This is a genomic window from Citrobacter sp. EC_71 (assembly GCF_019584005.1).
Classification (GTDB): Bacteria; Pseudomonadota; Gammaproteobacteria; order Enterobacterales; family Enterobacteriaceae; genus Citrobacter; species Citrobacter werkmanii.
The window spans coordinates 1-57,671 of record NZ_VDAY01000015.1; the positions used below are offsets into that span (position 1 = coordinate 1).

Consider the following 57,671-nt stretch of genomic DNA (forward strand, 5'->3'; position numbering starts at 1 on the left):
CGCTTTCCTCTTTCAGAGTCAACCCTCATTTTCAGGTTTTTCTCTTCAACCGACCGGGCTGTTTGTGTGAAGTGATTCACATCCGCCGTGTCGATGGAGGCGCATTATAGGGAGTTTCCTTCAGCCCGCAACCCTTAAATTGCAGAAAAATGACTGACTGCTGCATTCCACAGCAAAACCCCGCCTTATACCCATTTACACACAGAGTTATCCACAATCGCCGAAAAATTACTGATGCGCATTGCTGAAAAGTGGAGAGAACCGGTCCAGAGATCTCTATATAGAAAGCAATTCACACTACATATATAGAAGAAGGACTGACAACTTAAGCCCCATAATCCCTACCACCTTTGAATTACGCATCCCATCAGGCAATAATACCCGCACAAACCGTGATTCCAGGACCGTGATGAGATACTCACTGCAACATACAGCTATACGCAAACGCCCGATGAAGCTCGGCACTACCGTGATCCTCATGGTCAGTGCAGTACTCTTCTCAGTGCTGCTTGTTGTTCATCTGATTTACTTTTCGCAAATCAGCAACATGACGCGCAATGCGTTAGCGGATAAAGCGCTTGCGGTCGCGCGGACGCTGGCAAACTCGCCGGAGATCCGTCAGGGATTAATGAAAAAACCTGAGGAAAGTGGCATTCAGGCGATTGCCCAGGCGGTGAATAAGAGCAACGATTTTTTATTCATCGTCGTCACCGATATGCAAAGCATTCGTTACTCCCATCCCGAAGCGCAGCGAATCGGTCAGCCATTTAAAGGCGATGACATTTTGCTGGCTTTGCAGGGCAAAGAGAATGTTGCCATTAATCGTGGGTTTCTGGCTAAAGCTCTGCGCGTGTTTACCCCTATCTATGATGAGCATCACCGACAAATTGGCGTGGTGGCGATCGGCCTTGAGCTAAGCAGAGTGACTGAGCAGATCAATAACAGTCGCGGCAGCATCTTCTGGTCCATCTTGTTTGGCGTTCTGGTTGGGTTACTCGGCACATGGGTATTCGTCAAAGTCCTTAAGCGCATTCTGTTTGGCCTGGAGCCGTATGAAATCTCCAATCTGTTCGAACAACGCCAGGCGATGCTGCACTCTATAAAGGAAGGTGTCATTGCCGTTGACGAGTGTGGTGAAGTCACGCTGATAAACCAGGCGGCGCAGGAACTGCTTGATTACCACAAATCACAAGACGATGCCCAACTCTCAACGCTCAGCCACGCGTGGTCACAGGTGGTCGATTTTTCGCAGGTGCTACGCGACGGAACGCCACGCCGCGATGAAGAGATCACGGTGAAAGATCGGCTACTCTTAATTAATACTGTTCCGGTACTCAGCAACGGAAAAATCATCGGGGCCATTTCAACGTTCCGCGATAAAACTGAAGTTCGAAAATTGATGCAACGCCTGGACGGCATGGTTAACTATGCCGACGCACTTCGTGAACGATCCCACGAATTCATGAACAAATTGCACGTGATTCTGGGATTATTGCACCTGAAAAGTTATAAGCAGCTTGAAAATTACATCCTGAAGACCGCGAACAATTATCAGGAAGAGATTGGCTCACTGTTAGGAAAAATAAAATCTCCGGTGATCGCTGGATTTTTACTCAGCAAGATTAATCGCACATCTGATTTAGGCCATAGTCTGGTCATTAGCAATGAAAGCCAATTGCCGGAGAACAGCAATGAAGATCAGGTAGCGGTGCTGATTACCGTTTTGGGGAATTTGATTGAAAACGCCCTGGAGGCGCTAGGTCAAGAACCGGGTGGCGAGATCAGCGTATCCTTGCACTATCGACACGGCTGGTTGCATTGCGAAGTGAATGACGATGGTCCGGGGATCGTCCCTGAACACATTGAGCACATCTTTGAAAAGGGCGTCTCGTCAAAAGGAACCGAACGAGGCGTCGGTTTAGCACTTGTGAAACAGCAGGTTGAAAGTGTTGGCGGCAATATTTCCGTCGAGTCTGAACCTGGGGTCTTCACCCAATTTTTTGTACAGTTACCGTGGAATGGTGAGAGGGCCAGCAGATGATCAATGTCTTAATTGTCGATGACGATGCAATGGTAGCGGAATTAAATCGTCGTTATGTCGCACAACTCTCCGGTTTTCATTGCTGCGGAACAGCCTCTACGCTGGAGAAAGCCAAAGAGATCATCTTTCATAGCGGTCATCATATCGATTTGATTTTGCTGGATATTTACATGCAAAAAGAAAATGGTCTGGATCTGCTGCCCGTTCTGCACAGCGAAGGCTGCAAGTGTGATGTTATTGTCATCTCTTCCGCCGCTGACGCCACCACCATCAAAGACTCGCTTCACTATGGTGTCGTTGACTACCTGATCAAACCTTTCCAGGCCTCCCGTTTTGAAGAAGCGCTAACCGGCTGGCTACATAAGAAAACAGAGATGGAAAAGCATCAGTACTATGAACAGTCTGAGCTTGACCAACTGATTCACGGCAGCTCCTCCAGTGAGCAGGAAGTACGTCGCTTACCGAAAGGATTAACGCCACAAACATTACGCACGCTGTGCCAGTGGATTGATGAGCACCAGGATCAGGAGTTCTCTACGGATGAGCTGGCCAATGAGGTCAATATCTCTCGTGTTTCTTGCCGAAAATACCTTATCTGGCTGGTTAATTGTCACATCTTATTTACCAGCATCCACTATGGCGTGACCGGTAGACCTGTTTATCGTTACCGCGTTCAGGCTGAGCAATACTCATTGCTTAAACAATATTGCCAATAAATACATTTTTGGGATTATTTGTTATTTGAAAGTAACAATTATTAAAATAATGAAAAATCCCTATTTTACTGGCTGAAGCAGACGCTTTATTAATTTGCGTTAGATCAAATGTATTTGTATACAGCATGTCAAACGCTATATTTCAATATTGATAAACATCACACTGTTTTTAATTTCAAAATCGCTAACAAAAGTTAATTAAGTATTATCTAACTCGCAGAGTGTGTATTTTTACCCATAAAGGATTAGTCTGCAATTAACCAGACATACAAAATCTAGACTGGTAGCAATGGAGACCATGCTACGTACCATGGACACCGTACATTTTTGTGAGCAAATAAAAGCATCCGCATGCCAATCTCATTACATCATGAAATGGCGTGATCGTGATCACATAAATAACCCACTCACTCATTCTGTCGGTGGTTCATGCCATAGCGGAAAACGCAAAACAGATAAATTACAGCGTCAACCGCAGCTCTCTATGCCCAGTTATGCTTCCCATCGCCTGAGGATTCTCTCCTCTGTTCAACGCCACAGAAAAAAGCTAAATATCGCCATAATTTTAAAAAGACATTCTAGCCAGATATTTGAACATTAATCGCAAATACGGACATATCGAATACTGACCATTTTTTGATGCCTATTCTGGCAAAAAAGAATGTGGCACAGATCCATTTTTCAAAAAATTGACTGGGTTTTTCGCGAGGGTAAATAAAATGTTATTTAGTATACAACTTCTCATAATATTAATATGTTTGTTCTATGGTGCCAGAAAAGGTGGTATCGCACTGGGCTTATTAGGCGGTATCGGCCTGGTCATTCTGGTTTTCGTTTTCCATCTCCAGCCGGGTAAACCACCTGTAGACGTTATGCTGGTTATTATTGCCGTGGTGGCCGCATCGGCAACTTTGCAAGCCTCCGGCGGCCTTGACGTTATGCTGCAAATCGCTGAAAAGCTGTTGCGCCGTAACCCAAAATACGTTTCCATCGTCGCGCCGTTTGTTACCTGCACCCTGACAATTCTCTGTGGTACAGGCCACGTGGTATACACCATCCTGCCAATCATTTATGACGTTGCCATTAAGAACAATATTCGCCCGGAACGTCCGATGGCGGCGAGTTCTATCGGTGCGCAGATGGGTATTATCGCCAGCCCGGTTTCCGTTGCCGTTGTGTCACTGGTCGCCATGCTGGGTAACGTGACGTTTGAAGGCAAACATCTCGAATTCCTCGACCTGCTCAGCATTACCATCCCGTCTACCCTGCTGGGTATACTGGCTATCGGTATTTTCAGTTGGTTCCGTGGTAAAGATCTGGATAAAGATGAAGAATTCCAGAAGTTTATTTCCGTCCCTGAAAACCACAACTACGTTTATGGCGACACCGCCACGCTGTTAGACAAAAAACTGCCGAAAAGCAACTGGCTGGCCATGTGGATTTTCCTCGCCGCTATCGCCGTTGTTGCCGTGCTCGGCGCATTCTCTGAGCTGCGCCCTACCTTCAGCGGCAAACCGCTGTCCATGGTGCTGGTTATCCAGATGTTCATGCTGCTGACCGGTGCGCTGATTATTATCCTGACGAAGACCAATCCCGCTTCAATATCTAAAAACGAAGTCTTCCGTTCCGGTATGATCGCGATTGTGGCGGTGTACGGTATTGCCTGGATGGCCGAAACAATGTTCGGCGCGCACATGACAGAAATCGAAGGTGTGCTGGGCAATATGGTGAAAGAGTATCCGTGGGCCTATGCAATTGTTCTGCTGCTGGTATCCAAGTTTGTAAACTCCCAGGCAGCGGCGCTGGCGGCGATTGTTCCGGTCGCGCTGGCAATCGGGGTTGATCCAGCGTACATCGTTGCTTCGGCGCCGGCATGTTACGGTTACTACATTCTGCCGACCTACCCGAGCGATCTGGCTGCTATTCAGTTTGACCGTTCCGGTACCACCCACATCGGCCGCTTCGTTATCAACCACAGCTTCATTCTGCCTGGTTTGATCGGCGTAAGCGTATCCTGTGTCTTTGGTTGGATATTCGCCGCAATGTACGGTTTCCTGTAATCACAGTTCGCGTGCCGTCCGCATTGGTTCGGCACGCCACTCTTAAGACACAGTGAATTTCTAAATTCCTGATAAAAATGAAAAGGCTGGAAGCAAATGTCAAAAGTTGAATTCACTTACCAGGCGGCTTTCCCACTGGGGGAAGACAAAACTGAGTACTACCTGCTGACATCCGATCACGTCAGCGTCGGCGAGTTTGAAGGCGAGACAATCCTGAAAGTAGCCCCTGAAGCACTTACGCTACTGGCCCAGCAAGCCTTCCACGATGCCTCCTTCATGCTCCGCCCTGAACACCAACAGCAAGTCGCCTCAATTCTCCATGATCCCGAAGCCAGCGAAAACGATAAGTACGTGGCGCTGCAGTTCCTGAGAAACTCTGAAATCGCCGCCAAAGGCGTTTTGCCAACCTGCCAGGACACCGGTACGGCCATTATCATGGGTAAAAAAGGCCAACGCGTATGGACCGGCGGCGGCGATGAAGCTGCGCTCTCCAAAGGCGTATTTAATACCTATATTGAAGATAACCTGCGCTACTCGCAAAATGCGGCGCTGGATATGTACAAAGAAGTGAATACCGGCACCAACCTGCCTGCGCAAATAGATCTGTACAGCGTGGACGGTGACGAATACAAATTCCTGTGCGTGGCCAAAGGCGGTGGCTCAGCCAACAAAACCTACCTGTATCAGGAAACTAAAGCGCTGCTGACTCCCGGAAAACTGAAAAACTTCCTGGTGGAAAAAATGCGTACGCTGGGTACCGCAGCTTGCCCGCCGTACCATATTGCATTCGTCATTGGCGGCACGTCAGCGGAAAGCACCCTTAAAACGGTGAAGCTGGCCAGCACACACTACTATGATGCACTGCCGACTGAAGGCAATGCTCACGGTCAGGCGTTCCGCGATCTGCAACTGGAACAGGAACTGCTGATCGAAGCACAGAAACTCGGCCTCGGCGCTCAGTTTGGCGGGAAATACTTCGCGCATGACATCCGCGTGATCCGCCTGCCTCGCCACGGCGCGTCCTGCCCGGTCGGTATGGGCGTTTCCTGCTCCGCGGACCGTAACATTAAAGCCAAAATTAACCGCGAAGGGATCTGGATTGAAAAACTGGAACATAACCCAGGCCAATATATCCCAGAATCTCTGCGCCAGGCTGGCGAAGGCGAAGTGGTTAAAGTCGACCTTAACCGCCCGATGAAAGAGATCCTCGCCCAGCTTTCGCAGTATCCGGTTTCTACCCGTCTGTCACTGAGCGGCACGATTATTGTTGGTCGTGACATCGCCCACGCGAAGCTAAAAGAACGTATTGAGTCCGGCGAAGGCCTGCCGCAGTACGTGAAAGATCATCCGATCTACTACGCGGGTCCGGCCAAAACACCTGCGGGTTATCCGTCCGGCTCTTTAGGGCCAACCACCGCGGGTCGTATGGACTCCTATGTAGACCTGTTGCAGTCACACGGCGGCAGCATGATCATGCTGGCAAAAGGCAACCGTAGCCAGCAGGTGACAGACGCTTGCTACAAACACGGCGGTTTCTACTTAGGCAGCATCGGCGGACCGGCAGCGGTACTGGCGCAGCAGAGCATTAAGCATCTGGAATGCGTGGAATACCCGGAGCTGGGTATGGAAGCTATCTGGAAAATCGAAGTAGAAGATTTCCCGGCGTTCATCCTGGTCGATGATAAAGGCAACGATTTCTTCCAGCAAATCGTCAGCAAACAATGCGCTAACTGCGCGAAGTAACCTATTCGGCCCGGCACTGGACTGACACTAAACTTTTGGCGTCAGTCCAGCGATCCCCCCGGGCCACCTTAATCCCCCCATTTACTGGCGTTGAATTTTTCCTGCTCACAGGGAATAGTGATCTTTTCCATTACGTGTGAATTCACCATGCTCCGCACCCTGAACCCCATAATTTTGCACACTGGCGCGCTGATTCTGGCGCTGATCCTTATCTACACCGGCATCTGTGCCACTGAGAAAATCACCTGGCTGATGGAAGTCACGCCGGTCATTATCGTCATACCGTTATTGCTGACTACCGTAAAGCGCTACCCGTTGACGCCGCTGCTCTACACGCTAATTTTCTTTCACGCCATCATTCTGATGGTCGGCGGTATGTATACCTATGCCAAAGTCCCCGTCGGTTTTCAGGTTCAGGAATGGCTGGATCTCAGTCGTAATCCCTATGACAAGCTGGGTCACTTCTTTCAGGGGCTGGTGCCAGCGCTGACGGCAAGAGAGATTTTAGTGCGCGGTAATATTGTCCGTGGCCGAAAAATGCTGGCATTTTTAGTCTGCTGCGTGGCGTTGGCGATTAGCGCGACCTATGAGCTGATCGAATGGTGGGCGGCGCTGGCAATGGGTCAAGGAGCTGATGATTTTCTCGGCACGCAGGGCGACCCATGGGATACCCAATCCGATATGTTTTGCGCCCTGCTTGGGGCCTTAACCACCGTGATTTTATTGGCGAGGACGCATTGCAAGCAACTGCGCCATTATGGGTTAGTCACCGCCAACTGAATGAAATCATTACCGGATGTCGCTGATGCGCATCCGGCCTGTATGCTTGCCATTCAGCAATATCAGTATCAGCCAAAAAAATAGTCCCCCTGTCGATAAACGGCGGTTAAAATTCGCCTTCAACACAGCATAACTCATTGTTTAAAAACATATAAAATACAAAACAGACTGTTTTTCACCCGCTTTACAGCCCATTTTCTCAGGATAATACTTGCCTGCGTCACATTCATACGGTGTGTCTGCAATCCATAAATTGCAACCTTTCCACAACCGGGTAAAAGATGATGAAAGTATTAATTGTTGAAAGTGAGTTTCTGCATCAGGACACCTGGGTCGGTAGCGCTGTCGAACGCCTGGCTGACGCATTAAGCCGCCAGAATGTTACCGTCATTAAGTCCACCTCATTCGACGATGGTTACGCCATCCTCGCCGCAAATGAAGCCATTGATTGCCTGATGTTCAGCTATCAAATGGAACAACAAGATGAGCACCTGAATGTCAGGCAATTGATCGGCAAGCTCCACGAGCGCCAGCAAAACGTTCCCGTTTTCCTGTTGGGCGATCGCGAAAAAGCCACTGCATCGTTGGATCGCGACCTGCTGGAGCTTGTCGATGAATTCGCCTGGATTCTGGAAGATACCGCAGACTTTATCGCCGGGCGCGCCGTGGCGGCAATGACCCGTTACCGCCAGCAGCTTCTGCCGCCGCTGTTCAGCGCGCTGATGAAATACGGCGACATCCATGAATATTCCTGGGCAGCGCCTGGCCACCAGGGCGGCGTCGGATTTACCAAAACCCCAGCCGGTCGTTTCTATCATGACTACTACGGTGAAAACTTATTCCGTACCGACATGGGTATCGAACGCACCTCCCTGGGTTCACTGCTGGATCATACTGGCGCATTTGGCGAGAGCGAAAAATATGCCGCCCGGGTGTTTGGGGCTGACCGCTCCTGGTCCGTGGTGGTCGGGACTTCCGGCTCTAACCGCACCATCATGCAAGCCTGTATGACCGACAACGACGTCGTGGTGCTGGATCGCAACTGCCATAAATCAATTGAACAGGGGCTGATCCTTACTGGGGCAAAACCGGTATACATGGTGCCTAGCCGCAACCGCTACGGCATTATCGGGCCTATCTATCCGCAGGAAATGCAGCCTGAAACATTGCAGAAAAAAATCAGTGAAAGCCCACTGACAAAAGGCAAAGCCGGACAAAAACCGTCATACAGCGTCGTGACTAACTGTACCTATGACGGCGTTTGCTACAACGCAAAAGAGGCGCAGGACCTGCTCGCGCAAACCAGCGATCGTATCCACTTCGATGAGGCCTGGTACGGCTATGCCCGCTTTAACCCAATTTATGCCGACCACTACGCCATGCGTGGCGCGCCGGGCGATCATAACGGCCCTACCGTTTTTGCCACCCACTCGACTCACAAACTGCTGAATGCGCTCTCTCAGGCATCTTATATCCACGTCCGTGAAGGTCGTGGGGCCGTGAACTTCTCCCGCTTTAACCAGGCGTACATGATGCACGCTACCACCTCTCCGCTGTATGCCATCTGCGCCTCAAACGATGTGGCGGTTTCCATGATGGACGGTAACAGCGGCCTGTCGCTCACCCAGGAAGTGATCGACGAAGCGGTCGATTTCCGCCAGGCCATGGCACGGTTGTACAAAGAATTCACCGCCGAAGGCGACTGGTTCTTCAAACCATGGAACAAAGAGGTGGTAACCGATCCGCAGACCGGCAAAACCTATGACTTTGCCGATGCGCCAACCCAACTCCTGACCACTGACCAGAATTGCTGGGTAATGCGTCCGGGCGAATCCTGGCACGGGTTTAAAGACCTGCCGGATAACTGGAGCATGCTGGACCCGATTAAAGTCAGTATTCTGGCGCCGGGTATGGGCGACGATGGCGAACTGGAAGAGACCGGTGTTCCAGCTGCACTGGTCACCGCCTGGCTTGGCCGTCACGGTATCGTGCCGACTCGTACCACCGACTTCCAGATTATGTTCCTGTTCTCAATGGGGATTACCCGTGGGAAATGGGGCACACTGATCAACACGTTGTGCTCTTTCAAACATCACTACGATGCGAATACTCCGCTTGCACAGGTAATGCCTGAACTGGTGGAGGAACATCCAGACACTTACGCAAACATGGGCATTCACGATCTTGGCGACACCATGTTTGCCTGGCTGAAAGAGAACAACCCTGGCAGCCGTCTCAATGCAGCCTACTCCGGCCTGCCTGTTGCTGAAATAACACCGCGTGAAGCCTATAACGCGATAGTCAGCAATAACGTTGAGATGGTGGCCATTGAAAATCTGCAGGGCCGTATAGCAGCGAACTCCGTGATTCCTTACCCACCAGGAATTCCGATGCTGTTGTCCGGGGAAAACTTTGGCGATGCTAACAGCCCGCAGATTAGTTATCTACGTTCGTTGCAGTCCTGGGACCACCACTTCCCTGGATTTGAACATGAAACCGAAGGAACGGAAATTATTGACGGTGTGTATCACGTCATGTGCGTGAAAGCATAATGTCTTTTTTAGATAGTCCGATTTGAAGGATGACATGTCATGCTTGAGTAATTCCTGAGTATTGCTGCAAAACAATAACATTGTCATACCTTTTTGCGCGGGACCACCCCGCGCTTTTTTTATACGAAAATTGTACGTTGCCACTTGCGTAAAAATTTATGTACACGGCAATAATCCCTACAGATATTGTAATTAATCTAAATATCGCTATTTTATCGCTTGTCTTGATTCATCACACAATTTCATTTGCCGGTTATTTCTTGCCCATGGTGAGTTACGGTAGTTTATGTCATATTCCTGGAGTTTGGGTATGAGACTTTGCAGCAAAGAAGCGTGTGTTGTGGTATTAACAGAGAAGGATGTTTGGTTAAGGATTAACGGTAAAGAAGCCATCAGTTTAAAAGCTAATCATATGGCATTAGTGGCATGTGATAACAATATTATCGATTTCTCATCACTTAATAACGCACAGGTCGTACATATCAGCCGCGATATCATTAAAGACTATCTGCGTTTTTTAAATAAGGACCTTTCACAGATCCCATTCTGGCAGCGGAGTGCTAACCCAGTGATCACCGCTACCTGTCTGACGCCGGATGTCTTCCGGGTGGCCGCCCAACATAGCGTAATGGAAACAGGGGATGAAGGCGAAAGAGAGCGCACACGCTCACTACTATTCACGGTGCTATCCCGCTTTCTTGACAGCAAAAAATTTATCTCTTTGCTCATGCATATGCTGCGTAGTCGTATCAGCGACAGCGTTTATCACATTATTGAGAGCGACATACACAAAGACTGGAATTTAAGCATGGTCGCCAGTTGCTTATGCCTGAGTCCCAGTTTGTTAAAGAAAAAACTCAAAAGTGAAAATACAAGTTATAGCCAAATAATTACCACATGTCGCATGCGTTATGCCGTCAATCAACTCCTGATGGACGAGAAAAACATTTCCCAGGTCTCTCAACTGTGCGGATATAACAGTACCTCATACTTTATTTCCGTATTCAAAGAGTTTTATGGGATGACGCCACTGCATTATGTTAGTCAATATCGGGAGCCATCCGCTGCCTGAGTTTTAATCAGTTAGCGATAAGCCATAATAATATCAGCATTAGCGATACCCCAGCTCCGTCATCATAAAATAGTCTTTTGAAGAGGTATGATAAGTCCGTCATTTATCCTTATCAGGAGTTAAAAAATATGTCGACGGATGCTGATGCTCACAAAGTGGGCTTAATCCCCGTCACCCTTATGGTGTCGGGGAATATTATGGGTTCCGGTGTATTCCTGCTGCCCGCAAACCTTGCGTCAACTGGCGGGATTGCAATCTACGGATGGTTGGTCACGATTATCGGTGCTCTGGCACTGTCGATGGTGTACGCAAAAATGTCGTCCTTAGACTCCAGTCCCGGTGGTTCTTATGCTTATGCCCGCCGCTGCTTCGGTCCATTTTTAGGCTACCAGACTAACGTCCTGTACTGGCTGGCCTGCTGGATTGGTAACATCGCCATGGTGGTCATTGGCGTCGGTTACCTGAGCTACTTCTTCCCCATCTTAAAAGATCCGCTGGTCCTGACGCTGACCTGTGTCGTGGTGCTGTGGATCTTCGTATTGCTGAACATTGTCGGCCCGAAAATGATCACCCGTGTACAGGCCGTCGCAACGGTGCTGGCGCTGGTGCCGATTGTTGGGATTGCCGTCTTCGGCTGGTTCTGGTTCCGCGGTGAAACCTATATGGCGGCCTGGAACGTCAGCGGTATGAATACCTTCGGCGCAATTCAAAGCACCCTGAACGTGACCTTATGGTCATTTATCGGGGTGGAAAGTGCCTCCGTCGCGGCAGGCGTGGTTAAAAATCCTAAACGTAATGTGCCTATCGCCACCATTGGCGGGGTGCTGATTGCCGCCGTTTGCTACGTGCTCTCCACAACGGCGATTATGGGGATGATCCCTAACGCTGCGCTACGTGTTTCGGCCTCGCCGTTCGGTGATGCCGCAAGAATGGCGCTGGGCGACACCGCAGGCGCTATCGTCTCCTTCTGCGCTGCTGCCGGGTGTCTTGGTTCACTGGGCGGATGGACGCTGCTGGCCGGACAAACCGCCAAAGCGGCGGCCGATGACGGTCTGTTCCCGCCGATTTTTGCCCGCGTTAACAAAGCCGGTACCCCGGTGGCCGGGTTAATTATCGTCGGCATCCTGATGACCATTTTCCAGTTCAGCAGCATGTCGCCGAACGCCGCAAAAGAGTTTGGTCTGGTCTCTTCGGTTTCGGTCATCTTCACGCTGGTGCCATATCTGTACACCTGTGCCGCGTTGTTGCTGCTCGGTCATGGTCACTTCGGCAAAGCGCGCCCGCTGTATCTGGCGGTAACCTTTATCGCCTTTGTCTACTGCATCTGGGCAGTTATCGGTTCTGGCGCCAAAGAGGTGATGTGGTCGTTCGTCACGCTGATGATTATTACCGCGCTGTACGCGCTTAACTACAACCGGATCCATAAAAACCCCTACCCATTAGATGCCCCGGTAAAAAATAGTTAACGCAAGCGGCACTGGTGAATAGCCCCATCCTGCAAAAAGCCAATCTTAAGAACTTAAGGTTGGCTTAATTTTACTTTGAGAGGATCTGCCCCACTTAGTCGATGGAATCCCCCTTAATGTTAAAGCACCTGTTTAAAAGACCCACTCTCGGGTTAATCAGCTGGCTTCTGCTGCTCTCATTTTATCTTGCGACTTTTCTGAACATTGCGTTCTATAAACAAGTGCTGCAAGACCTGCCCCTGGATTCTGTGCGCAACGTGTTGGTGTTTTTATCGATGCCAGTCGTCGCTTTCAGCGTCATGAACATCGTGCTGACGCTGGCCTCATTCCTGTGGCTTAACCGCCTGGTGGCGTGCGTTTTTATTCTGGTTGGCGCATCGGCTCAATATTTCATCATGACCTACGGCATCATCATCGACCGCTCGATGATCGCCAATATGATGGACACCACACCCGCCGAAACCTTCGCCCTGATGACGCCACGAATGGTAATTACGCTCGGGGTGAGCGGTATTCTGGCCGCGCTCATTGCCTGCTGGGTAAGAATCAAGCCTATTACTCCAGCGCTGCGTAGCGTGTTGTTCCGTGGCGCGAACATTCTGATTTCCGCGCTGCTGATCGTACTGGTCGCCGCGTTCTTCTATAAAGATTACGCCTCACTGTTTCGCAACAACAAAGAACTGGTGAAATCCCTCAGCCCATCCAACAGCATTGTGGCGACGTCATCATGGTATTCGCACCAGAGGCTGGCCCACCTGCCATTGGTACGCATTGGCGAAGATGCGCATCGCAATCCGTTGATGGTCAAAGAAAAGCGTAAAAACCTGACAATTGTGGTTCTCGGCGAGACCTCCCGCGGCGACAACTTCTCCCTGTCCGGCTATGCGCGCCAGACCAACCCGCTACTGGAAAAAGATAATGTGGTCTATTTCCCGCGCACGACGTCCTGCGGTACGGCCACGGCGGTATCTGTGCCCTGCATGTTCTCCGATATGCCGCGCGCGCATTACGATGAAGAACTGGCTCAGCATCAGGAAGGCGTACTCGACATCATTCAGCGGGCGGGAATTAGCGTGCTGTGGAATGATAACGACGGTGGATGTAAAGGAGCCTGCGATCGGGTGCCGCACCAGAATATGACTAAGCTGAACCTGCCAGGACAGTGTATTGATGGTGAATGCTATGATGACGTCCTGTTCCACGGGCTGGAAGAGTACATTAATAATCTGCAAGGCGACGGCGTGATTGTGCTGCACACCATCGGCAGCCACGGTCCGACCTATTACAACCGCTATCCTGCGCAGTTCAAGAAATTTACGCCAACCTGCGACACCAACGAGATCCAGACCTGTTCCCAGCAACAGCTGGTCAATACGTACGACAACACGATTCTATATGTTGACTATATTGTTGATAAAGCAATCAATATACTGAAAGAGCATCAGGATAATTTTACCACCAGCCTGGTCTATCTTTCCGATCACGGCGAATCCTTAGGGGAAAATGGCGTCTATTTGCACGGCCTGCCGTATTCGATTGCACCAGATACACAAAAACATGTGCCGATGCTGCTGTGGCTCTCAGAAGATTATCAGCAACGCTATCAGGTCTCTCAGACATGTTTGCAAAAACGAGCAAGCTCAGAGGACTTCTCACAGGATAATCTGTTCTCGACCCTGCTGGGATTAACGGGCGTGCAAACACAGAAATATCAGGCGGCAGATGATATTCTGCAACCCTGCCGGGGAGGCTAAGCGAATGAAAATTCTGATTGTTGAAGACGATACGTTGTTATTACAGGGACTGATACTCGCCGCGCAAACGGAAGGCTATGCCTGCGACGGTGTATCAACGGCCCGGGCAGCGGAGCAATGTCTGGAGACCGGACATTACAGTCTGGTGGTTCTGGATCTGGGTTTACCGGATGAAGACGGTCTGCACTTCCTGAACCGGGTCAGGCAGAAAAAATACACCGTACCGGTGCTTATCCTCACCGCCCGCGATACGGTAAAAGACCGGGTCAGCGGGCTGGACGTGGGCGCCGATGACTATCTGGTCAAACCGTTCGCGCTGGAAGAACTGCACGCCCGCATCCGGGCGCTGCTGCGTCGTCATAACAATCAGGGTGAAAGCGAATTAATTGTCAGTAACCTGACGCTGAATATCGGTCGTCGCCAGGTGTGGATGGACGGGCAAGAGATTATCTTAACGCCGAAAGAATACGCGCTCCTGTCGCGTCTGATGCTCAAGGCAGGCAGTCCTGTTCACCGGGAAATTCTGTATAACGACATCTACAGTTGGGATAACGAACCGTCGACCAATACGCTGGAAGTCCATATCCATAATCTGCGCGATAAAGTGGGGAAATCACGTATCCGCACGGTCAGGGGATTTGGCTATATGCTGGTCGCCACTGAGGAAAGCTAAGTGAAGCTGCTGCAATATCTAAAACGACCTCTCCCTCTTCGCCAACGGTTAATACTGACGATCGGTCTAATTCTGCTGGTCTTTCAGCTCATTAGCACCTTCTGGTTGTGGCACGAAAGTACCGAGCAAATACAGTTATTCGAACAGGCGCTGCGCGATAACCGTAACAACGATCGCCACATCATGCATGAGATCCGCGAGGCTATCGCCAGCCTGATCGTCCCCGGCATCTTTATGGTCAGCCTGACGCTGCTGATTTGCTACCAGGCGGTGCGACGTATTACCCGTCCCCTTGCCGATCTGCAAAAAGAGTTAGAAGCGCGGGCAGCCGATAACCTGGCCCCCATTGAAATTCACAGTTCAACCGTTGAGATACAGGCGGTCGTCTCAGCGCTCAACGAGCTGGTGACGCGGCTGACCACCACTATCGAAAACGAACGCTTATTTACCGCCGATGTCGCGCACGAACTGCGCACACCGCTGTCAGGCGTTCGCCTGCATCTGGAATTATTATCCAAAACCCATAAAGTCGACGTTTCGCCGTTAATTGCCCGCCTTGACCAAATGATGGACAGCGTGTCGCAACTGCTGCAACTCGCCCGCGTCGGACAGTCGTTTTCGGCCGGAAGCTACCAACATGTCAAACTGCTGGAGGACGTGATTCTACCCTCCTATGACGAACTCAGCACCATGCTGGACCAGCGCCAGCAGACGCTGCTCCTCCCGCAAAGCGCGGCGGACGTTGTCGTACGTGGTGATGTAACGCTGTTACGCATGCTGCTGCGCAATCTGGTAGAAAACGCGCATCGTTACAGTCCGGAAGGCACTACTATTACGATCGGCCTGAATACCGAGCATGACGCCGTCATGACCGTCGAAGATGAAGGTCCAGGCATTGATGAAAGTAAATGCGGGGAGTTAAGCAAAGCGTTTGTGCGGATGGATAGCCGTTTTGGCGGCATTGGGCTGGGGCTGAGCATTGTCAGTCGGATCACCCAGCTACATCACGGGCATTTCTATTTGCAGAATCGTCAGGGAACGAGCGGCACTCGCGCCTGGGTGGAATTAGCGAAAGCTCAGTAAGAACTCACCCATACGTACAAAAAGCTGCTGACGATCAGTACGCTACACAGGGCAGTCAAACTTTCATAAATGCGGGTTTTCATGACACTCTCCTCCGAAACTATGAAGGAGAGTTTGCCTGAAAGATATTAAGCCAACCTTAAGTCGCTATGATAGATCACCATAATGCGCCGGACGACAGTTGACGCCTTATCCGGCCTACTGAGTACAACGCTACCTGTAGGCCTGAGAGCTGATTACTCATCAATACGCGGATGCTGCTGCACCAGGCGCGAACGCTTAAGCTGCAATTCCGCAATTTCCTGATCAATATCTTCGATTTTATGCTCGATGTTATCGTAGTGCTCACCGAGGATCTCTTTCGCTTCCTGAATATCCGAAGCGGCAGGCGTCGCCCCTTTCAGTGGCTTATTCGCGGTCTCTTTCATGGTGATACCGGTAATTAAACCAACCACCGCAATCACCATCAGGTAATAAGCAGGCATCATCAGATTCTGCGAACTTTCCACCAGCCAGGCAGCCAGGGTTGGCGTCAGACCCGCAACCAGGACCGAGATATTAAACGCCGCCGCCAACGCACTATAACGAATATGCGTCGGGAACATCGCCGGTAACGTTGAAGCCATCACCCCGGTAAAGCAGTTGAGGATCACCGCCAGCATCAGCAGCCCGGCAAAAATCAGGCCGATGACATTACTGTTAATTAGGATAAATGCCGGAATGGCCAGCACAAACAGCGCAATACTGCCCATAATCACAAACGGGCGACGACCGAAGCGGTCGCTGAGCAGACCCATCACCGGCTGCACAAACAACATACCAATCATAATGGCGATAATAATCAGCACGCCGTGATCTTCAGAGTAATGCAGGTTATGCGACAGGTAGCTCGGCATATAGGTGAGCAGCATGTAATAGGTAACGTTGGTGGCAATCACCAGACCGATACACGCCAACAGGCTGCGCCAGTGTTTGGTCGCAATCTCTTTAAACGAAACCTTCGGACCTTCCTGCAGACCCTCACGGTCGCCCTGTTCCAGTTTATCAACGTGCTGCTGGAACGCCGGCGTCTCTTCCAGCGCATGACGCAGGTACAGACCAATCAGCCCTAACGGCAGCGCCAGGAAGAACGGAATACGCCAGCCCCACTCAAGGAAATTTTCCTCGCCGACAATGGTTGAAATCAGAACCACCACGCCCGCGCCCAACACAAACCCGGCGATCGAACCGAAGTCCAGCCAGCTCCCCATAAATCCACGCTTACGGTCAGGCGAATATTCCGCGACAAAAATCGATGCCCCGGTGTACTCTCCGCCGACCGAGAATCCCTGTGCCATCTTACATACAAGCAGCAGAATCGGCGCCCAGATACCAATCGAGGCATACGAGGGAATAAGACCGATACAGAAGGTACTGATCGACATAATCACAATGGTGATAGCGAGGATCTTCTGACGACCGTATTTATCGCCGAGCATACCGAAGAACAATCCGCCAAGCGGTCGAATCAGAAAGGGAACAGAGAAGGTGGCGAGCGCGGCAACCATCTGCACGCTGGGGTCAGCCCCCGGGAAGAACACTTTACCTAATGCGTAAGCAACAAACCCATAAACACCAAAATCAAACCACTCCATCGCATTACCTAACGACGCCGCGGTAATGGCTTTTCGCAACTTTCCGTCATCAATGATGGTGACGTCGCGCAGCGTAATGGGTTTTATTTTTTTCCTTTTTAGCATACCAGTCCTCTTAGACTTAGCCCTGTCGCGCACAGTTCGACGCTCCTAACGCAACATGCGCTAAGGTCATCGCCGAGCGGGGAATGCACAGACGCAATCCCTGTAACAAGCGTAGCAGGTTTACTTACACTGGCTGGAAACGAGCAGTACAACCGAACCTGTTGACGCCTGATTGGGCGGTTAATGACCTCTTTACCCTAACAGTGTTTAAATTTGTGATCAACTTCACACATGGTATTTCATTTCGTCAACCTGCGTAAATAAGGTCATTCTGAGTCAACTTTTTTACATGTCATGCTTGCGATTTACTGACAATTAAATACAAGAATAAATCGCTTTATTGCACCAACAATCACAGCGGTCACTATTATTCTGCTAGCAAAAAAAACCACCTAATCACTTCACAAAAAGATCACAGCTTTTTTAATAATCAGAGCGCTTGAGAACTTTTGCGCGGAATATGTGATGAAGATAACTAAAACATCGTTTTATTTTGATTGAATCAATGTTCCTATGAATGCAAACTAATTCCAGACGCAATATCCCTGGGAGCAGTAACACGCTCAACGTATGCCGCGTTAGATTCTATAAAACAAAGAGATAGCGATTACCTTTGTTAAGAAATTTTAGTAACCATTTGAATTTAATAATTTTTAACTCCTTGCGCATATAGTGCCTGCGACAAGATATGAGGACGTTTATGAAAATTAAAGCCACGATTGAACGCATCCCCGGCGGAATGATGTTGATTCCCCTGTTATTAGGCGCAGTGTTAAATACCTTGGCTCCCGATACTGGCGCGTATTTCGGATCGTTTACCAAAGGCATGATCAGCGGAACGGTGCCTATCCTGGCGGTGTGGTTTTTTTGTATTGGCGCATCTATTGATTTACGGGCAACCGGTACAGTATTACGTAAGTCCGGTACGTTGGTCATCACCAAAATAGCCGTGGCGTGGGTAGTGGCAATGATAGCCGCGTCATTTATTCCTGATACCGGAATTCAAACCGGGTTCTTTGCGGGACTTTCGGTGCTGGCAATTGTTTCTGCGATGGATATGACCAACGGTGGTCTGTACGCCAGCCTGATGAACCAGTACGGAACGAAAGAAGAGTCCGGCGCATTTGTATTAATGTCTCTGGAATCCGGTCCGTTGATGACGATGGTGATCCTGGGTTCTGCGGGCCTGGCCTCCTTCGAGCCACACCATTTTATCGGCGCGGTATTACCGTTCCTGATTGGCTTTACGCTGGGCAACCTGGATCACGATCTACGTTCTTTCTTCAGCAAAGCCACGCCGGTACTAATCCCGTTCTTCGGCTTTGCGCTGGGCAATACCATTAACCTGAGCGTCATCGTTGATACCGGTCTGTTGGGTATTCTGCTGGGTGTCGCGGTTATCGTTATCACCGGTATCCCGCTGATTATTGCTGACCGCGTTATCGGTGGCGGGAACGGTACGGCAGGTGTTGCCGCCTCTTCTGCTGCAGGCGCTGCGGTGGCAAACCCGGTGATTATCGCCCAGATTAACCCGGCATTTGAACCGGTTGCCGCCTCCGCCACGGCGCTGGTTGCTGCCAGCGTGATTGTCACCGCCATTTTGGTGCCGATTATCACCGCGCTGTATGCCAAACGCTTTAATAAAAACCTGGTCGCCAACGAGACGGTGGCAACCCCGGCAGATACTCTGCACCACTAACTCTGCCTTAGCCTCACTGACCGTCCCTGCTCAATTGATGAGTGGGGGCGGTGCAAAAATCTCCTCAACCATCGCATCAACCAGACGTTTTGCCGAACATAATCGCGGCATTCCCAACGCCACATTTTGCCAACGCTGCGTCACAGACCAGCTCACCGGATGGCGCTGCGCATCACACCAGTCGCCTAACCAACTCAACATATCGTTGTGCTCGCCCGAGCCGCCGACCGTCGGCGCGCTGAGCCAATGATGATAATAATGACGCGTAGCGGGCGCCGCATTCACGCTGTCTGCCAGCGTCTGAGCAGCCATGATGCGCAGATTGTCTTTAAGCATTGAGACCACATCGGCATTCGCTAACCGGCAGGCGTCACCGAAAGCGCCCCAGCGCAGTTCTTCCAGCGCGACAAAACAGCGCCCGGGTAACGACCAGCCGTCATACGCCCCAGCTCGCCAACGGGTAAAAATTTGCTCGCTGTGTTCACCCGCCTGAACCGTCAGGCCGCGTTGCGTCAACGCCTTCTCCTTATACGCGCCGCGTTGAGTGAACCCGTCCATAAGCGAATTTATCTGCTGTATGAGACCGGGGGTGGACAGCCCCCGCGGATGTTCGGTCTGTTGCAAAAACATTAGCCCTTCAGCGATGCGCACCAGCGCCAGATGGCCTGGATCGATCATGCCCGCCAGCTTCTCCACCAGCTTCAGACGCATCACCAGGTGCTCGCTGGACACGCCCGCCATCACCCACGCACTCAGTTGCGTCTGGGATAGCACCTCCTGCGTCAGGCGTGCACGCAACCGCTGCTGCTGTTGCAGAAAACCGCCGGAACGTTTGGTTTCATCTCCCTGAACCAGATCGACCATAAACTTCGGGTAGACACACTCCAGCGTCCGCCCGGGGCCTTCCAGTAACACGTTAGTCATGTGTGCTCAGTTGCAAAAAGGGTGTTGATATCGTCGCGCAGCAAGCGGGAATCTTCATAAAGCCATGCCGCCATCGTAATGCGATGCTGCAATTGTTCATTCAACGCATTCACCGCAGACTCATTTTGCTGGCGCAGAGTCAGGCTCTCACGCAGGCTCGCCTGTAATTGCGCCAGACACAGTGAAAAATCAGCAAAAAACGTGGCCATGCCTGCCGTAACGGAAATATCGACCTGAGCAACTAAAGCTTTACGAATTTGTTGGCAAAACTGGGTAACGTAATGCACAAGACTCTTGTGCAGCGCGCCCATATCAATGAGATAACGCGTTTTTGTTGCGACGTAATCATTCCACCCCCAGTTGGGTTGGTTCAGCCAACGGGAGAAAGTGTCACGCACCACACCGCCAGTAGTCGACGCATTTTCCGCCGGAATATCCTGCTCAATGGCCTCATTGAACAACTGGCGGGTATTGAAGTTAAACATCGCCGCATGAAACGCAGGAAAACGGATCCGCGCACGAAATCCGGCGTGATTCAGCTCCTCTTTCACCCGCAATTCAATGGGGTGCATAGCGTCATTGAGAGCCCGGGACAGGGTCGACTCAAGCTGCTCAAAACGTAGCGCTAAATCCCGGCTAATACTCTCCTGCGCTGCCAGCAATACCCCTTCACAGGACGAGCGCATTTTATCTAAGACAATTTTTGCCTGCCCTTCATCATGCAGCACCAGCATTTCACCCGCCATTTCAGCCGTTATAGCGCCTGATCCCTGACCGTGCGGTGACATCATCAGGACGTTTTCTTTGACAAAAAACGTATTGATGCCACACAGAATCTCAGTCTGTTGCTCATTGAGATAGGCCGCGGCAGACGCCAACGCCAGTTCTACCTCATGGTTAACTTCATCGCTCACTCGCCCCTGGCTCACCTGTAACTGCTGCATATCCTCTTCAATATGCGTAATGTTCAGCCGCAGTTTTTCATAGGCCACCGTTAATCCATGGGCGCGAAACTCCAGATATTCGTGCGCGCTTTGCGCATAGTTCAATAACTTATGCGACGCGGAACGTAGCGCATACAGCGAGGCATTGGCGTGAGCAGCATGAATCACTTTCTGGATCGGCTGTTCAAACAGCGAATCTTCCCACAGTAAATCGGCGGCATGACGGATATGCTCCGTATCCTCAAGATCGGTGGTACGCCAGCGTCTGCCAAGCGCCGCTTCGGCAAAATCCTGTACCCAGCGTTGCACCTGATGATCCGGCAACCGCCCACGGGTGGTTAGCTCATGACGCGCTCTGTTCGCCAGATAGCCCCACATTGAGGAAACCGGATAGATCCGCTCAGGGGTGATTCCGCCTTGCATCAGCGTGCCGGAAATCAAGGCCCGCACCTGCTCTTCATCATCACTGTTGCGGTCTTTCTGATCGAATTTGTTGACCAGCGCGTACAGCGGCACTGATTTCCCGACCGCCATAATCGCCCGACGGACTTCTTCATCGGAAATCGACTTCAGTTGGGTGTAATCCATCACTGCCAGTACCGCTGAAGCCCGCGCCAGCTGTTCATTCAGCATTTTTTGTAAGTGCGGTTGCCCGGCCTCGTTCGGCCCCGGCGTATCCAGTAGCGTTAATTGCCCCGGATAGCTTGCCTGTCCGGCCAGATGGACAAATTCGACCTCGATAACCGGAATATGCTCAATCGCGGCATAGGCGGCAAAAGGAAAATCAGCCTCCAGCGCTTTTGACAAACGCACCAGGTCATTCAGGCTTTTAAGACAATGAAAAATAGGCTGGGCGCCAAGATAATACCGTTCAAATGCCACGCCGCTTTCAATATGCTGCAGCAGGACGTTCATATCCTTATCAATTTCCAGCGTCTGCGTAAGACGCTGGCGATCGCATGCCCGCATACGCTGCTGTAAAACTTTCATTAAGGCGTCGATCGGCGCGACATGCGAAAAATGCAGCACCGGCTCTTTCTGCCCCGGCGTATGGCGAATAAGCGTCGGTAACGCCGTCATCGGGCGATTGCGATTAGGTAAAACTTCTGTGCCGACAATCGCGTTAATCGTCGTCGATTTTCCCGCTTTCATAGTGCCAACGATGGCCAGCACCATTTCCAGACGCGTAATCTTGCGCAGTTCATTATTGAGGGTTGCTTGCTGGACATCCATGCCACGCACGCTGAAATGCAGGGGCTGAACAACCTGTCTGCTATGCTCCCCATGTTGCAGCGCGACATCATCCAACGACGTGATGGGCAATTTTTGTAATTGCCGGAGATGTTCAAGAGAGAGCATCAGCAAGCGTTCAGCTTCCTGACTTAATTCATATATTGTCTGTGTGTGCATGGAAAATCTTTCCTTAACGCAAATAGCATAACTTTTATTTAGCCTGATCGTTTTATTTATAGATTTTCGGCTTTTATAATTACGTGTGGAAATAATTAAAATCGAAACAACCAATTGATATTATTAAAATAAATTAGGCATATAACCGCTGGCCTGATGCCTCTCACTTATGTAATAAGTAAGAAAGATAAACAGCGTAGTTCAGTTTTAAAAAATACCTGCTGAATTCCCCTACTAAAATTAAGGGGGCAGGAGATATTCAATCATCAGGACGTAGACGCCCGTAAGTGATGTTACCTATGAATATCAGTTGTTTCGCCTCACCTTATCTTAAATAACTTTGGGTAGCAATTTCCCTTAAAAAATATTGCGCCATACTTCATTGATGTGAAAGCAAAGGATCTTTACAGCAGATCATTTTGCTTTATCGCGCAGTAGTCCCGACAAAAGCAGGGATTTTATGTATAATTGCGGCCTTTTTCGGCAATCTGCCATTTTTTGGGCGCATTTGCCCCTGCTGACTTTTGAGGAAATCGACATGTCATTACCACACTGCCCACAATGCAACTCCGAATACACTTACGAAGATAACGGCATGTTCATCTGCCCGGAATGCGCTCACGAATGGAACGATGCTGAACCGGCTCAGGACAGCGACAAACTCATCGTTAAAGATGCCAACGGCAACCTGCTGGCCGACGGCGACAGCGTTACCGTAGTGAAAGACCTGAAGGTAAAAGGTAGCTCTTCAATGCTGAAGATCGGTACCAAAGTAAAAAACATTCGTCTGGTGGAAGGCGACCACAACATCGATTGCAAAATCGATGGCTTTGGCCCAATGAAGCTGAAATCAGAGTTTGTGAAAAAGAACTGATGCAAATTGCCTGATGGCGCTGCGCTAATCAGGTCTACGTCAGCTCATCTGCCAGGCGGGAAGCTCATACTTCCCGCCTGGTTTATTTTTGCAGACGCTAACTACACTTAACTGGTTTCTTTTACCTGAGGTAAAGATCATGCCGTTAAGTCCCTATATCTCCTTTGCAAGCAACTGCGCAGACGCCATCGCCTACTATCAAAAAACATTAGGCGCCGAGCTTCTCTACAAAATCAACTTCGGTGAAATGCCCAAATCGGCGCAGGACAGTGAAGAAGGTTGCCCTTCAGGAATGAAATTCCCCGATACCGCCATCGCCCACGCCAACCTACGCGTTGCGGGCAGCGACATCATGATGAGCGATAGCGCCCCCGATGGAAATGCCCACTACTCTGGCTTTACACTGGTGCTCGACACGCAAAATGTCGACGAAGGTAAGCGCTGGTTTGATAACCTCGCGGCAAACGGAAAAATCGAAATGGACTGGCAGGAAACCTTCTGGGCCCACGGTTTTGGTAAAGTGAGCGACCAGTATGGCGTGCCGTGGATGATCAACGTCGTCAAACAGCAGCAACCTACCGAGTAATCCAACGGGAGGCTTGCCCTCCCGTACTGTCATTAAAAATCGCTCAACTCTTCATCGTCAAGTAACCATCCCTTAACGAAAGCGTCACATTGATCCGCCACGATGGGGCCACTTTTTTAGGGAGGCCGCATCATGCAAACGATTATCCGCGTCGAGAAACTCTCCAAATCTTTCAACCAGCATCAGGCGCTCAATGCGGTTGATCTGAGCATCTGTTCCGGTGAGATGGTGGCTCTGCTTGGGCCATCTGGCTCCGGCAAATCCACCCTTTTACGTCATTTAAGCGGTTTGATCACAGGTGATAAATCGCCCGGTAGCCACGTCGAGCTGCTGGGTCGCACCGTTCAACACGAAGGTCGGCTGGCGCGCGATATCCGCCAAAGCCGCGCCCACACCGGCTACATCTTCCAGCAGTTCAATCTGGTGAACCGTCTGACGGTGCTGGAGAACGTGCTGATTGGCGCTCTCGGCAGCACGCCATTCTGGCGCACCTGTTTTAGCTGGTTCAGTCAGGAGCAGAAACAACGCGCGCTCCAGGCGCTGACCCGCGTTGGCATGGCGCACTTTGCGTATCAGCGCGTTTCCACGCTTTCGGGTGGGCAACAGCAGCGCGTCGCTATCGCCCGGGCGCTGATGCAGCAGGCCAAAGTGATCCTGGCCGATGAGCCAATTGCCTCGCTGGACCCGGAATCCGCGCGCATCGTGATGGACACCCTGCGCGACATTAACCAGACCGACGGCATCACCGTGGTCGTCACGCTGCACCAGGTGGATTACGCCCTGCGCTATTGCGAACGCATCGTCGCGCTGCGCCAGGGCAACGTCTTCTTTGATGGCAGCAGCCAGCATTTTGATAACGATCGATTTGACCATCTCTATCGCAGCATGAACCGCGTCGAACAGAACGCGCAAGCTGCCTGACATCCCCACAATGAGGAATGGAAATGAGCTATAAGACAGTTGCCGCGCTGGCCTTTACCAGCATGTTTAGTCTCAGCACCCTGCTCAGCCCGGCCCATGCCGAAGAGCAGGAGAAAGCGCTGAACTTCGGCATTATTTCGACCGAATCACAGCAAAACCTGAAGCCGCAGTGGGAACCGTTCCTGAAGGACATGGAAAAATCACTGGGCGTGAAAGTGAACGCCTTCTTCGCCCCGGACTACGCCGGGATCATCCAGGGAATGCGCTTTAACAAAGTCGATATCGCCTGGTACGGCAACCTCTCGGCAATGGAAGCGGTGGATCGCGCTAACGGACAAGTGTTTGCCCAGACCGTCGCCGCCGACGGATCCCCGGGTTACTGGAGCGTGTTGATCGTTAACAAAGATAGTCCGATCAACAACCTGAACGATCTGATCGCCAAACGTAAGGATCTGACCTTCGGCAACGGCGATCCCAACTCCACGTCAGGCTTCCTCGTCCCCGGCTACTACGTCTTCGCCAAAAACAACATCTCCGCCAGCGACTTCAAACGCACCGTTAACGCCGGACACGAAACCAACGCGCTGGCCGTCGCCAACAAGCAGGTCGATGTCGCCACCAACAACACCGAAAACCTCGACAAACTGAAAACTTCCGCACCGGAAAAACTGAAAGAGCTGAAGGTGATCTGGAAGTCACCGCTGATCCCGGGCGATCCGATCGTCTGGCGTAAAAACCTCTCCGAAACCACCAAGGACAAGGTGTACGACTTCTTTATGAATTACGGCAAAACGCCGGAGCAGAAAACCGTACTGGAGCGTCTGGGCTGGGCGCCGTTCCGTGCCTCCAGCGACCTGCAACTGGTGCCGATTCGTCAACTGGCGCTGTTTAAAGAGATGCAGGGCGTGAAGGACAACAAAGGGCTGAACGAGGAAGAGAAAGCCAGCAAAACCTCGGTGCTGAAAGCGCAGCTCGACGACCTTGACCGTCTGACCGCCGCACTGGGTGCTATGACCAGCGTCACTAAAGCTGTGCAGTGATTTGTAGACCGGATTGTAGGCCGGATAAGCACAGCGCCATCCGGCCTACAACGCAAACACACGTACCAACGGAGCTAAACATGCAAACCATCACCGTCGCCCCGCCCAAACGTAGCTGGTTCTCGCTGCTGAGCTGGGCCATTCTTCTCGCCGTGCTGGTGGTCTCGTGGAAAGGTGCCGAAATGGCGCCGCTCACGCTGATCCAGGATTCTGGCAATATGGCGACCTTCGCCGCCGACTTCTTCCCGCCGGACTTCAGCCAGTGGCAGGACTATCTCGGTGAAATGGCCGTCACCCTGCAAATCGCCGTCTGGGGGACCGCCCTCGCCGTTGTACTGTCGATCCCCTTCGGCCTGATGTGCGCCGATAACCTCGTGCCGTGGTGGATTTACCAGCCGATGCGCAGAGCGATGGACGCCTGCCGCGCCATCAATGAAATGGTCTTCGCGATGCTGTTCGTGGTCGCCGTCGGCTTAGGTCCATTCGCCGGGGTGATGGCGCTGTTTATCCACACTACCGGGGTGCTCTCCAAACTGCTTTCCGAAGCGGTAGAAGCCATTGAGCCAGGTCCGGTAGAAGGCATTCGCGCCACCGGGGCTAACAAAATTGAAGAGATCCTCTACGGCGTTTTGCCGCAGGTGATGCCGCTGCTGATCTCCTACTCGCTGTACCGTTTTGAGTCCAACGTTCGCTCGGCCACGGTGGTCGGCATGGTGGGCGCGGGCGGTATCGGCGTGACCTTATGGGAGGCAATTCGCGGCTTCCAGTTCCAGCAAACCTGCGCCCTGATGGTGTTAATCATCGTCACCGTCAGTCTACTGGATTTCCTTTCCCAGCGTTTGCGTAAGCACTTTATCTGATTAGCGAGGCATTGATTGCTATGCACTTGTCTACACATCCGACCAGTTATCCAACGCGTTATCAGGAAATTGCCGCGAGACTTGAGCAGGAGCTTCGTCAACATTATCGCTGCGGGGACTATCTGCCCGCCGAGCAGCAGCTTGCCGCGCGCTACGAGGTGAATCGCCATACCCTGCGCCGCGCTATTGACCAGTTGGTTGAGCGCGGTTGGGTTCAACGTCGCCAGGGCGTTGGCGTGCTGGTGCTGATGCGCCCGTTTGATTACCCGCTCAATGCCCAGGCGCGTTTCAGTCAGAACCTGCTGGATCAGGGCAGCCACCCCACCAGCGAAAAACTGCTGGCGGTGCTGCGCCCGGCCTCCAGCCATATTGCCGACGCGCTCAGCATTAACGAAGGCGACAACGTGATTCACCTGCGCACTCTGCGCCGGGTTAACGGCATCGCCCTGTGCCAAATCGACCACTATTTTTCCGACCTCACGCTGTGGCCGCTTATGCAGGGCTTTAACAGCGGTTCGCTGCATAACTACTTACGCGAAGAGTCCGGTCTGACGCTCCAGCGCACGCAAACGCGCATCAGCGCTCGCCGGGCCCAGGCCAAAGAGAGCAAGGTGTTGGAAATCCCCAATATGGCGCCGCTGCTGTGCGTGCGCACCCTGAACCACCGTGAAGGCGAAAAGCAGGCAGCGGAATACTCCGTCAGCCTGACCCGCGCCGACATGATCGAATTCACTATGGAGCACTGAATGCATTTCGATACCGCCACCCGCCAGCGCTGGATGCGCGCGCTGGCTTATAGCAATGCCGATGCCCTGAGTGCCCGCATCAACGCGCTCAAACTGACGCCGGACTATGAACTTATCCGCGCACCGGAATGCGGACTGCTGCAAATCCAGGCCCGCATGGGCGGCACCGGCAATCGCTTCTTTGCTGGCGACACCACGCTCACCCGCGCGGTGGTGCGCCTGAAGAGCGGCACGCTGGGTTACAGCTACCTGCTGGGACGTAACAAACACCATGCCGAGCAGTGCGCGGTAATTGACGCACTGCTGCAGGAACAAACGCATTTCCAAAGCTTAATGGAAACCTTGATTGCCCCGCTGGAAGCGGAACGCGATGCGCTGATTAGCGCACGCCGTGCCGAAATCAACGCCAGCCGGGTCGACTTCTTCACGCTGGTACGCGGAGATAACGCATGACCTTACAAACCGCTTTTAATTTACCCGTTCAGGATGCGCAGCAGAGCTTTCGTCGCCTGCTGAAGGCCATGAGCGAGCCGGGCGTGATCGTCGCCCTGCATCAACTGAAACACGGCTGGCAGCCGCTGAGTCTGGCAACCACCAGCGTGCTGCTGACTCTGGTTGATGGCGACACGCCGGTCTGGCTGGCGCCGTCGATGGATAACGATATTGCCCGGCAGAATCTGCGTTTTCATACCAACGCGCCGCTGGTGGATCAGCCGCAGCTGGCGGCATTTGCCGTCGCCGACGAACGCATCAGCAGCGAACAGCTAAACGCTCTCTCCGCCGGTTCCGCCGTCGCGCCAGAGACCAGCGCCACGCTGATTGTTCAGGTCTCTGGCTTAAGCGGCGGACGCATGCTGCGTCTGACCGGCGCCGGTATTGCCGAAGAACGCATGATCGCGCCGCAGCTGCCGGAATGCCTGATTCACGAACTCACCGAACGCCCGCATCCGTTCCCGCTGGGAGTCGATCTGATCCTCACCTGCGGCGAACGCCTTCTGGCTATTCCGCGAACGACTCATGTGGAGGTGTGCTGATGTACGTCGCCGTAAAAGGGGGCGAAAAGGCGATAGCCAACGCCCACGCCCTGCAGGAAAACCGACGCCGGGGCGAGGAGACCATTGCCGAACTGAGCGTCGCACAAATCGAACAGCAGATGAACCTGGCTGTCGACCGGGTGATGACCGAAGGCGGCATCGCCGACCGCGAACTGGCGGCGCTGGCGCTAAAGCAGGCCAGCGGCGATAACGTCGAAGCCATCTTTTTGCTGCGTGCCTACCGCACGACGCTGGCAAAAGTGGCGGTCAGCGAGCCGCTTAACAGTGCAGAAATGCGCCTTGAGCGCCGAATCTCGGCGGTCTACAAGGACATCCCCGGCGGGCAGTTGTTAGGTCCTACCTACGACTACACCCATCGCCTGCTGGATTTTACCCTGCTGGCCAATGGTGAAACGCCGCCGCTGCGCTGCGCGGATAGCACGCAGGATGCCTCCCCGCACGTCTTTTCCCTGCTGGCCAATCAGGGGCTGGCAAAACGCGAAGAAGATAACGGCGACGCGCCCGACGATATCACTCGCACACCGCCGGTTTATCCGTGCTCGCGTGCCTCACGCCTGCAACAGCTGATGCGCGGCGACGAAGGCTATCTGTTGGCACTGGCCTACTCCACCCAACGCGGTTACGGACGCAACCACCCGTTTGCCGCCGAGATCCGCAGCGGTTACGTAGCACTGGAAACCGTACCGGAAGAGCTGGGATTTGCGGTAAACGTCGGCGAACTGCTGATGACTGAGTGTGAAATGGTCAACGGCTTTGTCGCACCAGAGAACGAATCTCCCCATTTTACCCGCGGCTACGGGCTGGTGTTCGGCATGAGCGAACGTAAAGCAATGGCGATGGCGCTGGTGGACCGCGCCTTACAGGCAGTCGAATACAATGAAACGGTCACGGGACCGGCGCAGGACGAAGAGTTCGTGCTGGCGCATGCGGATAACGTCGAGGCGGCGGGTTTTGTATCGCACCTCAAGCTCCCCCATTACGTCGATTTCCAGGCCGAACTGGAACTGCTCAAACGCCTGCAACAGGAGGCCGCCCGTGACCGCTAACCTCTCCGGCTACAACTTTGCGTATCTTGATGAACAGACCAAACGCATGATCCGCCGCGCCATTTTAAAAGCGGTAGCCATCCCCGGCTATCAGGTGCCGTTCGGCGGACGCGAAATGCCGATGCCCTACGGCTGGGGCACGGGCGGCATTCAGCTTACCGCCAGCGTGATTGGCGAACCGGACGTGCTGAAGGTGATTGATCAGGGTGCGGACGACACCACCAACGCGGTGTCGCTCCGCAACTTCTTCAAACGCGTAACGGGCGTGGCGACGACGGAGCGTACCGAAGACGCCACACTGATCCAGACCCGCCACCGCATCCCGGAAACACCCTTGGTGGAAGATCAGATAATCATCTTCCAGGTGCCAATCCCCGAGCCGCTGCGCTTTATTGAACCGCGCGAAACAGAAACCCGCACCATGCACGCGCTGGAAGAGTACGGCATCATGCAGGTGAAACTGTATGAAGATATCGCCCGCTTCGGCCATATCGCCACGACCTACGCCTATCCGGTGAAGGTCAATGACCGCTACGTCATGGACCCGTCGCCCATCCCGAAATTCGATAATCCGAAGATGGACATGATGCCGGCCCTGCAACTGTTTGGCGCAGGTCGCGAAAAGCGCATCTATGCCGTTCCTCCTTATACCCGCGTGGAGAGCCTCGATTTCGACGATCACCCGTTTACCGTGCAGAGCTGGGATGAGCCTTGCGCCATCTGCGGCTCTACCCACAGCTATCTCGATGAAGTAGTGCTCGATGACACCGGCAAACGCATGTTTGTCTGCTCCGACACCGACTACTGCCGCCAACAGAGCGAGGCTCTCAGCAAATGACGCAACCGCTGCTTTCAGTCAACAACCTGACTCACCTCTACGCGCCGGGCAAAGGCTTCAGCGACGTCTCGTTTGACCTGTGGCCTGGCGAAGTGCTGGGTATCGTCGGCGAGTCCGGTTCCGGCAAAACCACCCTGCTGAAATCAATCTCTTCACGGCTGACGCCGCAGAACGGTGACATTTTGTATCAGAACCGTTCGTTGTACGGCATGAACGAGGCCGACCGCCGCCGTCTGCTGCGCACCGAGTGGGGCGTGGTGCATCAGCATCCGCTGGATGGCCTGCGCCGTCAGGTTTCCGCAGGCGGCAATATCGGCGAACGCCTGATGGCCACCGGCGCGCGCCACTATGGCGACATCCGTGCCACCGCACAGCGTTGGCTGGAGGAGGTGGAGATCCCTGCCTCACGTATCGACGACCTGCCGACCACCTTCTCCGGCGGGATGCAGCAACGCCTGCAGATCGCCCGCAACCTCGTCACCCACCCAAAGCTAGTGTTTATGGATGAACCCACCGGCGGGCTGGACGTGTCGGTACAAGCCAAACTGCTGGATTTGCTGCGTGGCCTGGTGGTGGAACTGGATCTGGCGGTGGTGATTGTCACCCACGATCTGGGCGTGGCGCGTCTACTGGCGGACCGTTTGCTGGTGATGAAGCAGGGTCAGGTGGTGGAAAGTGGGTTAACCGACCGCGTACTCGACGATCCGCATCATCCGTATACCCAGTTGCTGGTGTCGTCGGTATTGCAGAACTGATTTTTTGTTGTGCCCGATGGCGCTGCGCTGTTCGGGCCTACCTGGATCGCACTTTTGTAGGCCGGATAAGGCGCAGCCGCCATCCGGCAAAAAAATCTCGAGGCAAAGATGATTCGCGTTGAAAACGTCAGTAAAACCTTCGTGCTCCACCAGCAAAACGGCGTACGTCTGCCGGTGCTGCAAAACGCCACTCTGGCAGTGAAAAGCGGCGAATGCGTGGTGCTGCACGGCCACTCCGGCAGCGGAAAATCCACGCTGCTGCGTTCGCTGTACGCCAACTACCTGCCAGATGAAGGACACATCCACATTCGCCACAGCGATGAATGGGTCGATCTGGTGCAGGCCCCGGCGCGCAAAGTGCTGGAAGTTCGCCGTTCAACCATCGGCTGGGTGAGCCAGTTTCTGCGCGTGATCCCAAGGATTTCCGCGCTGGATGTGGTGATGCAGCCGCTGCTGGATCTCGGCGTATCCCGTGAAGAATGCGCCGCGAAAGCCGCCAGCCTGTTAACGCGTCTCAACGTACCGGAACGTCTGTGGCACCTCGCGCCATCGACCTTTTCCGGCGGCGAACAGCAGCGCGTCAATATCGCCCGTGGGTTTATCGTCGATTACCCTATTCTGCTGCTCGATGAGCCGACCGCCTCGCTGGACGCCAAAAACAGCGCTGCCGTAGTGGCGCTGATCGAAGAGGCGAAAGCCCGCGGCGCAGCCATTGTCGGTATTTTTCACGATCAAACCGTGCGCGACCGCGTAGCGGACCGTCTGCACCTGATGGGAACAACAGCATGATTATCAACAATGTAAAGCTGGTTCTGGAAGATGAAGTGGTGCAAGGATCGCTGGAAATTGAGGGAGGGGTTATTCGCGCATTTGCAGAAACCCAGAGCCGTCTGCCGGAGGCTTTAGACGGCGAAGGCGGCTGGCTGCTGCCAGGGTTGATTGAGCTGCATACCGATAATCTGGATAAATTCTTCACCCCGCGCCCGAAGGTCGACTGGCCTGCCCACTCGGCGATGAGCAGCCATGACGCGCTAATGGTCGCCAGCGGCATTACTACCGTGCTGGATGCGGTGGCGATTGGCGACGTGCGCGACGGCGGCGATCGGCTCGAAAATCTGGAGAAGATGATCAACGCCGTGGAAGAGACACAAAAACGCGGGGTCAATCGCGCCGAACACCGCCTGCATCTGCGCTGCGAATTGCCGCACCACACCACCCTGCCGCTGTTTGAAAAACTGGTCGGGCGCGAGCCGGTGACGCTGGTTTCACTGATGGATCATTCGCCGGGCCAGCGCCAGTTCGCCAATCGAGAAAAGTACCGCGAGTATTATCAGGGCAAATATTCGCTCACCGACGAGCAGATGGCCCGCTATGAAGAAGAACAGTTAGCGCTGGCGGCGCGTTGGTCACAGCCCAATCGTAACGCCATCGCCCAGCTTTGCCGCGAACGTAATATCGCGCTGGCGAGCCATGACGATGCCACCAGCGAACATGTGCTGGAATCGCACCAACTTGGCAGCGTGATCGCCGAATTTCCCACCACTTTCGCGGCGGCTGAAGCCTCGCGCCAGCATGGCATGAACGTGCTGATGGGCGCGCCGAACATCGTGCGCGGAGGGTCTCACTCCGGCAATGTGGCGGCGCATAAGCTGGCTGAACTGGGGCTGCTGGATATTCTTTCTTCCGATTACTACCCCGCCAGCCTGCTCGACGCGGCATTTCGCGTGGCGGATGACGACGCCAACCGCTTTACCCTGCCGCAGGCGATTCGTCTGGTGACCCGCAATCCGGCGCGGGCATTGAATCTCGACGATCGCGGCGTTGTTGCCGAAGGTAAACGGGCGGATCTGGTGCTGGCACACCGCAAAGGGGGCAACATCCATATCGACCACGTCTGGCGTCAGGGCAAAAGGGTATTCTGACTATGGGGAAACTGATCTGGCTGATGGGGCCATCCGGCTCTGGTAAGGACAGTCTGCTGGCAGAACTCCGCCTGCAGGAACCCGCGCAACTACTGGTGGCGCATCGATACATCACCCGTGCCGCTAACGCCGGGAATGAAAATCATATTGCGCTGAGTGAACAAGAATTTTTTACCCGCGCCGGGCAGAATCTGCTGGCGCTGAGCTGGCACGCGAACGGCTTCTACTACGGCGTGGGCGTGGAGATTGACCTCTGGCTGCACGCCGGTTTTGATGTGGTGGTCAACGGATCGCGCGCCCATCTGCCCCAGGCGCAGGCTCGTTACGGCGCGTCGTTACTTCCTATTTGCTTACAGGTTTCCCCAGCGATTCTACGGCAGCGTCTGCAGGCGCGTGGGCGGGAGAGTGAAACGGAAATCGCCGCCCGCCTTGAACGCGCGGCCCGCTACGCGCCGTATGACTGCCACGTCCTCAACAATGATGGCAGTTTGCTACAGTCTGTCGATACACTGCTCGCACTGATGGGACGCAAGGAGAAGAAACATGTCTGTCTGTGAATTACGCCGCGCCACGCTCTACGATACCGATGCGGTTTACGCGCTTATCTGTGAACTCAAGCAGGGACAATTCGATCACCAGGCCTTTAACGCCGGATACGCCGCGAATCTGCAAGATCCTAACATGCACTACCAGTTGGCGCTGCTCGACGGGCAGGTCGTCGGCTTGATCGGTCTGCACCTGCAGTTTCATCTGCACCACGCCAACTGGATTGGCGAAATCCAGGAACTGGTGGTAATGCCACAGGCGCGAGGATTAACGGTAGGCAGCCAGCTACTGGCCTGGGCCGAAGCCACCGCGCGCGAAGCAGGCGCAGAAATGACCGAGCTTTCCACCAGCACCCAACGCCTTAACGCGCATCGTTTTTACCAGCGCGAAGGCTATACCCAGAGCCATTTTCGCTTCACCAAACCGTTGTAGGAGGAGCCATGAGTCTGACCATTACGCTGACGGGAACCGGCGGCGCGCAGCTGGTGCCGGCATTTGGCTGCGACTGCGCGGCCTGTCAGCGGGCGCGCTTACAGGCGCAATACCGTCGACGCCCCTGTAGCGGGGTGGTCAAATTCAATCATGCGGTGACCCTGCTGGACGCGGGGAGCCCGCATCTGATGGACGACTGGCCAGCGGGCAGCTTTCAGCAGTTTCTGCTGACCCACTATCATATGGATCATGTGCAGGGGTTGTTCCCGTTGCGCTGGGGCGTAGGGGCGAATATCCCGGTGTACGGCCCGCCGGATGAACAGGGTTGCGACGATCTGTTTAAGCATCCCGGTATTCTCGATTTTAGCCATACCGTCGCGCCGTTCGTGGTGTTTGAGCTGCAAGGGTTGCAGGTGACGCCGCTGCCGCTCAACCATTCAAAACTAACGTTTGGCTATCTGTTCGAGACCGCGCACAGCCGCGTGGCGTGGCTCTCCGACACCGCCGGGCTTCCCGATAAGACGCTGAAGTTTCTCCACAATAACCCACCGCAGGTGATTATCATCGACTGCAGCCATGCCCCGCGCGCCGAGCCGCCGCGCAATCATTGCGATCTCAATACCGTCATCGCGCTGAACGAGGTTATGCGCTGTCCAAGGGTGATCCTGACGCATATCAGCCACCAGTTCGACCAGTGGTTAATGGAAAATCCGCTGCCGGCAGGCATCGAAGCAGGATATGATGGGATGGAGATTGTGCTGGATTAGCGAGATTTGCCGGACGCGGTGAAACACCTGCTCCGGCCTATAAGCAGCCTATCAGGCGACTTTCTTAGTGGCGACATTTCGCTGCGCGACAAAGTCTTTAACAGACATAATACGGTTCAGTTCTTCTTGCGCCCGCATATCATTTTCAACTTCCCACAGGTCAACCGCCGCCTGTAGGTTACGCCAGAAATCAACGGAGGTATCGAACGCTTTTGCCAAACGAAACGCCATATCCGTTGTTAATTTGCGATTATTGTTGACTAGTGCGCTCACTGTATTACGGTGAACATGCAGAATTTCAGCCAGATCGTTGATTTTCAGATCAAGCGGTTCCAGGTATTCATATTGCAGGATATCACCCACAGTCGTTGGTTTTCTGGATGCCTGTTTCATATCGTTACCTTACGTTTTCTCTAATAGATATGTGGATCTAAGTACACATCTTCGGCCTTACCATTAATCCATTTAAATATTAATCGGTACTGCTTGTTTACTCTGATTGAAGAATATTCCTGTAACTTTCCGGTTAACTCTTCATATCTGTTACCGGGTGGCGAGCGCAAATCCCGATGCGAAACAGCCGCATTAATGATATCCAGCTTTCTGGCTAATGCAGTGTGAATATCCGCAGGTATTTTTCTGTGCGATGTCGCCCGTTCAAAAAAATCTTCAAGCCATGTATCCCGAAAATTTCTGATATTTAATGATTTAGACATTCCATTGCCAGCACCTTTTCCATAAGCATAGAGAGATTGTAGTGCATACATGCACTGTGCTCAAGTGCATTAATTAACATAAAATGGCGAGCTGTTGGGCGTGCAGGATAATCCGTGCCAGAAAGATAAAATACTCATAAATTTAAATCGTTACCGCTAACGATCGTAATCTTCTTCCATTCTGCGCTCTTCGTCTTCTAACTGACGCCGTTCTTGATCGAGCTGGCGCTGACGGTCATCCAGTTGGCGACGTCGATCTTCAAACTGGCGGCGGCGATTGTCATATTGCCTGCGCCGGTCGTCACTCATCTGGCGCTGCCAGCTTTCATCACGCGAATCATCATAATCCCGCCCGTTGTCCGGTTTGTATGCGTCGTTAATCGCCTGCTGAATATTACCAATGGCGTCATCGATAATATCCGCCTGTGCCGATACGGTGGTCAGCATTAGCAAACTAAAAAGAAGGAATGTCGCGGAGCGTTGCATAAAACCAGCCTCATCAAGAAACTCGCCCCACGGTAATCAAAGCGTATTTGCACGGGTAGCGGAGGAATCTCAATTACGCGAATGCCGCAGCGCCTGCGCCAGTTCTGTCCGGGTAAAGGGTTTACGCAATAACGCCACATCCGGCAGCGCTGGGTTATTGGCCGGACGCAAATCCTGACCGCTCATCAGCAGGATGTTCAGCTGCGGATAATGTGCCTGAGCATGATTAACCACATCCACGCCGCTTAAACCACCGGGCAGCATGACGTCGCTGATAAAAATATCAATCTCGGATGAAGCCGCCAGCATGTGCATCGCCTGTTCCCCGTTGGCGGCTTCTAATGTCAGGTAGCCCAGCAGGTGTAATTGCTCACACAACGTCTGGCGCACATCAGCCTCGTCCTCAAGCACCAGCACCAGTTTTTCACCGCTGTTCGCCGCATGTACCGCCACCGGTTCTGCCTGAGCCTGCACCGGCACTACGGCGCGAGGAAGCTGCAACCTGACCGTCGTTCCCTGCCCCGGCGCGCTTTCAATCTCCACGCGCCCGCCGGACTGACGTACAAAGCCGTAGACCATTGATAACCCCAGCCCGCTGCCGCTGCCGGTCTGTTTGGTGGTGAAAAACGGCTCAAAGACCTGAGCTTTCACCTCCTGCGACATCCCGCTACCCTGGTCGGCCACCTCCAGCATCACCATATCCTGCTTACGCCCATCGCTGCGCGTGACCCGCTGGTTCCAGGTACGGATTTTAATCGTGCCCGCCTGCCCATCCATGGCGTCACGGGCGTTCATCACCAGATTGATAATGGCGTTTTCCAGTTGGCTGACGTCAATCCACGCGGGCCAGGCGGGAGACTGGGCTTCAATCTCCAGCGTCAACGTGGCCGGAAGAGAGTGGCGCATCAGTTCGCCCAGATTTTCCAGCAGCGTTTTCAGCTCCACCGCATGAGGGTGCAACGACTGTTTGCGCGAAAAGGCCAGCAGTCGCTGGGTAAGCAGCGCCCCGCGCTCGGCGGCTTTTAGCGCCCGATTTACCCGTGGCGCATCGGGCGACTCCGGATTCACCAGATCCAGACTGCCAATAATAACCGCCAGCAGGTTATTGAAATCATGCGCTAATCCGCCCGTCAGTTGCCCCACCGCCTTCAGCTTTTGGCTGTGCAGCAGCGCCTCTTCCAGTTCCTGGCGCTCGGTGCGGTCGATTTCCATCTGGCTGGTTTTTTCTTTGAGTAATCGGGTTGTGTGCTCCAGCGACGCCGTATTCCGGGCAAAGACGCTAAAAGCACGGGCCAGTTCGCCCAGCTCATCGCGCCGCTGCAGGGCCGGCACGCTGACGTCCGATTCGCCGTGCGCCAACCGGGTCATCGCCTGCGAAATTGCCGTCAGGTTAGAGCCGAGATTACGATAGATATACCAACCGGCAAAACCGGTAATCACTACGGCCAGCAACGCAAACACCATAATAAACAACGCGCCGGATTGCAGTTCCTGATGGCTTTGCGCCACCCGCTGCTCAGAAATCAGCGCCACCTGCGAGGCATATTGATTGATATCGCTATTAAGGATCGCCACCAGCGCTTTGATATGAAACATATACCAATTGATCGCCAGATCGCTCTGCTCCAGCGCGGAAGAAAGCGGCTCCAGCTTATGCAGTTCCTGATTGAAATCGTTGAGGATTCTGCTTATCAACGGGCTGGAGTGATGTAAAGGCAGCGCGGTCATCACGCTGTCGAGTTGTTTCACCACCGATCGCGGCGTGGGAGTCTCAATGGCGGCAACGATCAAGCGGTCTATTTGCCCCAGCAGCATGTCATCCTGCGCGCCGGTAAGCGTTTGCAGATGACGCAAATAGCTTTGATTCTGATACAGCGAACTGAGCAGCGCGTTACGTTCCAGATGCCGCCGCTGTCCGCGCTGCAACATCCCTTCTACGCTGCTTTGTAGTTCATTGCTGCGCTGGATAATACGCTCGACCAGCACCGGCTCCTGCTGAGCCAGCGGCGCGGTAGCCAGTTGTTGCAGCGACTGCTTCAGCGCCCGCTGGGTCTCCTGCAACCGCTCCGCTTCACCTTTGTATTCCAGCGCACCGACCACCTGCGAGAGCCGCACCGCCGCCGTCGCCACATTGGCCGTATCGCGCGCCAGGTTCATGCTGCCGGTCATGTCATCGACAGTTTGCTGCTGCACCTGCTCCTGGATCTGGCTGGCATGCTGAAAGCCCAGCACCGCCACGCCGCTCACCATCAGCGTGACCGCCACCACCAGCAGATTGAAGAACAGCAATCGTCCGCGCGCACTGGCGAAAAAGTGACGTCCCGGTTGCGGCATATCACGCTCCGTGAAGAAAAATCGCAATATGACAAATATGAACGGCTTCTGACATTTTGCATTTACATTCCTGTGATGGACTGCTGATATCGGCCACCCCACAGGAGATCCGCTATGAGCAGGACACCGGTTCTGGAGATGCGCAACATTGCCAAAGCGTTTGGCAAATTTTACGCGCTGAAAGGGGTCGATTTAACCGTCTGGCCGGGTGAGATTCATGCCCTGATGGGCGAGAATGGCGCGGGGAAAAGCACCCTGATGAAGATCCTCGCGGGTGCCTATACCGCCACCAGCGGCGAGATCCTGATTGACGGTCAGCCGTTCCACATTCGTGGGCCAAAAGATGCGCTCAGCGCGGGCATCACGCTGATTTACCAGGAGATGCAGCTGGCGCCCAACCTGACGGTGGCGGAAAATATCTTTCTTGGCAGCGAGCTGTCGCGCGGCGGTCTGGTCCAGCGTAAAGAGATGGTGCTGCAGTCGCAGAAAGTCATCGACCGACTCGGCGCCCAGTTTAAGGCCAGCGATCGCGTGATGACGTTGACCATCGCCGAACAGCAGCAGGTGGAAATCGCCCGCGCTCTGCACCGTAACAGCCGCATTCTGGTGATGGATGAACCCACCGCCGCCCTCTCGTCACGTGAAACCCACCGTCTGTTTGAACTGATCATGCGCCTGCGCGATGAGGGGATGGCGATTATCTACATCAGCCACCGCATGGCGGAAGTGTACGAACTCTCCGATCGCGTCAGCGTCCTGCGCGACGGGCAATACGTCGGTAGCCTGACCCGCGACAAGCTCAACGCCGCGGAGCTGGTGCGCATGATGGTGGGCCGTCCGCTAAGCGATCTGTTCAACAAAGAGCGCGATATTCCCTTAGGTAAAGCGCGCCTCAACGTCCACCACCTGACCGACGGTCATAAAGTCCAGCCGTGCAGCTTGTTGGTACGCTCCGGGGAGATCGTCGGCCTCGCCGGGTTAGTTGGCGCCGGGCGTTCTGAACTGGCGCAGCTGATTTTTGGCGTGCGTAAAGCCATCGGCGGCATGATTGAAGTAGACGGTGAACCGGTGGTGATCCACTCCCCGCGCGAAGCGATTGATCACGGCATCGGCTTTCTGACCGAGAACCGCAAAGAACAGGGGCTGTTTTTAGAACTGGCGGCAGCAGAGAACATCACCATGGCGACGCTGGAGCGCGATGCCAACTGGGGCATGCTCGATCGCAAAAAGGCGCAGGCCATTTCCGATGACGCTATCAAACTGCTCAACATTCGCGTGCCGCACGCGCAGGTACGCGCAGGTGGGCTGTCCGGCGGCAATCAGCAAAAATTATTGATCTCACGCTGGGTGGCGATCGGCCCACGCATTTTGATCCTCGATGAACCCACGCGCGGGGTAGACGTTGGCGCGAAAAGCGAGATCTACCGGATCATGAACGACATGGCGCGCAAAGGCGTGGCGATCCTGATGATCTCCAGCGAATTGCCGGAAGTCGTTGGCATGAGCGATCGCGTGTACGTCATGCGCGAAGGCAGCATTGCCGGCGAGCTGAACGGACAAAGTATTACCCAGGAAAATATTATGACGCTGGCGACCGGCGTGAACGACTCCCATCATCAGGCGGTGCCCCATGAATAATCCAACCACTCCCCAGCAGGTGGCGAAATCCACCACCGCAAAAAAGATGCTGATGAGCGATCTGATGCAAACGGTCGGCATCTTACCGATTTTGATCCTGATTGTGGCGGTATTTGGTTTTATTGCGCCCAATTTTTTCACCGAGAGCAATCTGCTGAATATTACCCGCCAGGCCTCGATCAATATCGTGCTGGCGGCTGGCATGACCTTTATCATTTTGACCGGCGGGATCGATCTCTCAGTTGGCTCGATTCTCGGCACCACCGCCGTAGCGGCGATGGTCGTTTCTCTTATTCCTGAGTTTGCCATGCTGTCGATTCCGGCGGCGCTGATGCTCGGCCTGGTGCTGGGGCTGTTTAACGGTGCGCTGGTGGCTTTTGCCGGGCTGCCGCCGTTTATCGTCACGCTTGGAACCTATACAGCTCTGCGCGGCGCGGCCTATCTGTTGGCCGATGGCACCACGGTGATTAACTCCAACATCAGCTTTGAGTGGATCGGCAACAACTATCTCGGCCCGGTTCCGTGGCTGGTAGTCATTGCGCTGGCGGTGGTGGTGGTGTGCTGGTTTATTCTGCGCCGCACTACGCTCGGCGTTCATATCTACGCGGTCGGCGGCAACATGCAGGCCGCACGCTTAACCGGGATCAAAGTGTGGCTGGTGCTGCTGTTCGTTTACGGCATCAGCGGTTTGCTTTCAGGCCTGGGTGGGGTGATGAGCGCCTCGCGACTGTACAGCGCCAACGGCAACTTAGGTATGGGTTACGAGCTGGACGCCATCGCGGCGGTGATCCTCGGCGGCACCAGCTTCGTCGGCGGGATCGGCACCATCACCGGCACGCTGGTGGGGGCGCTGATCATCGCCACGCTCAATAACGGCATGACGCTAATGGGCGTCTCCTATTTCTGGCAACTGGTGATCAAAGGGGCGGTGATCATCATAGCGGTGCTGATCGACAAATACCGTACCCGACACCATCAAAGTGCATAGACAAGCTTGCCGGATGGCGGCGTAATCGCTTTGTCCGGCCGATAACAACAATACCCTACGTGAGGAAACGAGTATGCGTTTGAAGCCATTAGTGACCGCGCTCTGTGCTGGCGCACTGCTTGCTGCAGCTCCGTTTGTGCAGGCAAAAGAACTGAAATCGATCGGCGTTACGGTGGGCGACCTGGCGAACCCATTCTTCGTGCAAATAACCAAAGGCGCGGAGCTGGAGGCACGTAAACTGGCGGGTGATAGCGTCAAAGTGACGCTGGTCTCCAGCGGCTACGATCTGGGGCAACAGGTGTCGCAAATCGACAACTTTATTGCCGCCAAAGTCGACATGATTATCCTTAACGCCGCGGACTCCAAAGGCATCGGTCCGGCGGTAAAACGCGCGAAAGACGCCGGGATTGTGGTGGTGGCCGTTGACGTGGCGGCGGAAGGCGCAGACGCGACCATCACCTCCGATAACACTCAGGCGGGTGAAATGGCCTGCAAATACATTACCGACCGTCTGAAAGGGAAAGGCAACGTCGTCATCATCAACGGACCGCCGGTTTCCGCCGTCCAGAACCGTGTGGAAGGCTGCCAGACCGAGTTCAAACGCCATCCGGACATCAAGGTGCTGTCGTATAACCAAAACGCCAAAGGCAGCCGCGAGGGCGGGCTGGAGATCATGACCGCGCTGCTGGCGGCAAATCCGAAGATCGACGGTGTATTCGCCATTAACGATCCCACGGCGATCGGTGCCGATCTGGCGGCAAAACAGGCGCAGCGTAACGAATTCTTTATTGTCGGCGTCGACGGATCGCCAGACGGTGAAGAGGCGCTGAAGCGCGAAAACTCATTATTTGTGGCGACGCCGGCACAAGATCCGCAGGTGATGGCTGCCAAAGCGGTCGAAATCGGCTATGACATACTGCAGGGGAAACCCGCCCCAAAAGAGCCCGTGCTGATCCCGGTGACAATGATCGATAAAAACAACGTTGCCAATTATAAAGGTTGGACGGTGAAATAACCCGCCACAGCAACGTCGGATAGCGGTAAAAATGCCTTCTCCGGCCTACAAGATCGGTATGAATTTGTAGGCCGGATAAGCGCAGCGCCATCCGGCATTATTCTAAGGAGAATTCTGCGATGAAACGCTCCGCAATAAACGAAATCCTTGGCCACACGCGCCAGTTTTTTTCTCTGCACGACGTGCACCTCCCCCCTTTCGCCAGTTTCCCGCCGACCCAATGGCGCAAGCTTGATGCCTCTGCCTGGAGCGAAGTTTTCGACCTTAAGCTCGGTTGGGATGTCACCGCCTTTGGCGGCAACAATTTCGCCGCGCAAGGGTTAACGCTGTTCACCCTGCGTAATGGCTCGCCGAAAGGTATGCCTTACGAGAAATGCTACGCCGAGAAAATCATGCATGTTCGCGAGGCGCAGGTCACGCCGATGCATTTTCACTGGCGCAAACGCGAAGACATTATCAATCGTGGCGGCGGTAATTTAATAGTGGAACTGTGGAATGCGGGGCTGCGGGAGCAAACGGAGGACAGCGACGTGAACGTGGTGATTGACGGCTGTCGGCAAACCCATGCCGCGGGCAGCCAACTGCGCCTGACGCCGGGTGAGAGCATCTGCCTGCCGCCGGGCCTGTATCACAGCTTCTGGGCGGAAAAAGGTTTTGGCGACGTGCTGGTTGGCGAAGTCTCATCTATTAATGACGACGACCACGATAACCATTTTCTGCAACCTATCACCCGCTATAACGACATTGAAGAAGATGAACCGGCGCAGCTGGTGCTGTGTAACGAATATCGCCTGTTCCGCTAACCAAGGAGCGCATTATGCCGTTGATATCTCTCGCCGATGGCCTCGCCCATGCCCGTGAGCACCGCTATGCATTAGGCGCATTTAACGTTCTGGACTCGCATTTCCTGCGCGCCCTGTTTGCCGCGGCTAAACAGGAACGTTCGCCGTTTATCATCAACATCGCCGAGGTGCATTTTAAATACATCTCGCTGGATTCTCTGGTCGAAGCGGTCAAATTCGAAGCCGCCAGGCACGACATTCCGGTGGTGCTGAACCTTGACCACGGCCTGCACTTTGAGTCAGTGGTGCGGGCGCTACGCTTAGGTTTCAGTTCAGTGATGTTCGATGGTTCCACGCTGGAGTATGAAGAAAATATCCGCCAGACCCGCGAAGTGGTGAAGATGTGTCATGCCGTCGGCGTCTCGGTGGAAGCCGAACTGGGTGCGGTGGGCGGTGATGAGGGCGGCGCGCTGTACGGTCATGCTGACGAGTCGTTGTTTACCGACCCGATGATGGCGCGTGATTTCGTCGACAGAACCGGGATTGACGCGCTGGCGGTCGCCATTGGCAATGCGCACGGCAAATATAAAGGCGAACCGGAACTCGACTTCCCGCGTCTGGACGCTATTCGCCAGCAGGCGGCGATCCCGCTGGTACTGCACGGCGGTTCAGGCATCAGCGATAACGATTTCAAGCGCGCAATTGAACTCGGTATTCACAAAATCAACTTCTACACCGGCATGTCGCAGGCGGCGCTGACAGCGGTAGAGTCACGGATGGCCAATCGGCAGCCGCTGTACGACGAGTTTGCCGAACTGCTGCTGGCTATTGAAGAGGCCATTACCGATACCGTTTCAGAACAAATGCGCATTTTTGGCAGCGCGGGGCAGGTCTGATGGAACGCAAAGGCGTTATCGCCGCAGGCAACATGCTGGTCGATCATGTCCATCAAATTGTGCAATGGCCGGAACGCGGCTGGCTGGCGGAAATCACTCGAAGCGAACGCGCCACGGGTGGTGCGCCGCTGAACGTGCTGCTGACGCTGGCAAAAATGCACACTGGGCTGCCGCTGCAGGCGGTGGGGTTAATCGGTCAGGACAGCGACGGCGACTACATCATGGCGATGCTGGAGCAGTATCACGTTAATCGCCAGCATGTGCAGCGCACCACATTCGCCCCCACGTCGATGTCGCAGGTGATGACCGACCCCAGCGGGCAGCGAACCTTTTTTCACTCGCCCGGCGCCAATCGACTACTGGATTTACCCGCCTTTGAGCAACTGGATACCTCGATGAAAATCTTCCATCTTGGCTATCTGCTGCTGCTCGACAGTCTGGACATGCCGGATGAGGAGTACGGGACGCGTAGCGCACGGCTGCTGGCGCAAATGCGCGACAACGGCTTTGAAACGTCCCTGGATCTGGTCTCGCGTAAGGGCGACCCGCGCTACCAACCACTGGTGATGCCGGCCCTGCGCCATCTCGACTATCTGGTGATTAACGAGCTGGAGGCCGGGGAGTTCAGCGGGCTGGAGATTCGCCAGACCAACGGCGAGCTGCATATTCCCCATATCGCTACCGCCGCGCGCGAACTGCTGGATGCAGGCGTGCGCCAGCGGGTGGTGATCCACTGTCCGGAAGGTGCCTGGGGTGAAGCGCCGGATCTGCCGGGCGTCTGGATACCGTCACAGTTACTGGCGCAAGAAGAGATTGTCGGTAGCGTCGGCGCAGGAGATGCGTTTTGCGCCGGATTTCTGTATGGCTGTCATGAGCGCTGGTCGCTGGCAGACAGCATCAGACTGGCGCACGCCTGTGCGCGGGCAAGCTTGCTGTGCGCTAACGCGATAGATGGCGCGAAAACGCTGGCAGAGTTGAAAGCAGAAATGGCTGACGCCTGATGCGCTACGCTTATCAGGCCTACGGGGTCGTTATCGCTTTTGTAGGCCGGATAAGGCGTTTACGCCGCATCCGGCAACTGCGCACGATCACGCCGCTTTATCGTGATGCTGCACATCGGCGGCAAACACATAGCCCAGCCCGCGCAGGGTTTTGATCAGCATTGGCTGGTGCGGGTTGTTCTCTATTTTGCGCCGCAGCCGCATGATTAACACGTCAATGGTGCGGTCAAACACCTCAACGCTGTCGCTGCGCGTCAGTTCCAGCAATTGCTCACGGCTGAGCACCCGACGAGCGTTCTGCGCCAGTGCCAGCAGCAGGCTGTATTCGCCCTGCGTCAGCTCCACCTTCAGTTGTTGAGGGTTATGTAACTGGCAACCGGCGGTATCGAGATGCCAGCCATTAAAAGAAAGCCCCGTGGTTTGCGGGCCGCCGCTTTCCGCCGTTAACACGCCGACGCGCCTGAGCACCGCCTTTACCCGCGCCACCAGCACCCGCGCATTGAATGGTTTACCGATATAGTCATCAGCGCCCATTTCCAGCCCGACAACCACATCCGACTCGCTGCCTAAGCCCGTCAGCATGACTACCGGTAATCCGGGCCTCATCTTTTGCACCTGCTGCAACACCATCAGACCGTTGATATCGGGCAACATCATGTCCAGCAATACCAGAGCGATATCCGGCTGAGTCTCAATGCAGCGCAGCGCCTCCTGTCCGCTATGGCACGCGCTCACTGCAAAGACGTGCTCGCTCAGCACGTCCTGTAATAGCGTGCAGACAGCCTCGTCATCATCCACAACCAGTATGGCTGGCTTCATTGTTTTTCCCCATTTCTGGCCAACTTAAATGAGTGTGATTGATTCTGCACAGAGTGACAGCGATAAGGCACAAGGTTGTGCGGGAAACATAACCTCGGTCACACTGCCGGACCGTCACGTATTGGAGATTCGTCACGTCAAATATGACGACAGCCTGTTTTTCGTCAGAGTTTTGACCAAAAATCGCCCGTAATATCGACTAATGCCCCTGAAAAAAACATGGCATAAAAGATGCATAAGCAAAGCGACAAGCGCGTATGCGCGATTTGATTAACTGGAGCGAGACCGATGAAAAAAGTCGTCACGGTTTGCCCATATTGCGCATCAGGTTGCAAAATCAACCTGGTGGTCGATAACGGCAAAATCGTCCGGGCTGAGGCGGCGCAGGGGAAAACCAACCAGGGTACCCTGTGTCTGAAGGGCTACTATGGCTGGGATTTTATTAATGATACCCAGATCCTGACCCCTCGTCTGAAAACCCCAATGATCCGTCGCCAGCGTGGCGGCAAACTGGAATCTGTTTCCTGGGATGAAGCGCTGAATTACGTCGCCGATCGCCTGAGCGCCATCAAAGCGAAGTACGGCCCGGACGCTATTCAGACGACCGGTTCATCTCGCGGTACAGGTAACGAAACCAACTATGTAATGCAAAAATTCGCGCGCGCCGTTATTGGTACCAATAACGTTGACTGCTGCGCTCGCGTCTGACACGGCCCTTCGGTTGCAGGTCTGCACCAATCGGTCGGTAACGGCGCAATGAGTAATGCTATCAATGAAATTGATAACACGGATTTAGTGTTCATCTTCGGGTATAACCCGGCGGATTCCCACCCGATCGTGGCGAATCACGTAATTAACGCTAAACGTAACGGGGCGAAAATTATCGTCTGCGATCCGCGCAAAATTGAAACCGCGCGTATTGCCGACATGCACATCGCGTTGAAAAACGGCTCGAACATCGCGCTGCTCAACGCCATGGGGCATGTCATCATCGAAGAAAAACTGTACGACCAGGCGTTCGTCGCCTCCCGTACGGAAGGATTCGAAGAGTACAGCAAGATTGTCGAAGGCTATACGCCGGAGTCTGTCGAAGATATCACGGGCGTTAGCGCGCACGATATTCGTCAGGCTGCACGTATGTACGCCACGGCGAAAAGCGCGGCAATTCTGTGGGGCATGGGTGTGACCCAGTTCTATCAGGGTGTGGAAACCGTGCGTTCACTGACCAGCCTCGCGATGCTGACCGGTAACCTCGGTAAGCCAAGCGTGGGCGTTAACCCGGTTCGTGGCCAGAACAACGTTCAAGGCGCCTGCGACATGGGCGCGCTGCCGGATACCTATCCGGGCTATCAGTACGTTAAGTTCCCGGAAAACCGCGAGAAGTTCGCTAAAGCCTGGGGCGTGGAAAGCCTGCCTGCACATACCGGCTATCGCATCAGCGAACTGCCGCACCGTGCGGCGCATGGCGAAGTGCGCGCGGCGTACATTATGGGTGAAGATCCATTACAGACCGATGCTGAGCTCTCCGCAGTGCGCAAAGGCTTTGAGGATCTGGAACTGGTCATCGTGCAGGATATCTTCATGACCAAAACCGCCGCTGCCGCAGACGTTATTTTACCGTCTACGTCATGGGGCGAGCATGAAGGCGTCTTCTCTGCGGCTGACCGTGGCTTTCAGCGCTTCTTTAAAGCCGTTGAGCCGAAGTGGGATCTGAAAACGGACTGGCAGATTATCAGTGAAATCGCCACCCGTATGGGCTACCCGATGCACTACAACAACACCCAGGAAATCTGGGACGAGTTGCGTCATCTGTGCCCGGATTTCTACGGTGCCACTTACGAGAAAATGGGCGAACTGGGCTATATCCAGTGGCCTTGCCGCGACACCTCAGATGCCGACCAGGGTACGTCTTACCTCTTCAAAGAGAAATTTGACACCCCGAACGGCCTGGCGCAGTTCTTCACCTGCGACTGGGTAGCGCCAATCGACAAACTCACCCCAGAGTACCCGATGGTACTGTCGACGGTGCGTGAAGTCGGCCACTACTCTTGCCGTTCGATGACCGGTAACTGTGCGGCGCTGGCCGCGCTGGCGGATGAGCCTGGTTATGCCCAGATCAACACCGCTGACGCAGAGCGTCTGGGTATTCAGGATGAAGATCTGGTGTGGGTTAACTCACGTAAAGGCCGGGTTATTACCCGCGCGGCAGTCAGCGATCGTCCAAACAAAGGTGCGATTTACATGACCTACCAGTGGTGGATTGGGGCATGTAATGAACTGGTAACCGAGAACTTAAGCCCGATTACCAAAACGCCGGAGTACAAATACTGTGCCGTTAACGTTGAACGCATTGCCGATCAGCGCGCTGCCGAGCAGTATGTTATTGATGAGTACACCAAGCTGAAAGCCAGCCTGCGCGAAAGCGCGATGGGTTAGTCCGTTTACGTACCTGTTCTGCAACAGCCTCCGCCCGGAGGCTGTTTTTTTATCCATACGATCTCTTTATACTGTTCATTCCGTACCCTAAATAAAACTCAAAATGAAACAACTTCTTGCATTGATGTTCCTCGTGACATTCTTTGCCCATGCCAGTGATACTGAGCCAGGAAGCCAGTATTTACAGGCAGCAGAGGCAGGTGACCGACGCGCACAGTATTTCCTCGCCGATACCTGGTTCAGTTCAGGCGATTTGAGTAAAGCCGAATACTGGGCGCAAAAAGCCGCCGACAACGGTGATGCGGATGCATATGCTTTGTTGGCGCAGATTAAGATAACCAACCCGGTCAGTCTGGATTACCCTCAGGCCAAAACGCTGGCGGAAAAAGCGACGCAGGCGGGCAGTAAGGCTGGGGAAATTACGCTGGCGCGTATTCTGGTGAACACCCAGGCAGGCCGCACCGATTACCCCAAAGCCATTACCTTGCTGCAAAACGCCTCCGAGGATCTGGAGAATGACTCCGCCGTCGACGCGCAAATGCTGCTCGGGCTGATTTACGCCAACGGCGTAGGCATTCCTGCTGACGATGAGAAAGCGACGTGGTATTTCAAGCGTAGTTCAGCCATTTCCCGCACCGGTTATTCCGAATACTGGGCCGGGATGATGTTCTTAAACGGCGAGCAGGGTTTTATCGAGAAGAATAAACAGAAAGCGCTGCACTGGTTGAATCTGAGCTGTATGGAAGGATTCGATACCGGCTGCGAAGAGTTTGATAAGTTAACCAACGGGTAATAGTTTGCATTGCCGGATGAACGTAGTCGTTGTAGGCCTGATAAGCGTAGCGCCATCAGGCAACCCGGAGCAGGTTGCCGGATGGCGGCGTTGCCTTATCCGGCCTACGAGGCGGTCTTATCAAATTTACCCAGCACGTCGCGCTCATAGGCCAGCGCTTTCTTGCGGTCAAATTTATGTTCCCACTTGGCGATAACCAGCACGGCCAGCGCATTACCCACCACGTTCAGCGCAGTACGCGCCATATCGAGGATACGGTCAACACCGGCAATAAACGCCAGACCTTCCAGCGGGATCCCAACGCTGCCGAGCGTTGCCAGCAGCACCACAAAAGATACGCCCGGCACGCCCGCAATCCCTTTCGAGGTCACCATCAGCGTCAGCACCAGCACGATTTCCTGCCACAGCGACAGATCGATACCGTACAACTGAGCAATAAAGATAGCGGCGATACTCTGGTACAGCGTTGAACCATCAAGGTTGAATGAGTAACCGGTCGGCACCACAAAGCTGGTGATTGACGCCGGTGCGCCGTAGGCTTCCATCTTCTCGATAATACGCGGCAGCACGCTCTCGGAACTGGCGGTCGAGTAGGCCAGAATCAGCTCGTCTTTCAGAATGCGGATCAGGATCCAGATGCTCAAACCGCAGATGCGCGCGACGATCCCCAGCACCACCAGTGCGAAGAACAGGATGGCGAAATGCACCAACAGCACCAGCTTCGCCAGCGGCCACAGGGAGGCAAAACCGAAGTTCGCGACGGTAACAGCGATCAGCGCAAAAACCCCGACTGGCGCGTAACGCATCACCATGTGCGTCACTTTAAACATGGTTTCGGAGATAGAGCGGAATACTGTTACCAGCGGCTCGCGGTGAGTTGCCGGCAGAGAAGACAGACCTAAACCGAACAGTACCGAGAAGAAGATAATCGGCAGCATGTCGCCTTTTGCCATCGACGCGACGATGTTGGTCGGCACCAGTGACAAAATCGTGCCCATCAGGCCATGCGCGTGGCTCTGTACTTCTGCGGTGGTGCTCTGATATTTCGAAATATCGACGGTTGCCAGCTGCGACATATCAACCCCGGTACCGGGCTGGAACACATTCGCCAGCGTGATACCAAGGATAATCGCCACGGTGGTGATCACTTCGAAATAGATAATCGTTTTGGCGCCAATACGGCCCAGCTGTTTGGCATCGCCCACCCCGGCGATACCGACAATCAACGTAGAGATAACAATCGGTACGACGATCATTTTGATCAGGTGGATAAAGATATCGCCCGCCGGAGACAGCAGGTTTACAATCAGCCATTCACGGCTGTCACTATGGTAATGCAGGTAACTCCCTAGCAGAATGCCCAGCACCATAGCGATTAGAATCTGCCATGCCAGGCTGACTTTCAAATTTTTCATAACAACGGACTTCCTCGATGGAGCGCTATTCCACATGCAGCGCGTGGGAATAGTACATACTGAAAGGGTATGATTTGTGTTGCGTTCGTTTATGGAGTTTTTTAACGCTTATTATCATTATCATCTGCATGGCATTCAGCGCAACCCTCTGAGAACAGGGCCTTTCGCTGATTATTTGCATAAAAATGCAATTTTATCGGGGTAATGATGAATAACTTTTTGTTATAAAAGAATTTTAATATGATCAAAAATGAAGAAGTCAGGATATGAGTTTTTTTTGCTCGCTTGTTCGTTCGCCTGTTTTTTAAACAGGCAAAATGATATAAATCACAAATAAAACAAATTTATTTTTGCCGATTCTGCAACAACTTCGCCATATTAATAGAGTCAATGAGCTGTGCCCGATTCACCCTCGGCGAGTTTAAATCCATAACCTTTTGCCACACTGAGATAGCCTGAGCGTAGTCTGCCTGCATAAACGCATCGGAAGCTAACAGCATCAGCGCAGTGACTTCTGCCGGGTCCAGCGCCAGAGCCTTATCAATCATCTCGCGAGTGGGCGGCGTCATATGTTGCCCGGCCTGGTAATACAATACCGTTGCCATCGCTGAATAGATCTCAGCATTTTCACCGCCGACACGCAGCGCCTGCTCGTAGGCCAGCAGCGCATTATGATAGGCGTTTTGCCAAAGATAGTACTCCCCGAGTTGCGCCCATTTCACGCTGTCCTGTGGATTGGCGCGAATCTGCGATTGCAGCAAAAGCAACTGTTTTTCCTGAATGTTTTCATCGGAGAAAGCATGTAAAGGGTCCGCCAGTCGCGTCTGCTCCTGACGAACCGCCTGCCATTTCGGCGTCAACAGGTAACCTCCAATGCAGGCCACAACCATCAGCACCGCCGCAGCGGTCAGTCGCTTCACAGGCATTGGGCGTAACGGCGGTTCGCACTGGCTCATTGTTCACCTTCCTCCGTATGCTGACGTCTTCTCACTCGCCAGACCACCACACCAACCAGCAATAACAACAGGCACGGCAACGCCCACAGCAGCAACGTTTGCTCATTCAACGGCGGGTTGTAGCGCACGAAATCACCATAACGCTCGGTCATCCAGGCGGTGATTTCCGCTTCGCTTTTGCCTTCAGCCACCATGCTATAAACCTGATGGCGCATACTGACCGCTACCGGCGCATTGGATTCCAGCAAGTTTTGGTTTTGACACTGTGGGCAGCGAAGCTGGCTGGCAATAGACAGCGCTTGTTCCTGCTGTTGCGGGTTGGCAAACGTCCATGTGTCCACAACCTGGGCATGTGTAGCGAAAGTGATGAAAAACAGGACGAGCGTTAAGAGTAAAAACTTTTTGCCGGATGGCGCTGCGCTTATCCGGCCTACGGTTCGCGCTACCTGTAGGCCGGATAAGTTGTTTACGCCGCCATCCGGCAACGTTGTAATTAATTTACGCATCGCGCTTTCTCCCTCGCCATCCGCTCAGCAGCGCGCCAAAGACCATTAACAGTCCCCCACCCCAAATCCAGCGCACGCCGGTCTGCACGTACAAGCGCATGGCATAACGGTCTGGTCCGGTTTTTTCGCCGATTACCGCGTACCAGTCATGCATCAGGTTCCAGCGGATACCCGGTTCCATCATCTGTTGACGACGCGCGGCATAGAAGCGCCTTTCAGGTTGCAGGCTGCCAATACGTTTCTCATTGTGCCACAGCGTGATCTGCGCTTTTTCACTGGTGTAATTACCTTTGGCTTCCAGGTCGAGACGCTCAAAACGGAAAATGTAACCCGCCAGTTCAACCTGCTGCCCAGGGCTCAGGTTCAGGCTTATCTCCTGACGACTACCGCTGGAAAAGACGATCCCCGCCGCAAACACCAGCACCCCGGCATGCGCCAACAGTGCCGGAAGCTGGATGCGGAAAGACACTTTACGGCTTCTGACCGTTGCCAGCACGATAACCAGCAGCATCAGCAGGCCAAAAGGCAGCGTAGCGCGGTTAAAGTACGGTGCGCCCACGGAGAGCCGTCCCCAGCCGAACAGCCCGTAAATCATCGGGTAGAGCGTGCCAATCAACACAATCAGCAGCACCGCACTAAAGAGCAGCAGCGCAACCAGAATCAGCATCTCGCGTGACCAACCGCCAAAACGCGCATTCTGCCGGACTTGCTGGCCCCGCCAGGCGTATAGCCCGAGTGACGCCAGACTCAACACGGTAAACAGCGCAAACAGCGGCGCGGCGCGGACGTTATCCAGCGCAAAAGCATGCACCGAAACGAGAATGCCGGAACGCACAATCAGCGTCCCCAGCAGCGATAAAATCAGCGTGACGATCGCCAGCAGCAGCGACCAGTGGCGGAAGATTCCGCGCTGGCGCGTGATATACAGGCTATGCAGCAACGCACTGGCGGAAAGCCAGGGTAATAAGGAGGCATTTTCAACCGGGTCCCAGAACCACCAGCCGCCCCAGCCCAGCTCGCAATAGGCCCACCAGGAGCCGAGGATAATCCCCAGCGTCAGCGCACACCAGCCGGGCAACGCCCAGCGCCAGCACACCCAGGCACCTTGCGCATTAAAGTCACCGCGCAGCAGCGAGGCCAGCGCCACGCCTGCCGCCACCATCAAACCACCGTAACCCAGGTACAGTAGCGGTGGATGGAGGATTAACCCGAGATGTTGCAGCATCGGGTTAAGGTCGCGCCCTTCAATGGCTGGCGGGAAGATACGCACGAACGGATCGGACCATACCACCACAAACAGCAGCAGCAGGGCCGTTATCATTGAAAGGACGCTGAGCGTCAGCGGAAACAGCGCGTCGGTATCACGCCGATAGCGAAGAGCAAACAGCGCGCTCCAGCCGGAAAGAAACAGCACCCACAGCAGCAGCGATCCTTCATGACCGCCCCACACCGCCGCCAGTTTTAATCCCCACGGCAGCAGGCTATAGCTGTGTTGAGCAACGTAGACCACCGAAAAATCGCTGGTCAAAAAGCAGAATACCAGAATGGCAAAAGCCAGCAGCAGCAGGGCAAATTGCGCCCACACACCCACGCTTGCCAGGCGCATAACCCCTTGCCAGCGCTGGCGGACACCCACCAACACGGCAAGCGGGGTCAACACGTTGACCCCGAGGCTTAATAACAGCGCCAGAAAACCGGCTTCAGGAAGGAGAACGTCCAGATATCACCTTACGCAACGGTTAGCTGACCCGCATAGAGTATAAAAAAGCGCAGCAGCAGTACGCCGGTCAGGCTGGCGCCGCAGACTGCCAGCACGCCATGAAACGTCGAACTGCGGTTGGCCCAGGGTTTTAGCAGCATCGGTAGTATCAGCCCAAGCCCAGCCACGCCAAGCCAGAACCACCAGGTCCAGAAACCGCCGCCCAGTGCCGCCGCCAGCGCGCGCATTTTGCCGTCATCGCCCAGCGCCAGACCAACAAAGAACGCCGCCAGCAGGAAGATCTCCAGCCACACCACCGGGACTTCCATGCGATGCACAAAGTGCGCTTCGGTGCTGTGAGGGTTGCTACGATGGCGTAACGCCATGGCGATCAGCGCCACCGCTGCCCCGGAGGAGATCCCGGAGAACAGGAACAGCACCGGCAGGATCGGGTTATTCAGGAACGGGTAGGATTTCAGCGCCGACAGCAGGAAGCCGGTGTACGCCCCGAGCAGGACCGCCAACACCAGCATTAACGTCTCAAGCGCACGATGGAACGACGCGATCAGCGTTAGTACTTTCTGCACGATACCTAACCGCGGCAGCCAGCGCTGTTGCAGAGCAATCACCTCTTTTTCAAAGATTTTTGCCAGCCACAGCACCAGCACCATCATGTACAACTGGAACAGCATGACCCCCATCGACATCACCGAAGTGAAGCTGTAGTGGAACATGAGTTTCCAGAAAGTCCATGGACGCGTCAGGTGGAACACCAGAATTAACAGACCGAGGATAATTGCCCCTGGGCCTAACACCAGCGTAGTGCGCAGCAGCGTGCTGTCCGAACCACCCGCCTCCGGATGGAAACGACGCAGCAGAATCGCCAGCGTAACCAGTCCGGCTGAGATGCCAATCAGGAACAGATAGATGGCAATGGGCCAGTCCCACACCAGGGATTCAAAATGAAATGCAGAAGCGGATGTCATTGGCTCACCTCCCCAAATTTAAAGGGAACGCGGTAGACCTTCGGTTTTGTACCCAACGCCAGCTTGTAACGGTAGGTGGTTTTCTGCTGCAACAAACGGGAGATATCGCTGTTAGGATCGTCCAGATTACCAAACGTCAGCGCCTTCGTCGGGCATGACTCAACGCAGGCGGGCTGTTTACCCGCTTTCAGGTTGGTTTTCCGGCAGAAATCGCATTTATCCGCCGTTTTGCTCACCGGATGGATAAAGCGCACGCGATAAGGACACGCGGCGATGCAGTACTGGCAGCCAACGCAAAGGTCCGGGTTCACATCCACAATGCCGCTGGCGGCATCGCGATACGATGCCCCCGTCGGGCAGACGTCGACGCAGGGAGCGTGGTCGCAGTGCTGGCACGAGTGACGGAAGAAGCGATACTTCACATCAGGAAACGTTCCTTGCGGCTCACTGCGAATAATCGTCAGACGCGATACGCCTTCCGGCACGTTGTTGACTTCGCGACAAGCATCCATGCAGGCCGTACAGCCGATGCATAATGACTCATCATGTACCATACCGTAACGCACGCCGTTGATGTTCAGCGTCTTCGCCACAACGCGCCCCGCCGTCCCGCTCACTGCCACCAGCGCGCCGACGCCGGTGATAAACTGGCGACGAGAGCAACTCATGGATGCTCCTTAAGCAACGGTACCGACGCCGGGTTAAAGTTCGGATTGTTACGCTGATCGCTGTGGCAATCGACGCAAATCTTGATCCGTCCTTTATCGCTCAGCGTCTGCATCGTGTCTTGCTTCGGATGCAGTGAGTGACAGCTGGCACACGCCACTTTGGTTACGTGGACATCGTGCGGCCAGAACGCTTTTTGCAGCTGCTCAGGTAGGTGACAGGACATACAGACGCTGTTCTGCTGCTCCACGTTGTACATCGGCTCATTAAAGCGCATCACATCTTTCACCCCTTCGCGGTGGTTCGGTGACGGCTGGCCGTGACAGTTGGTGCAGGTGACCGGCAGTTTGTTATTCGGGTTAATGACTTCCGCATGCTTACCATGCATGCCTTCGGTATCCGGCTTATGACAGTCCAGACAGGCGGCATCCGGATTACGCTGCTGAGTAACCGTCCAGCGTTGATCCGACTCCTGCGGCGTTGGCGTGGCAGTGATTCCACTCAGGCTCCAGAACAGGCCTGACGCCAGCACCCCAGCAGTTAATAACGAACGTAATACGCTCATATTCACTCCGTTGAGTTATCCGCCCCTTACGGGGCGGAATGGGGTTATTGGCTTAACAGACCGTTTTTACGCGCCTGCTCTTCCCACTGCGGAATCACCGTTTTGATGAAGTCCTGCTTCTCAGCATTAATTTGCTGCATGTTCAGACCAATCGCCGCCTGGGCTTTCTCTTTGGTAGAGATATCCGGTAACGGAATTTCATGCGTGATGCCTTTGGTCGCCAGCAGACGAACCAGTTTGGTACGCGCGTCGGCGGCTTTATCCATTGCGCTACCTAGCATCCGCAGACCTTCTTCCGGGGCGTGCATATGGATGCCGTGTGAGGCGATAGACAGATCCCAGCGCCATTGCGCGTGACGGATATCTGCCAGAATCGGCTTCATTTCCGCTTCGGTCGCACCCGCATCCCATGCGGCTTTCGCTTCGAAATGCGCATGTACCAGTTGATCTTCAACCTTGATTTTCAGGTCATGAATGGCCTGTTTACGCTCGGCGACCACTTTTTGCAGGGACGCTTTGTCCTGGGTGTGGCAGTTCGCGCAGGTTTGGGCGAAGTTATCGAACGGGTTGCCAATCTTGTGATCGGTATAGATCTTACCTTCCGCGTTTTGCACTTTCGGCATGTGGCAGTCAATACAGGTCACGTTGTTCTTACCGTGAATGCCCGCGCTCCAGGTTTCATATTCCGGGTGCTGCGCTTTCAGCATCGGGGTTTTGGACAGAGAGTTAGTCCAGTCAGAGAAGGCGATGGTGTCGTAGTATTTCTCCATGTTCTCGACTTTCATGCCCTCATCCCACGGGAACTTAACGGCTTTGTTCTTACCGTCGAAGTAGTACTCCACGTGGCACTGGCCGCAGACCATGGATTGCTGATCAAAGCGACCAGCTTTCTCAAATGGTTTGCCGATGGCTTCCATCGCGCGCTCAGCGTAAGGACGCGACAGTGTCAGTTCTGGCTTGCCTTTGGCGAAGTCCGGCGACGCGGTGTTATGGCAATCTGCACAACCGAGGTTGTTAACAATTTCCGGACCGCCGCGCGCCCATTTACCGTGGAAGTAACCATCTTCACCGTCTTTCTGGATCAGACGCGCCACATCCGGGCTTTTACAGCTCCAGCAGGCCATCGGCAGCGGGCCGTCTTCGGCCGTTTTTGGTGCGCCTGTGCGTAAGGTTTCACGGACATCGGTCACGGCATACGCGTGTCCCCGCGGTTTGTTGTAATCGCGCGAGAATGGGTATCCCGCCCACAGGATCACCAGACGCGGATCTTCTGCCAGCGCATCTTCACGGGCTGATTGCTCAGACGTGGCTTTCCAGGAGAGATATTGATCGGGATGCTGAGGGGCGAAGGTTTCATTCTTCGCTTCAACGGTGACGGTCTTTGCGGGTACAGGAGTTTGTTCAGCGTGAACAACAGAGATAAATAATAAAGGTAATAACAGGCTGAAGAAACGGCGTACGCGTGATTTTGTCCTTGCCATAGGGGTCTCATCCAGATGACGCCATTATCTGCAATGGCGGTTCTTTTATTGTTTTCCACAACAGCAACCACACGAATACTGTCATGACATTGCTCCACCCTATTTGTAACAAGAAACCACACTGAAAATGTTGTTTTTAATCAATTGTAAGTGTATGTAAAATACCACTTTAGAGTTATAACACCCCTCTAATCTCTCACTCTTTGGTCTAATTCAGAGATAGATCACCTTTTCAACAATCCTTTAGATAACTGCATGTTATCGCGAGATTTAATCAATTTTTGCTAGTTCCCTTCAAAATTCAGTTTGTCGCTAATTTGCACAATTCGTTTATTGCGTGATCTGCCGCGCAAATACTAAACAAAACTCTCAAAGCCCCTACATTTAACGTTTATGAGACATATTATTAACATCCTACAAGGAGAACAAAAGCCATGAGCCAAATACAT

General features: G+C 53.9%; 52 protein-coding genes and 1 pseudogene (1 of these 53 running past the window's edge). 37 read left to right on the forward strand and 16 right to left on the reverse strand.

Going from position 1 to position 57,671, the window contains the following annotated elements; all coding sequences use genetic code 11:
• Nucleotides 1–409: 409 nt before the first annotated feature.
• The 11 genes from FHD02_RS16345 (at nucleotide 410) to pmrB (ending at nucleotide 15,940) form a co-directional block, all read left to right on the forward strand.
• Nucleotides 410–2,041, forward strand: coding sequence for a sensor histidine kinase (locus FHD02_RS16345; RefSeq protein ID WP_137361360.1), 1,632 nt, complete (start codon nucleotides 410–412; stop codon nucleotides 2,039–2,041).
• Complete coding sequence (gene dcuR, locus FHD02_RS16350; RefSeq protein WP_042312889.1) at nucleotides 2,038–2,757, forward strand: two-component system response regulator DcuR; 720 nt, start codon at nucleotides 2,038–2,040, stop codon at nucleotides 2,755–2,757. The genes FHD02_RS16345 and dcuR overlap by 4 nt, the downstream gene beginning before the upstream one ends.
• A gap of 719 nt (nucleotides 2,758–3,476) precedes the next feature.
• A complete protein-coding gene (dcuB, locus tag FHD02_RS16355) occupies nucleotides 3,477–4,817 on the forward strand; it encodes an anaerobic C4-dicarboxylate transporter DcuB (RefSeq protein WP_003031873.1) in 1,341 nt (446 codons plus the stop codon).
• A 96-nt stretch (nucleotides 4,818–4,913) separates the two neighbouring features.
• Nucleotides 4,914–6,560 (forward strand): class I fumarate hydratase FumA, encoded by a 1,647-nt coding sequence (gene fumA / locus FHD02_RS16360; RefSeq protein WP_220394091.1) that lies wholly within the window; start codon nucleotides 4,914–4,916, stop codon nucleotides 6,558–6,560.
• 147 nt (nucleotides 6,561–6,707) lie between these two features.
• On the forward strand, nucleotides 6,708–7,340 hold the full coding sequence (locus tag FHD02_RS16365) for a DUF2238 domain-containing protein (RefSeq protein WP_137361362.1): 633 nt from the start codon (nucleotides 6,708–6,710) through the stop codon (nucleotides 7,338–7,340).
• A 284-nt stretch (nucleotides 7,341–7,624) separates the two neighbouring features.
• Nucleotides 7,625–9,892 carry an arginine decarboxylase gene (gene adiA / locus FHD02_RS16370; RefSeq protein WP_137370425.1) on the forward strand — a complete coding sequence of 756 codons (2,268 nt, stop codon included), beginning with the start codon at nucleotides 7,625–7,627 and terminating at the stop codon, nucleotides 9,890–9,892.
• A 310-nt stretch (nucleotides 9,893–10,202) separates the two neighbouring features.
• Complete coding sequence (locus FHD02_RS16375) at nucleotides 10,203–10,964, forward strand: AraC family transcriptional regulator (protein WP_042312895.1); 762 nt, start codon at nucleotides 10,203–10,205, stop codon at nucleotides 10,962–10,964.
• Between the two features lie 128 nt (nucleotides 10,965–11,092).
• Nucleotides 11,093–12,430, forward strand: a complete 1,338-nt coding sequence (gene adiC / locus FHD02_RS16380) for an arginine/agmatine antiporter (protein WP_038636433.1) — start codon at nucleotides 11,093–11,095, stop codon at nucleotides 12,428–12,430.
• A 116-nt stretch (nucleotides 12,431–12,546) separates the two neighbouring features.
• The gene (eptA, locus tag FHD02_RS16385) at nucleotides 12,547–14,184 is read left to right on the forward strand and encodes a phosphoethanolamine transferase EptA (protein ID WP_137361363.1); all 1,638 of its coding nucleotides are present in this window, start codon (nucleotides 12,547–12,549) and stop codon (nucleotides 14,182–14,184) included.
• 4 nt (nucleotides 14,185–14,188) lie between these two features.
• Nucleotides 14,189–14,857, forward strand: coding sequence for a two-component system response regulator PmrA (pmrA, locus tag FHD02_RS16390; RefSeq protein ID WP_137365729.1), 669 nt, complete (start codon nucleotides 14,189–14,191; stop codon nucleotides 14,855–14,857).
• On the forward strand, nucleotides 14,858–15,940 hold the full coding sequence (gene pmrB, locus FHD02_RS16395) for a two-component system sensor histidine kinase PmrB (RefSeq protein ID WP_220394092.1): 1,083 nt from the start codon (nucleotides 14,858–14,860) through the stop codon (nucleotides 15,938–15,940).
• On the opposite strand, the gene pmrR is transcribed toward pmrB, so the two are convergent.
• Both pmrR and proP read right to left on the reverse strand, forming a co-directional pair.
• Entirely contained in the window at nucleotides 15,934–16,023 is a 90-nt protein-coding gene (gene pmrR / locus FHD02_RS24890) for an LpxT activity modulator PmrR (RefSeq protein ID WP_038636421.1), read from the reverse strand. The genes pmrB and pmrR overlap by 7 nt on opposite strands.
• A 153-nt stretch (nucleotides 16,024–16,176) precedes the next feature.
• Nucleotides 16,177–17,679: a glycine betaine/L-proline transporter ProP gene (gene proP / locus FHD02_RS16405; protein WP_042312901.1), complete on the reverse strand. Its 1,503-nt coding sequence runs from the start codon at nucleotides 17,677–17,679 to the stop codon at nucleotides 16,177–16,179.
• A gap of 700 nt (nucleotides 17,680–18,379) precedes the next feature.
• Between proP and kdgT the strand changes: the two genes are divergently transcribed.
• Complete coding sequence (gene kdgT / locus FHD02_RS16410) at nucleotides 18,380–19,378, forward strand: 2-keto-3-deoxygluconate transporter (RefSeq protein ID WP_079225645.1); 999 nt, start codon at nucleotides 18,380–18,382, stop codon at nucleotides 19,376–19,378.
• Nucleotides 19,379–19,408: 30 nt separating this feature from the next.
• Here the strand turns inward: kdgT and FHD02_RS16415 are convergent, their stop codons facing one another.
• Entirely contained in the window at nucleotides 19,409–20,302 is an 894-nt protein-coding gene (locus tag FHD02_RS16415) for a diguanylate cyclase regulator RdcB family protein (RefSeq protein WP_137397969.1), read from the reverse strand.
• Complete coding sequence (gene crfC, locus FHD02_RS16420; RefSeq protein ID WP_220394093.1) at nucleotides 20,299–22,656, reverse strand: clamp-binding protein CrfC; 2,358 nt, start codon at nucleotides 22,654–22,656, stop codon at nucleotides 20,299–20,301. The genes FHD02_RS16415 and crfC overlap by 4 nt, the downstream gene beginning before the upstream one ends.
• A 538-nt stretch (nucleotides 22,657–23,194) precedes the next feature.
• On the opposite strand from crfC, the gene FHD02_RS16425 reads away from it, so the two are divergent.
• From FHD02_RS16425 to phnP, 16 genes are all read left to right on the forward strand, one after another.
• Complete coding sequence (locus FHD02_RS16425) at nucleotides 23,195–23,530, forward strand: zinc ribbon domain-containing protein YjdM (protein WP_220394094.1); 336 nt, start codon at nucleotides 23,195–23,197, stop codon at nucleotides 23,528–23,530.
• 139 nt (nucleotides 23,531–23,669) lie between these two features.
• Entirely contained in the window at nucleotides 23,670–24,116 is a 447-nt protein-coding gene (gene yjdN, locus FHD02_RS16430; RefSeq protein WP_220394095.1) for a VOC family metalloprotein YjdN, read from the forward strand.
• A 132-nt stretch (nucleotides 24,117–24,248) separates the two neighbouring features.
• Nucleotides 24,249–25,037, forward strand: a complete 789-nt coding sequence (gene phnC / locus FHD02_RS16435; protein WP_038636408.1) for a phosphonate ABC transporter ATP-binding protein — start codon at nucleotides 24,249–24,251, stop codon at nucleotides 25,035–25,037.
• Between the two features lie 23 nt (nucleotides 25,038–25,060).
• The gene (gene phnD, locus FHD02_RS16440) at nucleotides 25,061–26,077 is read left to right on the forward strand and encodes a phosphonate ABC transporter substrate-binding protein (RefSeq protein ID WP_137348831.1); all 1,017 of its coding nucleotides are present in this window, start codon (nucleotides 25,061–25,063) and stop codon (nucleotides 26,075–26,077) included.
• A gap of 80 nt (nucleotides 26,078–26,157) precedes the next feature.
• Nucleotides 26,158–26,937 (forward strand): phosphonate ABC transporter, permease protein PhnE, encoded by a 780-nt coding sequence (phnE, locus tag FHD02_RS16445; RefSeq protein ID WP_038636402.1) that lies wholly within the window; start codon nucleotides 26,158–26,160, stop codon nucleotides 26,935–26,937.
• A 20-nt stretch (nucleotides 26,938–26,957) separates the two neighbouring features.
• On the forward strand, nucleotides 26,958–27,683 hold the full coding sequence (gene phnF, locus FHD02_RS16450; RefSeq protein ID WP_220394096.1) for a phosphonate metabolism transcriptional regulator PhnF: 726 nt from the start codon (nucleotides 26,958–26,960) through the stop codon (nucleotides 27,681–27,683).
• Nucleotides 27,684–28,136, forward strand: a complete 453-nt coding sequence (gene phnG / locus FHD02_RS16455) for a phosphonate C-P lyase system protein PhnG (RefSeq protein WP_042312918.1) — start codon at nucleotides 27,684–27,686, stop codon at nucleotides 28,134–28,136.
• On the forward strand, nucleotides 28,133–28,717 hold the full coding sequence (gene phnH / locus FHD02_RS16460) for a phosphonate C-P lyase system protein PhnH (protein ID WP_137361142.1): 585 nt from the start codon (nucleotides 28,133–28,135) through the stop codon (nucleotides 28,715–28,717). Before phnG ends, phnH begins: the two co-directional genes overlap by 4 nt.
• Entirely contained in the window at nucleotides 28,717–29,784 is a 1,068-nt protein-coding gene (locus FHD02_RS16465; protein ID WP_137361141.1) for a carbon-phosphorus lyase complex subunit PhnI, read from the forward strand. The genes phnH and FHD02_RS16465 overlap by 1 nt, the downstream gene beginning before the upstream one ends.
• A gap of 46 nt (nucleotides 29,785–29,830) precedes the next feature.
• Entirely contained in the window at nucleotides 29,831–30,622 is a 792-nt protein-coding gene (gene phnJ, locus FHD02_RS16470) for an alpha-D-ribose 1-methylphosphonate 5-phosphate C-P-lyase PhnJ (protein WP_255597337.1), read from the forward strand.
• The gene (gene phnK / locus FHD02_RS16475) at nucleotides 30,619–31,377 is read left to right on the forward strand and encodes a phosphonate C-P lyase system protein PhnK (RefSeq protein ID WP_042312925.1); all 759 of its coding nucleotides are present in this window, start codon (nucleotides 30,619–30,621) and stop codon (nucleotides 31,375–31,377) included. The genes phnJ and phnK overlap by 4 nt, the downstream gene beginning before the upstream one ends.
• Nucleotides 31,378–31,485: 108 nt before the next feature.
• A complete protein-coding gene (gene phnL / locus FHD02_RS16480; protein ID WP_042312926.1) occupies nucleotides 31,486–32,166 on the forward strand; it encodes a phosphonate C-P lyase system protein PhnL in 681 nt (226 codons plus the stop codon).
• On the forward strand, nucleotides 32,163–33,299 hold the full coding sequence (gene phnM, locus FHD02_RS16485) for an alpha-D-ribose 1-methylphosphonate 5-triphosphate diphosphatase (protein WP_137361139.1): 1,137 nt from the start codon (nucleotides 32,163–32,165) through the stop codon (nucleotides 33,297–33,299). The genes phnL and phnM overlap by 4 nt, the downstream gene beginning before the upstream one ends.
• A gap of 2 nt (nucleotides 33,300–33,301) precedes the next feature.
• Complete coding sequence (gene phnN / locus FHD02_RS16490) at nucleotides 33,302–33,856, forward strand: ribose 1,5-bisphosphokinase (RefSeq protein ID WP_038636371.1); 555 nt, start codon at nucleotides 33,302–33,304, stop codon at nucleotides 33,854–33,856.
• Nucleotides 33,843–34,277 (forward strand): aminoalkylphosphonate N-acetyltransferase, encoded by a 435-nt coding sequence (gene phnO, locus FHD02_RS16495; RefSeq protein ID WP_137348835.1) that lies wholly within the window; start codon nucleotides 33,843–33,845, stop codon nucleotides 34,275–34,277. The genes phnN and phnO overlap by 14 nt, the downstream gene beginning before the upstream one ends.
• Before the next feature lie 8 nt (nucleotides 34,278–34,285).
• Complete coding sequence (phnP, locus tag FHD02_RS16500) at nucleotides 34,286–35,044, forward strand: phosphonate metabolism protein PhnP (RefSeq protein ID WP_220394098.1); 759 nt, start codon at nucleotides 34,286–34,288, stop codon at nucleotides 35,042–35,044.
• Nucleotides 35,045–35,095: 51 nt separating this feature from the next.
• Here phnP and FHD02_RS16505 read toward each other — a convergent pair whose 3' ends face one another.
• From FHD02_RS16505 to FHD02_RS16520, 4 genes are all read right to left on the reverse strand, one after another.
• Nucleotides 35,096–35,437, reverse strand: coding sequence for a HigA family addiction module antitoxin (locus tag FHD02_RS16505; protein ID WP_220394099.1), 342 nt, complete (start codon nucleotides 35,435–35,437; stop codon nucleotides 35,096–35,098).
• 20 nt (nucleotides 35,438–35,457) lie between these two features.
• Nucleotides 35,458–35,760, reverse strand: coding sequence for a type II toxin-antitoxin system RelE/ParE family toxin (locus FHD02_RS16510; protein ID WP_032942116.1), 303 nt, complete (start codon nucleotides 35,758–35,760; stop codon nucleotides 35,458–35,460).
• Nucleotides 35,761–35,916: 156 nt separating this feature from the next.
• Nucleotides 35,917–36,246 carry a DDRRRQL repeat protein YjdP gene (gene yjdP, locus FHD02_RS16515; protein WP_003031807.1) on the reverse strand — a complete coding sequence of 110 codons (330 nt, stop codon included), beginning with the start codon at nucleotides 36,244–36,246 and terminating at the stop codon, nucleotides 35,917–35,919.
• Nucleotides 36,247–36,315: 69 nt separating this feature from the next.
• On the reverse strand, nucleotides 36,316–38,580 hold the full coding sequence (locus tag FHD02_RS16520) for a hybrid sensor histidine kinase/response regulator (RefSeq protein WP_220394100.1): 2,265 nt from the start codon (nucleotides 38,578–38,580) through the stop codon (nucleotides 36,316–36,318).
• 114 nt (nucleotides 38,581–38,694) lie between these two features.
• Between FHD02_RS16520 and FHD02_RS16525 the strand changes: the two genes are divergently transcribed.
• The 6 genes from FHD02_RS16525 (at nucleotide 38,695) to FHD02_RS16550 (ending at nucleotide 44,900) form a co-directional block, all read left to right on the forward strand.
• Nucleotides 38,695–40,218: a sugar ABC transporter ATP-binding protein gene (locus FHD02_RS16525; RefSeq protein WP_042312939.1), complete on the forward strand. Its 1,524-nt coding sequence runs from the start codon at nucleotides 38,695–38,697 to the stop codon at nucleotides 40,216–40,218.
• A complete protein-coding gene (locus tag FHD02_RS16530; RefSeq protein WP_038636347.1) occupies nucleotides 40,211–41,206 on the forward strand; it encodes a ribose ABC transporter permease in 996 nt (331 codons plus the stop codon). The genes FHD02_RS16525 and FHD02_RS16530 overlap by 8 nt, the downstream gene beginning before the upstream one ends.
• Before the next feature lie 73 nt (nucleotides 41,207–41,279).
• Nucleotides 41,280–42,221, forward strand: a complete 942-nt coding sequence (locus tag FHD02_RS16535) for an ABC transporter substrate-binding protein (RefSeq protein WP_042312943.1) — start codon at nucleotides 41,280–41,282, stop codon at nucleotides 42,219–42,221.
• A gap of 119 nt (nucleotides 42,222–42,340) precedes the next feature.
• On the forward strand, nucleotides 42,341–43,024 hold the full coding sequence (locus FHD02_RS16540) for a D-lyxose/D-mannose family sugar isomerase (protein ID WP_042312945.1): 684 nt from the start codon (nucleotides 42,341–42,343) through the stop codon (nucleotides 43,022–43,024).
• 14 nt (nucleotides 43,025–43,038) lie between these two features.
• Nucleotides 43,039–43,899 (forward strand): ketose 1,6-bisphosphate aldolase, encoded by an 861-nt coding sequence (locus FHD02_RS16545; protein WP_137361133.1) that lies wholly within the window; start codon nucleotides 43,039–43,041, stop codon nucleotides 43,897–43,899.
• Nucleotides 43,896–44,900 carry a carbohydrate kinase family protein gene (locus FHD02_RS16550; RefSeq protein WP_137361132.1) on the forward strand — a complete coding sequence of 335 codons (1,005 nt, stop codon included), beginning with the start codon at nucleotides 43,896–43,898 and terminating at the stop codon, nucleotides 44,898–44,900. Before FHD02_RS16545 ends, FHD02_RS16550 begins: the two co-directional genes overlap by 4 nt.
• Nucleotides 44,901–44,987: 87 nt before the next feature.
• Here FHD02_RS16550 and FHD02_RS16555 read toward each other — a convergent pair whose 3' ends face one another.
• Entirely contained in the window at nucleotides 44,988–45,719 is a 732-nt protein-coding gene (locus tag FHD02_RS16555; protein ID WP_220394101.1) for a response regulator transcription factor, read from the reverse strand.
• A gap of 288 nt (nucleotides 45,720–46,007) precedes the next feature.
• Here FHD02_RS16555 and fdhF point away from each other — a divergent pair, with 288 nt between their 5' ends.
• Nucleotides 46,008–48,155, forward strand: coding sequence for a formate dehydrogenase subunit alpha (fdhF, locus tag FHD02_RS16560; protein ID WP_079225655.1), 2,148 nt, complete (start codon nucleotides 46,008–46,010; stop codon nucleotides 48,153–48,155).
• Nucleotides 48,156–48,258: 103 nt separating this feature from the next.
• Nucleotides 48,259–48,948 carry a Sel1 family TPR-like repeat protein YjcO gene (gene yjcO / locus FHD02_RS16565; protein ID WP_079225656.1) on the forward strand — a complete coding sequence of 230 codons (690 nt, stop codon included), beginning with the start codon at nucleotides 48,259–48,261 and terminating at the stop codon, nucleotides 48,946–48,948.
• A 104-nt stretch (nucleotides 48,949–49,052) separates the two neighbouring features.
• Here the strand turns inward: yjcO and gltP are convergent, their stop codons facing one another.
• The 7 genes and pseudogenes from gltP to nrfA all read right to left on the reverse strand — a co-directional run bounded on the left by gltP (nucleotide 49,053) and on the right by nrfA (nucleotide 57,222).
• On the reverse strand, nucleotides 49,053–50,363 hold the full coding sequence (gene gltP, locus FHD02_RS16570; protein ID WP_137361125.1) for a glutamate/aspartate:proton symporter GltP: 1,311 nt from the start codon (nucleotides 50,361–50,363) through the stop codon (nucleotides 49,053–49,055).
• A gap of 344 nt (nucleotides 50,364–50,707) precedes the next feature.
• Nucleotides 50,708–51,319: a heme lyase NrfEFG subunit NrfG gene (gene nrfG / locus FHD02_RS16575; protein ID WP_079938977.1), complete on the reverse strand. Its 612-nt coding sequence runs from the start codon at nucleotides 51,317–51,319 to the stop codon at nucleotides 50,708–50,710.
• Nucleotides 51,316–53,545, reverse strand: a pseudogene (gene nrfF, locus FHD02_RS16585) (heme lyase NrfEFG subunit NrfF). The gene nrfG and the pseudogene nrfF overlap by 4 nt, the downstream one beginning before the upstream one ends.
• Nucleotides 53,546–53,553: 8 nt before the next feature.
• Nucleotides 53,554–54,510 carry a cytochrome c nitrite reductase subunit NrfD gene (gene nrfD / locus FHD02_RS16590; protein ID WP_220394102.1) on the reverse strand — a complete coding sequence of 319 codons (957 nt, stop codon included), beginning with the start codon at nucleotides 54,508–54,510 and terminating at the stop codon, nucleotides 53,554–53,556.
• Nucleotides 54,507–55,178, reverse strand: a complete 672-nt coding sequence (gene nrfC, locus FHD02_RS16595) for a cytochrome c nitrite reductase Fe-S protein (protein ID WP_003031761.1) — start codon at nucleotides 55,176–55,178, stop codon at nucleotides 54,507–54,509. The genes nrfD and nrfC overlap by 4 nt, the downstream gene beginning before the upstream one ends.
• Complete coding sequence (gene nrfB, locus FHD02_RS16600; protein ID WP_005132587.1) at nucleotides 55,175–55,741, reverse strand: cytochrome c nitrite reductase pentaheme subunit; 567 nt, start codon at nucleotides 55,739–55,741, stop codon at nucleotides 55,175–55,177. Before nrfB ends, nrfC begins: the two co-directional genes overlap by 4 nt.
• Before the next feature lie 44 nt (nucleotides 55,742–55,785).
• Nucleotides 55,786–57,222, reverse strand: a complete 1,437-nt coding sequence (nrfA, locus tag FHD02_RS16605; protein WP_220394103.1) for an ammonia-forming nitrite reductase cytochrome c552 subunit — start codon at nucleotides 57,220–57,222, stop codon at nucleotides 55,786–55,788.
• Between the two features lie 434 nt (nucleotides 57,223–57,656).
• On the opposite strand from nrfA, the gene acs reads away from it, so the two are divergent.
• Nucleotides 57,657–57,671: the start of an acetate--CoA ligase gene (gene acs / locus FHD02_RS16610; protein WP_003826645.1), read on the forward strand. The gene runs 1,944 nt beyond the window's last position; 15 of the gene's 1,959 nt are visible here — the first part of the coding sequence; it begins with the start codon at nucleotides 57,657–57,659; the stop codon falls past the right edge of the window.

Excerpts from the sequence above, each read along its gene's own strand:
- FHD02_RS16345 (WP_137361360.1), top strand. The coding sequence starts at position 410 with ATGAGATACTCACTGCAACATACAGCTATACGCAAACGCCCGATGAAG.
- FHD02_RS16415 (WP_137397969.1), bottom strand. The coding sequence starts at position 20,302 with ATGACTAACGTGTTACTGGAAGGCCCCGGGCGGACGCTGGAGTGTGTC.
- adiC (WP_038636433.1), top strand. The coding sequence starts at position 11,093 with ATGTCGACGGATGCTGATGCTCACAAAGTGGGCTTAATCCCCGTCACC.
- crfC (WP_220394093.1), bottom strand. The coding sequence starts at position 22,656 with ATGCACACACAGACAATATATGAATTAAGTCAGGAAGCTGAACGCTTG.
- FHD02_RS16545 (WP_137361133.1), top strand. The coding sequence starts at position 43,039 with ATGCCGTTGATATCTCTCGCCGATGGCCTCGCCCATGCCCGTGAGCAC.
- yjcO (WP_079225656.1), top strand. The coding sequence starts at position 48,259 with ATGAAACAACTTCTTGCATTGATGTTCCTCGTGACATTCTTTGCCCAT.
- phnP (WP_220394098.1), top strand. The coding sequence starts at position 34,286 with ATGAGTCTGACCATTACGCTGACGGGAACCGGCGGCGCGCAGCTGGTG.
- phnN (WP_038636371.1), top strand. The coding sequence starts at position 33,302 with ATGGGGAAACTGATCTGGCTGATGGGGCCATCCGGCTCTGGTAAGGAC.
- phnL (WP_042312926.1), top strand. The coding sequence starts at position 31,486 with ATGATTCGCGTTGAAAACGTCAGTAAAACCTTCGTGCTCCACCAGCAA.
- kdgT (WP_079225645.1), top strand. The coding sequence starts at position 18,380 with ATGAAAATTAAAGCCACGATTGAACGCATCCCCGGCGGAATGATGTTG.
- nrfG (WP_079938977.1), bottom strand. The coding sequence starts at position 51,319 with ATGAGCCAGTGCGAACCGCCGTTACGCCCAATGCCTGTGAAGCGACTG.
- nrfD (WP_220394102.1), bottom strand. The coding sequence starts at position 54,510 with ATGACATCCGCTTCTGCATTTCATTTTGAATCCCTGGTGTGGGACTGG.
- FHD02_RS16375 (WP_042312895.1), top strand. The coding sequence starts at position 10,203 with ATGAGACTTTGCAGCAAAGAAGCGTGTGTTGTGGTATTAACAGAGAAG.
- FHD02_RS16365 (WP_137361362.1), top strand. The coding sequence starts at position 6,708 with ATGCTCCGCACCCTGAACCCCATAATTTTGCACACTGGCGCGCTGATT.
- adiA (WP_137370425.1), top strand. The coding sequence starts at position 7,625 with ATGAAAGTATTAATTGTTGAAAGTGAGTTTCTGCATCAGGACACCTGG.
- nrfB (WP_005132587.1), bottom strand. The coding sequence starts at position 55,741 with ATGAGCGTATTACGTTCGTTATTAACTGCTGGGGTGCTGGCGTCAGGC.
- FHD02_RS16505 (WP_220394099.1), bottom strand. The coding sequence starts at position 35,437 with ATGAAACAGGCATCCAGAAAACCAACGACTGTGGGTGATATCCTGCAA.
- FHD02_RS16425 (WP_220394094.1), top strand. The coding sequence starts at position 23,195 with ATGTCATTACCACACTGCCCACAATGCAACTCCGAATACACTTACGAA.
- pmrR (WP_038636421.1), bottom strand. The coding sequence starts at position 16,023 with ATGAAAACCCGCATTTATGAAAGTTTGACTGCCCTGTGTAGCGTACTG.
- pmrA (WP_137365729.1), top strand. The coding sequence starts at position 14,189 with ATGAAAATTCTGATTGTTGAAGACGATACGTTGTTATTACAGGGACTG.
- FHD02_RS16520 (WP_220394100.1), bottom strand. The coding sequence starts at position 38,580 with ATGCCGCAACCGGGACGTCACTTTTTCGCCAGTGCGCGCGGACGATTG.
- phnH (WP_137361142.1), top strand. The coding sequence starts at position 28,133 with ATGACCTTACAAACCGCTTTTAATTTACCCGTTCAGGATGCGCAGCAG.
- phnC (WP_038636408.1), top strand. The coding sequence starts at position 24,249 with ATGCAAACGATTATCCGCGTCGAGAAACTCTCCAAATCTTTCAACCAG.
- phnD (WP_137348831.1), top strand. The coding sequence starts at position 25,061 with ATGAGCTATAAGACAGTTGCCGCGCTGGCCTTTACCAGCATGTTTAGT.
- yjdN (WP_220394095.1), top strand. The coding sequence starts at position 23,670 with ATGCCGTTAAGTCCCTATATCTCCTTTGCAAGCAACTGCGCAGACGCC.
- phnG (WP_042312918.1), top strand. The coding sequence starts at position 27,684 with ATGCATTTCGATACCGCCACCCGCCAGCGCTGGATGCGCGCGCTGGCT.
- phnM (WP_137361139.1), top strand. The coding sequence starts at position 32,163 with ATGATTATCAACAATGTAAAGCTGGTTCTGGAAGATGAAGTGGTGCAA.
- phnF (WP_220394096.1), top strand. The coding sequence starts at position 26,958 with ATGCACTTGTCTACACATCCGACCAGTTATCCAACGCGTTATCAGGAA.
- proP (WP_042312901.1), bottom strand. The coding sequence starts at position 17,679 with ATGCTAAAAAGGAAAAAAATAAAACCCATTACGCTGCGCGACGTCACC.
- FHD02_RS16555 (WP_220394101.1), bottom strand. The coding sequence starts at position 45,719 with ATGAAGCCAGCCATACTGGTTGTGGATGATGACGAGGCTGTCTGCACG.
- FHD02_RS16510 (WP_032942116.1), bottom strand. The coding sequence starts at position 35,760 with ATGTCTAAATCATTAAATATCAGAAATTTTCGGGATACATGGCTTGAA.
- yjdP (WP_003031807.1), bottom strand. The coding sequence starts at position 36,246 with ATGCAACGCTCCGCGACATTCCTTCTTTTTAGTTTGCTAATGCTGACC.
- gltP (WP_137361125.1), bottom strand. The coding sequence starts at position 50,363 with ATGAAAAATTTGAAAGTCAGCCTGGCATGGCAGATTCTAATCGCTATG.
- dcuR (WP_042312889.1), top strand. The coding sequence starts at position 2,038 with ATGATCAATGTCTTAATTGTCGATGACGATGCAATGGTAGCGGAATTA.
- phnJ (WP_255597337.1), top strand. The coding sequence starts at position 29,831 with ATGATCCGCCGCGCCATTTTAAAAGCGGTAGCCATCCCCGGCTATCAG.
- FHD02_RS16465 (WP_137361141.1), top strand. The coding sequence starts at position 28,717 with ATGTACGTCGCCGTAAAAGGGGGCGAAAAGGCGATAGCCAACGCCCAC.
- FHD02_RS16530 (WP_038636347.1), top strand. The coding sequence starts at position 40,211 with ATGAATAATCCAACCACTCCCCAGCAGGTGGCGAAATCCACCACCGCA.
- phnO (WP_137348835.1), top strand. The coding sequence starts at position 33,843 with ATGTCTGTCTGTGAATTACGCCGCGCCACGCTCTACGATACCGATGCG.
- FHD02_RS16540 (WP_042312945.1), top strand. The coding sequence starts at position 42,341 with ATGAAACGCTCCGCAATAAACGAAATCCTTGGCCACACGCGCCAGTTT.
- eptA (WP_137361363.1), top strand. The coding sequence starts at position 12,547 with ATGTTAAAGCACCTGTTTAAAAGACCCACTCTCGGGTTAATCAGCTGG.
- fumA (WP_220394091.1), top strand. The coding sequence starts at position 4,914 with ATGTCAAAAGTTGAATTCACTTACCAGGCGGCTTTCCCACTGGGGGAA.
- phnE (WP_038636402.1), top strand. The coding sequence starts at position 26,158 with ATGCAAACCATCACCGTCGCCCCGCCCAAACGTAGCTGGTTCTCGCTG.
- FHD02_RS16535 (WP_042312943.1), top strand. The coding sequence starts at position 41,280 with ATGCGTTTGAAGCCATTAGTGACCGCGCTCTGTGCTGGCGCACTGCTT.
- dcuB (WP_003031873.1), top strand. The coding sequence starts at position 3,477 with ATGTTATTTAGTATACAACTTCTCATAATATTAATATGTTTGTTCTAT.
- phnK (WP_042312925.1), top strand. The coding sequence starts at position 30,619 with ATGACGCAACCGCTGCTTTCAGTCAACAACCTGACTCACCTCTACGCG.
- FHD02_RS16525 (WP_042312939.1), top strand. The coding sequence starts at position 38,695 with ATGAGCAGGACACCGGTTCTGGAGATGCGCAACATTGCCAAAGCGTTT.
- nrfA (WP_220394103.1), bottom strand. The coding sequence starts at position 57,222 with ATGGCAAGGACAAAATCACGCGTACGCCGTTTCTTCAGCCTGTTATTA.
- nrfC (WP_003031761.1), bottom strand. The coding sequence starts at position 55,178 with ATGAGTTGCTCTCGTCGCCAGTTTATCACCGGCGTCGGCGCGCTGGTG.